Here is a 44,039-nt window from a genome sequence, read left to right on the forward strand (position 1 = left end):
CTGTCCCGCCCCGGGCGCCCGGCTACCGGGTGGGGGTGGGCCCCGCGCGCCCGGCGGGCCCCGCCGGGGCGGCGGGGGGGGCCGCGACCCGGGCGGCGCCCGGCTGGGCCGCGACCGCGCCCGCCGAGCGCGGCGCCGCCCTGCACGCCGCCGCCCGCGCGGTCGAGGAGCACGCCGACGAGCTCGCGGCGCTGGTCACCGCGGAGATGGGCAAGCCGGCGGACGACGCTCTCGGCGGCGTCCAGGCCGGGATCGGGACGCTGCGCCAGTACACCGAGCTGGGGCCCCTGCACGGGGGCCGCAGCCTGCAGGGAGGCTGGAGTGCCGCCGACTTCATGGCCCGCGAGCCTCTCGGGCTCGTCGCCGTCATCACGCCGTGGAACGACCCCGTCGCAATCGCCTGCGGCCTCATCGGCGCGGCCGTCGTCACCGGCAACACCGTCGTGCACAAGCCGTCCGAGCGGACGCCGCACACCGGGGCGCTTCTCACCGAACTGCTCGCCGAGGCACTGCCGGCCGGCGTCGTGAACATGGTCAGCGGCGACGGGACGACCGGCGAGGCGCTCGCGAGCCACCCGGACCTCGACGCGATCGCGCACGTCGGCTCCACCCGCACCGGCCGCCGCATCGCCGAACTGGCCGCCGGGACCGGCGCGAAGGCGCTGCTGGAGAACGGCGGCGCCGACCCGCTGATCGTCGACGCGGGCGTCGACCCCGCCTGGGCCGCCGGGCAGGCCGCCACCGGCTGCTTCGCCAACGCCGGCCAGATCTGCACCTCGGTCGAGCGGATCTACGTGCACGAGTCGGTCGCCAAGGAGTTCGTCGGCGCGCTGACCGCCCGCGCGCAGGCGCTGCGGACCGGCCCGGGCCGCGACCCGTCCACCGAGCTCGGCCCGCTGGTCGACGAGCTGCACCGCACGCGGGTCCACGAGCAGGTCGAGAAGGCGGTCGCGGACGGCGCGCGGCTCCGCGCCGGCGGCCGGATCCCCGGCGGGCCCGGCTGCTTCTACCCGGCGACCGTCCTGGACGGCTGCACCGACCAGATGGCGGTCATGGCGGAGGAGACGTTCGGGCCGGTCGCGCCGGTGCGCGGCGTCGCGTCCTTCGAGGAGGCCCTGGACAGGGCGAACCGCTCCCGCTACGGGCTCGCCGCGACCGTCCTCACCCGCGACATGGCGCACGCGCAGCAGGCCTGGCGCACCCTGAAGGCCGGCACCGTGAAGATCAACGCGGTGTTCGGCGGCGCCCCGGGAGGCGCCGCCACCCCGCGCCGCTCCAGCGGCCAGGGCTTCGGCTACGGCCCCGAGCTGCTGGACGAGATGACCGCCGTCAAGGTCGTCCACCTGCAGACCGACGTCCCCTGAGCGATCACCCCTTGATGGTCAGCAGCGGCCGCAGCTCCGCGACCGGCGTCGCGACGCCGCCGCCCCGCAGGCTCGACACCACCGGCCCGATGTCCTTGTAGGCCCACGGCGCCTCCTGCTTGAGGTCGCGGCGCCACGCGGCCATCACGTCGGACCGCCGCGCGACCATCGGGTCGCGGTGGTCCAGCGGCGTCACGACGCGGAACTCGCGCAGGAACGCGTCGAGCTCCGCGTCGTTCCCGCGCGCCGACGCCCCGCGCGGCACCCGGCGTCCAGCGCCGTGGCACGCGCTGGCGAGCGTGCGCGGGTCGCCGTGCCCGCGCAGGACGAAGCTCGCCGCGCCCATCGAGCCCGGCACGATCACCGGCTCGCCCCACATCGCGTACGGGCCGCCCGCCATCGCCTCGTGCCCGCCCGCGGGCGTGGCGCCCTTGCGGTGCACGACGCGTTCTCCGTCCTGCCAGAACAGGTTGTGCGGCGCGTCGTACAGCAGGCGCGCGTCCGCGGCGCCGCATTCCGCAGCGAGCCCGGCCCGCATCGTCAGCGACAGGAAGAACCGGTTCCCGGCCGCGAAGTTGGCGGCGTTGCCGAACGCGTCGAGGTACCGGCGCCGTGCCCGCGCGGACCGCTCGTCGAGCAGGAACGGCAGGATCCCGTTCGCCGGACGGGGAAGGCCGCTCGGCCAGCCGGCGCGCAGCGCGTCCAGGGCCGTCGTGTTGGCCTGATGGCCCAGGGACAGCGAGCCGCTGTGCACCATCGTGACGACCGTGCCGGGCGCCAGCCCCCACGCGTGGGCCGCCGCCGCGTCGTGCACCTGCGACACGTACTGGAGTTCGGCGAAGTGGTTGCCGCCGCCGATCCCGCCGATCACGCTGTCGTGGCTGGCGCCGCCCGCGCTGCCGATCCAGTCGGCGAACGCCTCGGCCGTTCCGACCGGGAAACCGGGCGCGTGCATGCGGTCCAGGGCATCGTCGGCGTCCTCGGGGCGGACGCCCTGCCAGGGCGTGTCGTCCGCCAGCAGCAGGCCGGGCAGCCCGTCCCGCAGCAGCGCCTCCCGCTGGACGGGCGTGAGGGCGATCCGCCGCCCGCCCTCGAAGAACAGGTGCCGCAGCCGGCGCTCCATGGCGTCCAGCCTCGGCCGGACGCGGTCGGCATGCAGCGACGTGACCTCCAGCCGTATCCCGCAGTTGACGTCGTTGCCGACGGCCTGCGGCAGCAGCGCGTGCTCGGTCTCCAGCACCGTGCCGATCGGGATCCCGGCCCCCTTGTGGAAGTCGGGGGTGAGAGCGACGCGGGCGACGCGCGGGTCGGGACCGTCGTAGCCGGGCGTCGCCTCGGCGAGGCGTTCCAGCGTGCGGGCGGTCTCCAGGAGCGCGAGCGCCTCGTCGACGGCGGCGTGCTCGAGCGGGACGTCGTCCCCCGCGCAGATCTCGACGGGGACGCCGTACGGGTTGGGAAGGTGAAGCCAGTGGTCGCCGGTGCGGACGAGCCGCCGGTCCTGACGTGCATGCATGGGGGGAAGATCCTTCGGGCTGCCGGAAGGCGCGCGAAAGCGCGCACAGGAGAGAGGGCCGTTTCGCGCGGAAGGCGCGACGGCCGGGGGAGCGGGGCGGAAAGGCCCGCTCGTTCCTCGGGTTCAGCAGCCGCGAGGCGGTTACGACCGTACCGCGCGGTCCCCGGAGGGGCCACCGGTTTTCCCGTAGGCACCGATGTAGCTCGTCACCATCCGGGCGATGAAGTGCGCGACCTGCTCCGGCGGGCCGGACGGCAGCATGATGTGGCTCATCGTCAGCCGGACCGCCGCGTCCGCGATCTCGACGAGCGCCTCGCGGCCCACGTCCGGCCACTGGCGCAGCGCGTGCTCGGCGAGCCGGGAGCTGGCGGTGAACAGCACCGGCTCCGCCCGCGTCGTCAGCAGCGGCAGCATGTCGTCGCCGTCCGCGCCGGTCAGCACCGCCTTCTTCAGCTGGTCGTCGGCGGACATCTCCAGCGTGAACAGCACCGCCGCGACCACCGCCGAGTACAGGTCCTCGTGCTCGGACAGGACCTGGTCGATGCCGTCGAGGTAGCGGTCGTTGTCGCGCACGACCACCGCCTGGGCGAGGCCCCACTTGTCGCCGAACTCGTTGTAGACGGTCTGCCGGCTCACCCCGGCCGCGGCGGCGACGTCCTGCATGCGCACCGCCCGGTAGCCGCGCTCGACGAGGAGCGCGGCGGCGGCGTCCAGCAGGCATTCGCGCACCGGACGTTCCGCGCTGCTCATGAGTCGTCCTTCCGGCCGGCGGTCACCCCGCCATTATCCTTGCCCGGTGACGGAAATGGACTACCGGGCGCTCAACCGAGCGCTCTGGGACGAACGGGTCGGCATCCACGTCGCCAGCGAGTTCTACGACGTCGCCGGCTTCCGCGCCGGCGGGACGGCGCTGCGCGACTTCGAGATCGCCGAGGTCGGCGACGTGGCGGGCCGCCGCCTGGTGCACCTGCAGTGCCATTTCGGGCTGGACACGCTGTCGTGGGCGCGGCTCGGCGCGCGGGTCACCGGCCTCGACTTCTCCGGACCCGCCGTGGAGGCCGCCCGGGAGATCGCGGCCGGATGCGGGCTCGACGCCCGGTTCGTCCAGGCGGACGTGTACGACGCGGCCGCCGCCCTGGGGGAGACCTACGAGATCGTCTACACCGGCATCGGCGCGCTGGTGTGGCTGCCGGATGTGGACCGCTGGGCGCGGGTCGTGGCAGGGCTGCTGGAGCCCGGCGGCTTCCTGTACCTCAGCGAGTTCCACCCGTTCAGCGACGTACTGGACGACGTCGAGGGCTCCACCGTCGCCTACGACTACTTCGACGCCTCGCCGCAGGTATGGGACGAGCCCGGCACCTACACCGACGGCGGCGAGCACACCCGCAACACGCGGTCGGTGACGTTCCAGCACGGAATCGGCAAGGTCGTCAGCGCCCTCGCCGCCGTCGGGCTGCGCATCGACTTCCTGCACGAGCACGACCACACGTACTTCCAGCGCTTCGCGGCGCTGGAGCGGCACGGGACGGTCTACCGGCTGCCGGAGGGCCGCCCGCGCGTCCCCCTGATGTACTCCCTGCGCGCCACCCGCCCCGCGGACGGCTGAACCGGGGGCGCGGGCGCCGGGGCGGCCGGCTCGCCGCCCCCGTCGAGCAGATGCGCGAGGGGCAGCGTCGCCGCGCCCACCGCGACCGCCTCCGGGCCGAGGTGGCACAGCTCGACGGAGGTCTGCGCGAACGGCTGCCGCAGCGCGTACCGGGCGGTGGCGTCCACGATCCGGTCGAGCATCCGGCCGCCGAGCAGCAGCCCCGCCCACCCCCCGATGATGATCTTCTCGGGGCTGAACAGGTTGACCAGGTCCGCGACGCCCGCGCCGAGGTGCTCGGCGACGTCGGCGCGCAGCTCCGCCGCGGCCGGCGACGGGTCGTCGAGCAGGCCGGCGAGCGCGGTCTCCTCGTCGGCGCCGGCGGGCCCGCCCGCGGCGCGGTAGCGCTCCAGCAGCGCCGCCGCGCCCACGTAGGCCTCCAGGCAGCCGAGCGACCCGCACCGGCACGGGACGCCGCCGACCCGCGACGTCGTGTGCCCCCACTCGCCGGCGCTGCCCGCCGCGCCCCGGTAGGGCGAGCCGTCGATCATCACCGCGGAGCCGACGCCGGAGCCGATGAGCGCGACCACCGCGTTGCGGTGCCCGCGCCCGGCGCCGAACCACATCTCGGCCTGGCCGAGCGCGGTCGCGCCGTTGTCGACGAACAGCGGCAGCCCGGTGCCCGCGCGCAGCATCCGCTCCAGCGGCACGCCGTCCCAGCCGATCGTCTGGCAGTGCACGACCGCCTCGGGTCCGCCCTCGGCCGGGCGGTGCTCGACGACGCCCGGCACGCCGACCCCGACGCCGATGACGGTGGACGGGTCGACCGAGGCGCGCCCGGCGACGTCGTCCAGCCCCTCCAGGATGTGGCGCGCCACGGCGCGGTCGTCGTGCCCGCCGTCGCCGAGCGGCAGGTCGGCCTTGGCGAGCGGGGTGAGGTCGAGGTCGAACAGCTCGACCATCACCCGCGTCTCGCCGACGTCCACGCCGATCAGGTGGCCGAAACCGGCCGCGACCTTCAGCAGCACCCGCGGCCGGCCGCCGTCGGACTCCACGCTGCCGGCCTCCGCCACCAGGCCCGCCTCGATCAGCTCGCCGACGACGTTGCTGACCGACGCGGGGCTGAGCCCGGTCTCGCGGGCCAGGTCCTGGCGGCTGAGCGGGCCGTCGAAGTAGAGCCGGCGCAGCAGCACCGAGCGGTTGGCACGGCGCAGATCGCGCACGGTCCTGCGGCGCCGGTCCGGCATCGGGCCCCCTTTCGCGCGGCCGTGCGGCCGCGTCCCCCGGAAGGTTCTCAGGTCTTGACCCCGGAATTATGTCACTGCTTAGATCACGACATGAATTAAGGGGTGACATAACTCTCCCGAGTGACGCGCCCCACTCCTACGCGGAAGGCCGAGCCGATGCGCCACCCCACCTCACCGGCGTCCGGACACAGCGCGATCCCCTCCGGCGAACCGCCCGCCGCCGCACCGTCCCGCCGTCCGGGACGCCCGGCGCGGCGCCGCCCCGGACGCACCGCCACCGGGCTCACCGCCGGCCTCGCCGCGGGGCTGCTGCTGGCCGCCGCGGCGGCGTGCGGCGGCGGCACGTCCTCGGGCGGCGGGAACGGCTCGCCGAAGACGCTGACCTACTGGGCCAGCAACCAGGGCGCCGACATCGCCGCGGACCAGCGGGTGCTCAAGCCCGAGCTGGCCAAGTTCGAGAAGCAGACCGGCATCGAGGTCAAGCTGGAGGTCGTCCCCTGGACCGACCTGCTCAACCGCATCCTCGCCGCCACCACCTCCGGGCAGGGCCCGGACGTCCTCAACATCGGCAACACGTGGTCGGCGTCCCTGCAGGCGACCGGCGGGCTGCTGCCGTTCGACGCCAAGACGATGGCCGAGGTCGGCGGCGCCCAGCGGTTCGTGCCCGCCGCCCTCGCCAGCGCCGGCGCCAAGGGCAAGGACCCCGCCGCCGTGCCGCTGTACTCCACCGCCTACGGGCTCTACTACAACAAGAAAATGTTCGCCGACGCCAAGCTCGACCCGCCGAAGACCTGGCAGGAGATGGTGGACGACGGGCACAAGCTCACCAAGGGCGGCGTCCACGGCATCGCGCTCGAGGGCGCCAGCATCCCCGAGAACGTGCACGCCGCGTTCAACATCGGCCAGATGTACGGGGCCGACTTCTTCACCCCGGACGGCAAGCCGCAGTTCGCCACCCCGCAGGCCGTCGCCGCGATCAGGTCCTACCTCGACCTGCTCGGCACCGAGAAGATCGCCGCGCCCGGCAACGCCGAGTACTCGGCCAACCAGTCCATCAACGACTTCGCCACCCACAAGGCCGCGATGCTGATGTGGCAGACGACGACCAGCGGCTTCACCAACCTCGGCATGAAGCCCGGCGAGTGGGGCGTCGTGCCGATCCCGGCGCCGTCCCCGGCCCCGCCGGGCGGGCGGCCGATCACCTCGATGGTCGGCGGCATCAACCTCGCGGTCTTCAAGAACACCGGCAACCGCGACGGTGCGCTGAAGTTCGTGAAGTTCATGACCGGCGACGACGAGCAGAAGATCCTCAACAAGGCGTACGGGTCGCTGCCGCCGGTCACCGCCGCGCAGAACGACCCCGCCTTCGACACCCCCGACACCCGGGTGTTCAAGGACATCCTCGCCTCGCACGCCGCGCCGCTGCCGCAGGTCCCGGCCGAGAGCCAGTTCGAGACCGCCGTCGGCACCGCGATGAAGGAGCTGTTCGCCGACGCCGCGGCGGGCCGCCCCGTCACCGACGACAAGATCAAGTCAAAGCTCGAAGCCGCCCAGCAGCAGATGGGCAATTGACATCCTCCCCCTCGTGAACAAGAGGGATTCCAACACGGACCACTACCTGGTGAGGAGGAGGTCGTGCCGAGGTTCACGGTTCGCCGGCCCGCCCAGCGGAGAGCCTCCCCGTGCAGCGACCGCATGTCCTGCGGCCGTGTCGCGACTGACATTGCGCCCCGGCGTCTCGGCTGTGCCGCGCGCCGAGCGGGTCATGGCGACGACGTCGAGGTCTTCGATGGCGACCACGTCGAAGCGGCGAGCCAGTTCGGTAGAGGTCTTCTCGACCCAGTCCTTGCGCCGGTCGCGCGCACGGGTGCTCAATCTCGCGATCGCGGCCTTGATCCTGGCGCGCCGCTTGGAACCCGGACGGGCACGGGAAAGTCGGCGCAGCAGCCTGCCGAGCCGGGACCGCTCGCCGTCGCGCAGATCCGGGACGGTCAGCAGAGCGCCGGTGGACAACGCCGCCGTGACCGCCACGCCGCGGTCCACGCCGACGACCTCGCCCGTGCCGGGGGCCTCGACGATTGCCGGAACGACGGCGAAGGCGACATGCCAGCGCCCGGCTCGATCGCGAGTGACACGGAACGATCTGACGCTGTCAGGCACGGGCCGGGACCACCGAAAACGCACCCACCCCACCTTGGGCACCCTCACTTCGCCCACTCGGCGCGACAGCCGGCGCATGTCATCGGGCTTGATGGCCACGATCCGGAATCCTTCGTGCCGTCCGGCCTTGCGCCAGGTGGGGCGGCGGTGAGTGCCGGCGAAGAAGTTGCTCATCGCCTGAGTGAAGTCCTTGAGCGCCTGCTGTTGCACGATGACCGAGCCGGCGCGCAGCCAGACGAACTCCATCCGCGCCCGGGTCAATTGACGGCATTGCTCGGCGAACCCGGGTGCCGGCTGACGACCCGGCCTCCAATGCGCGTGCTGCTCACATGCCAGATTCCACACAAACCGGGCGTGCTCGCAATGCTTCAGCAACGTCCGCTCCTGAGCGGGCGTCGGCTGGAGGCGGTAACGCGTCATGAGCGGAACGTTACCGACGGCTACCGACAAAGACCGGAGATGAGAGTGCGGCACTGCGAAATGACCGCGCCATGACGCCTGCGAATGTCTCGCATGGTGGGACGCGGGTAAGTGGGGCCCGAGGGCTCCCCGGCGGGCCGGGGGTCGACGGTGAGCCGCCGGTGGGGCGGGCTCGGGGCCGGGCGCGCGGGTGGTTCCGGGTTCCGCCTCGGCTGCTGCCCTATCTGCTGCTCGCGCCCGCGGTGGTCGCCGAGCTGATCGTGCACGTCGTGCCGATCGCGGTCGGTGTGTGGATGAGCTTCCGCGACCTCACGCTCTTCTACATCCGCGACTGGGCGAAGGCGCCCGGCACGGGCCTCGGCAACTACCGCGTCGCCGTCGACTTCGACGCCGCCATCGGCAAGGACCTGCTGACCTCGTTCCTGGTCACGGTCGGCGTCACCGTGCTGGCCGTCGGGCTGTCGTGGCTGCTCGGCACGGCCGCCGCGATCCTGATGCAGGACCGGTTCCGGGGGCGCGGGCTGCTGCGCGCCGCGTTCCTCGTCCCGTACGCGCTGCCCGTCTACGCGGCCGTCATGACGTGGGGATTCCTGTTCCAGCGCGACACCGGCATGGTGAACCACGTGCTGGCCGACCAGCTGCACGTCACCGGGGGCGACCGGCCGTTCTGGCTGATCGGCGACAACAGCTTCTGGGCGCTGGTCACCGTCATCGTGTGGCGGTCGTGGCCGTTCGCGTTCCTGGTGCTGATGGCGGGGCTGCAGAACGTCCCGCGCGACCTGTACGAGGCGTCCGCGCTGGACGGCGCCGGGATCTGGCGGCAGATCCGGCACATCACGCTGCCCGCGCTGCGCCCCATCAACCAGGTGCTCGTCCTCGTGCTCTTCCTGTGGACGTTCAACGACTTCAACACGCCGTTCGTGCTGTTCGGCAAGGCGCCGCCCACCGGCGGGGACCTGATCTCGCTGCACATCTACCGGGCGTCGTTCCTCACCTGGAACTTCGGCACCGGGTCGGCGATGTCGGTCCTGCTCCTGCTGTTCCTGCTGCTGGTCACGGCGGTGTACCTGATCGCCACGTCGCGACGGAGGAGCGCCCGTGCCTGACACCGCGACCGCCCGCCCCGGACGGCGCCGCGCGCCGACCGATCCGCCGGCCTCGTTCCGCTGGACGCGCCGGATCGTCCTGACGCTGCTGGCGGTGTTCACCCTCGTCCCGGTCTACGCGATGGTCAGCTCGTCGCTGAAGCCGCTGAAGGACGTGCGGGGCGCCTTCCACTGGTTCCCCACCGAGCCGACCTTCCGTCCCTATGTCGACATGTGGTCGACGGTGCCGCTGGCCCGCTACTTCACCAACAGCGTCATCGTCGCGGGCGGCGCCACCGCGGCGTCGGTCGTCATCGCGGTCGGTGCCGCGTACGCGGTGAGCCGGTACCGGTTCGCCGGCCGCCGGGTGTTCACCGTGACGGTCCTGTCGACGCAGATGTTCCCGGGGATCCTGTTCCTGCTGCCGCTGTTCCTCATCTTCGTGAACGTCGGGAACGCGACCGGGCTCGCCCTGTACGGCAGCCGCGGCGCGCTGATCCTCACCTACCTGACGTTCTCGCTGCCGTTCTCGATCTGGATGCTCGTCGGCTACTTCGAGTCGATCCCGCGCGAGCTGGACGAGGCGGCGCGCGTGGACGGCTGCGGCCCGGTCGGCGCGCTGCTGCGCGTGATCGTCCCGGCGTCGCTGCCCGGCATCGTCGCCGTCACCGTCTACGCGTTCATGACCGCGTGGGGCGAGGTGCTTTTCGCCTCGGTGATGACCAACGACCAGACCCGGACCCTGTCGATCGGCCTGCAGGGCTACTCGACGCAGCACGAGGTCTACTGGAACCAGGTGATGGCCGCCTCCCTCGTGGTGAGCGTCCCCGTCGTCGCCGGGTTCCTGCTGCTGCAGCGCTTCCTGGTGACCGGCCTGACCGCCGGCGCCGTCAAGTGACCGCCCCCACCGCCCCGCTTCGCACCCCTGAGGGAGACCTGTGCCCATCGACGACCTGACCGCGTTCGGCCCCGACTTCGCGTGGGGCGCGGCGACCTCCGCCTACCAGGTCGAGGGCGCCGCCCGCGAGGACGGCCGCGCCCCGTCCATCTGGGACGCGTTCTGCCGCGTGCCGGGCGCGGTCGCCGGCGGCGACACCGGCGACGTCGCCTGCGACCATTACCACCGCTGGCGCGAGGACGTCGCGCTGATGGCGGCGCTCGGGCTCGGCGCGTACCGGTTCTCGATCGCCTGGCCGCGCGTCCTGCCGGACGGGGGCGGCGCCGTGAACGCGGCCGGGCTCGCCTTCTACGACCGTCTCGTGGACGCGCTGCTGGAGGCGGGGATCGAGCCGCATCCGACGCTGTACCACTGGGACCTCCCGCAGGCGTTGCAGGACCGCGGCGGCTGGCCGTCCCGGGACACCGCCGAGCGCTTCGCCGAGTACGCCTCGGTCGTCGCGGGCGCGCTCGGCGACCGGGTGGCGTCGTGGGCGACGCTGAACGAGCCGGTCTGCGCGGCCTGGCTCGGGCATCTGCGCGGCGTGATGGCGCCGGGCGTCGCCGACGTCGGGCAGGCGGTGCCCGCGTCGTACCACCTGATGCTCGCGCACGGCCTCGGTGTGCAGGCGATCCGCGCGGCGGCGCCCGGTGCCCGCGTCGGCGTGGTCCACCTGCTCACGGACTGCGAACCCGGGAGCGACCGGGACGAGGACGTGGCGGCGGCGCGCCGCGAGGACGGCCATCACAACCGCTGGTGGCTCGACCCGGTCCACGGGCGCGGCCTGCCCGCCGACATGATCGAGGAGTACGGGGTCGAGCCGCCGGTGCGGCCCGGCGACCTGGAGGCGATCGCGGCGCCGCTGGACTGGCTGGGCGTCAACTACTACCGCCGGTCGGTCAACGTCGCCGACCCGGACGGCCCGCCGCCGCACGCCCGGCAGATCACCCCGGACGGCACACCGCGCACCGGCATGGACTGGGAGATCCACCCGGACCGGCTGGAGAGGATCCTCGTCCGGATGACCGAGGAGTACGCGCCGCGCAGCGTCATGGTCACCGAGAACGGCTCGGCCTACACCGACACCGTGACCGGCGACGGCGCGGTCCACGACCCGGAGCGGACCGCGTACCTGGAGGCGCACCTGGCGGCGTGCGCGTCGGCGATCCGCAAGGGCGTCCCGCTGGACGGCTACTTCGCCTGGTCGCTGCTCGACAACTTCGAGTGGGCGTACGGGTACGCGCAGCGGTTCGGGCTCGTCCACGTCGACTTCGGGACGCAGAAGCGGACCGTCAAGGACAGCGGGCACCGCTACGCCGAGATCATCCGGGCGCACCGCGGCCTGTCCGCCGGGACGGTCACGACCGGCCGCTGACCACCCGCGCCCGCCCGCGCCCGGCCGCGCCGGGGACCGCCCGCGCCGGGACCGGGCGGCCCGGGGCCGTGTCCGGGCGTCGCGCGCGTCCCGCCTACAGTGAGGCTCCACCAGGCCCGCGACGGGCGGGCGCCAGGGTGAGGAGGACCGGGGTGGGCGGGATCCTTGTGGCCAACCGGGGCGAGATCGCGCTGCGGATCGTCCGGGCGGCGGCGGAGCTGGGGCTGCGGACGGCCGCCGTGCACACCCGCGACGACGCCGGCTCCCCGCACACCCGCCGCGCGGACGAGGTGCGGGCGCTGCCCGGCGAGGGCGTCGCCGGCTACCTCGATGCGGACGCGGTGATCGCCGCCGCCAAGGACGCCGGCGCCACCGCCGTCCACCCCGGCTACGGGTTCCTGAGCGAGAACGCCGCGTTCGCCGCGCGGTGCGCCGCCGCAGGGCTGACGTTCGTCGGCCCGCGCCCCGAGCTGCTGGAGCTGTTCGGCGACAAGACGAGGTCCCGGGACCTGGCCCGGCAGGCGGGCGTGCCGGTGACGCCGGGCACGCCCGGGCCGGTGACGCTCGCCGGCGCGGAGGCGTTCGCGCGGGAGCACGGGCCGGTGATGCTCAAGGCGGTCGCGGGCGGCGGCGGGCGCGGCATGCGCGTCGTCGCCGAGCCCGGCGGCATGGCGGAGGCGTACGAGCGGTGCCGTTCCGAGGCGCTCGCCTCCTTCGGCGACGGCGACCTGTACGCCGAGAAGCACGTGCCCCGCGCCCGCCACATCGAGGTGCAGGTCGCGGGCGACGGCTCCGGCGCCGTCACCCACCTGTGGGAACGCGACTGCAGCGTCCAGCGCCGCAACCAGAAGCTGATCGAGATCGCCCCGGCGCCGGCGCTGCCGCCCGGCCTGCGGGACGCGCTGCTCGACGCCGCGGTCCGCATGGCCGCGCGCGTCCGCTACGCGAGCCTCGGCACGTTCGAGTTCCTCGTGTCCGGCGAGGGGTTCTGGTTCCTGGAGGCCAACCCGAGGCTGCAGGTCGAGCACACCGTCACCGAGGAGATCACCGGCGTCGACCTGGTGAAGGCGCAGATCAGGCTGGCGCTCGGCGAGGACCTGGCCGCCGTCGGCCTGGCCGCGCCGCCGCCCGCGCACGGCTGCGCCGTCCAGGTGCGCGTCAACACCGAGACGATCGGCCCGGACGGCGCGCCGCACCCGCACGCCGGGACGCTCACCGCGTTCGCGCCGCCGACCGGCCCCGGCGTCCGCGTCGACACCTACGGGCACCCCGGCTATCGGACGAGCCCCCGCTACGACCCGCTGCTGGCGAAGGTCATCGCCCGCGCGGAGGACTTTCCTACCGCGGCCGCCCGCGCCCACGGCGCGCTCGGCGAGTTCGAGATCGCGGGGGTCGCTACGAGCATCCCGCTGCTGCAGGGCGTCCTGCGGCACCCCGGGTTCACGGCGGGCGGCGTCCCGACGTCGTTCATCGCCGACCACCTGCCGGAGCTGCTGCGCAGCGAGCACCGGCGGTTCTACGTGCCGTCCGCGGACGAGACCGCCGCGCCCGTTCGAGTCGTGCCCGACGCGCCGCCCGGCACGGTCGCGGTCGCCGCGCCGATGCAGGGCACGGTGGTGAGCGTCGAGGCCGCCGAAGGGGAGCTCGTCCGCGCGGGGGCGCCGGTGCTGATCCTCGAGGCGATGAAGATGGAGCACGTCGTCCGGGCGGGGGAGGCGGGCGTCGTCCGCGCCCTCGCCGCGGCGCCCGGCACCACCGTCGCCGAGGGCGCGCCGCTGCTGTTCCTCGAACCCGCCGAGGCCGACGGCGACCACGCCGACGACGAGGCGGAGGCCGACCTCGACGCGATCCGCGCCGACCTCGCGGAGACGATCCGGCGGCACGAGATCGGCCTCGACGCGGCCCGGCCCGAGGCCGTCGCCAAGCGGCACGCGCGCGGGCACCGCACCGCCCGCGAGAACATCGAGGACCTCTGCGACCCCGGAACGTTCGTGGAGTACGGCGCACTCGCCATCGCCGCGCAGCGGCAGCGCCGGTCCCTGGACGACCTCATCGAGCGCACCCCCGCCGACGGCATGGTCTGCGGTCTCGGCGACGTCAACGGCGGCCAGGCCGTCGTGATGTCCTACGACTACATGGTGCTGGCCGGGACGCAGGGCCACCACAACCACCGCAAGACGGACCGGATGCTCGACCTCGCGCGGCGCCGGAGCCTGCCGGTCGTGCTGTTCGCCGAGGGCGGCGGCGGGCGTCCCGGCGACACCGACACCTCGATGGTGTCGGGCCTGGACGTGACGACCTTCCACGCCATGGGCCGCCTCAGCGGCGCGGTCCCGTCCGTCGGGATCGCGTCCGGGCGCTGCTTCGCCGGGAACGCGGCGCTGCTCGGCTGCTGCGACGTCATCATCGCCACCCGCGACGCCAACATCGGCATGGGCGGCCCCGCGATGATCGAGGGCGGGGGCCTCGGCGTGTTCGCCCCGGAGGAGATCGGCCCGATCACCGACCAGGAGCCCAACGGCGTCGTCGACATCGTCGTCGAGGACGAGGCGGAGGCCGTCGACGTCGCCCGCCGCTACCTGTCCTACTTCCAGGGCCCGGCCGGCGAGTGGACGTGCGACGACCAGCGGATCCTTCGGCACGTCATTCCGGAGAACCGGCTGCGTGCCTACGACGTCCGCAAGGTGATCGGGCACTTGGCCGACACCGGGTCGGTACTGGAACTGCGGCGGGCGTTCGGCGTCGGCATCATCACCGCGCTGGTGCGGATCGAAGGCCGCCCGATGGGCCTCATCGCCAACAACCCGGCGCACCTCGGCGGCGCCATCGACCGCGACGCCGCCGACAAGGCCGCCCGCTTCCTCCAGCTCTGCGACGCGCACGGCCTGCCCGTCGTGTCGCTGTGCGACACCCCCGGGTTCATGGTCGGCCCGGACGCCGAGCGCACCGCGACCGTCCGGCACTTCAGCCGGATGTTCATCACCGGCGCGAACCTGAGCGTCCCGCTCGTCACCGTGGTCCTGCGCAAGGGCTACGGGCTCGGCGCGCAGGCGATGGCGGGCGGCGGATTCAAGGCGCCGCTCGCGACCGTCGCGTGGCCGACCGGCGAGATCGGCGGCATGGGCCTGGAGGGCGCCGTCCGGCTCGGGTTCCGCAAGGAGCTCGCCGCGGCCGAGGACCCGAAGGCGCTGTTCGAGACGATGGTCGCCGCCGCCTACGAGCACGGCAAGGCGCTCAACGCCGCCACCGTGTTCGAGCTGGACGACGTCATCGACCCGGCCGGCACCCGGCGGCTCGTCACCACGGCGTTCGCGTCCGCACCGCCCACCGCGGACCGGCCGCGGCGCTGGGTGGACACCTGGTGACCGGCGCCGCCCCGGCCAGGTAGGCGGCCCGGACGCACGGATCGGCGCGGACCTCGGCGGGCGGGCCGGCCGCGATCATCCGGCCGCCGTCCAGCACGTGCAGGACGTCGCACACGCCGAGTACCGGCTCCAGGTCGCGCTCGGCGACCAGCACCGCGACGCCCTCGGCGGCGAGGTCGCGCAGCAGCACCTCCAGCGCCCTGGCCCGGCGCTCCGGCAGATCCGTCCACGGGTCGTCCAGCAACAGGACGGAGGGTTCGGCGGCCAGCGCGCGCGCCAGCCCGGTGAGGCACGCCACGCCGGGCGGCACGTCGCGCGCCGCCAGGTCGGCGAACTCGGCGATCCCCACGCGGGTCAGCAGTTCGTCAGCGCGGTCGCCCGCTTCGGCGCGCGCGCGGCGACGGCGTGCCCACCGGTCCCGGACGGTGCGGCCGCCGTGGTCCCGCAGGGCCGCGTGCCTGCGCGCCGCTGCCCGGACGCTCTCGCCGACGGTCCGCGACCGCCACCGCTCCGGCTCCCGGGACGTCCGGGCGATCCCGCGCCGCGCTCGTTCCCGCGCCGCGCTCGCCGTCAGGTCGGCGTCGTCCAGGTGGACGGTGCCCTCGGCTGGACGGCGCAGCCCGGCGATGACGTCGCACAGGGTCGCCCTGCCCGCGCCGTCCGGTCCGACGAGCCCGGCGACCGTGCCCGGCGGGACCGTCAGCGCGGCGCCCCGGACGGCGGTCACCCCGCCGACCCGCACCGTGACGTCCGCGACCCGCAGTCCCTGAGCGGTCGACATCGGCGCCTCCCGGCCGGTCCGGTGCCCGGCGGCCCGCATCGCGGGCCTTGTGTGATGTGGATCACTGACGGATCATCACCCTACTGAGGCGTGCGCGCGCGGGCAACGGGCGTGCGCGCGGCGGCGACAGGCGTGCCGGTGTGCGCGCGGGGCGGCGGGCGGAGGGGCGTCATGGCGGACTGGAGGACGCGGAGCCTGTGGCTGTCCCGCACGCCCTACGAGCCCGCGCCGCCGCTCGACGGCGGCCTGGACGTGGACGTGGTCATCGTCGGCGGAGGCTTCACCGGCCTGTGGACCGCGATCCACCTCAAGGACGCCGACCCGTCCGTGGACGTCGCCGTCCTGGAGCAGCGGGTCGCGGGTTACGGCGCGTCCGGCCGCAACGGCGGTTTCGCGATGACGATGGTGGGCCGCAACATCCATGACCTCGCCCGCAAGGTGGGCCCGGCGCGTGCCCGCGCGACCCGGCTGGCGATGCGCGGCACCCTGCGCGACATCGCGGCGTTCGTCCGCGACGAGGGCATCGACGCCGACCTGACCCGTCCCGGCCTGCTGACGGTCTCGAACGGGCCGGAGCAGGACGAGCGGATCCGCCAGGACCTGGAGGTGTCCCAGCGGCTCGGCCTGGACGACCTGCGCTATCTCAGCGGCCCCGAATGCCGCGCCCTGGTGGCCACCGACCGGATCCGGTGCGGCCACTTCGAGGAGGACGCGCTGCTGGTCGACCCCGCCGCGCTCACCCGCGGCCTGCGCGACGCGGCCGTCCGCCGCGGCGTGCGGGTCTTCGAGTCGACGCCCGTGCGCGGCCTCGCCCTGCCCGGCACGCACGTCGTGGCCCGCACCCCGGGCGGCGACGTCCGGGCGGACCGGGCGCTGCTCGCGACCAACGCCTACGCGCACGCGGTGCCCGCGCTGCGCCGCTGGCTGTTCACCGTCGTCGCCTCGATCGTCGTGACCGAGCCGCTCACCGGCGAGCAGTGGAAGCGCGTCGGCTGGGACGGCGGCGTCGGCGTCGAGGACAAGCGGATCATGCCGCACTTCCACCGGCCGACCCCCGACGGCCGGATCCTGTGGGGCGGGCGCGACGCGCCGTTCGCGCCCGCCGGCCCCGATCCGCGCCAGGACCGGTCGCCGCGGGTGTTCCGGCGCCTGGAGGAGACGTTCCGCTGGACGTTCCCGCAGCTGGACGACGTGCGGATCGACCGCGGCTGGTGCGGTCCCGTCGCGGGAACCGTCAACTGCTTCGCGCACGCCGGACGGCTCGGCCGCGGCCGCCGCGTCGTCTACGCGCTCGGCTACGCCGGCCACGGCGTCGGCCCCAGCCACCTCACCGCGAAGATCACCCGCGACCTGCTGCTCGACCGCGACAGCGAGCTGCTCGACCTGCCGATGGCCGCCAAGCGGCCGGTGCCGCTGCCGCCGGGCCCGCTGCGCGCGCTCGTGCTCAACGGCTCGCAGCGCGTCCTGCAGCGCGCCGACGACGGCGACGGCGGCCCGCTGACCGGGCTCGCCCTGCGCTTCCTGCAGTGACGCCGGTCAGGCCGGTTCGGCGCCGAGGGCCTGGATCCGGTCGCGCGTCCACTCCTTCACGCCCGCGACGAACCCCTCGACGTCCGCCGCCTTGCCGGACGCCATCTCGGCGAACCAGTCGGGCACGTACCGCTCGAACCGCCCGTTCCCGATGAGCTCCAGCACCGCCTCGGCGACTTCCCGCGGCGGCAGCGCGTCGGACAGGTCGCTGAGCGGCGGCTCGTTGCCCGGCAGCGAGAACAGGTCGGTGTCGACCAGCGCCGGCTGGACGATGTGCGCCTGCACGCCCGTCCCGTCCAGGTCGACGGCCATGCTCTCCCAGAACGCGGTCAGCGCCGCCTTCGACGCGCCGTACGCGGCCTCGTGCGGCGGGCCGAGCCGCGCCGCGACCGACCCGATCGCGACCAGGTGCCCGTGCCCCCGCTCGATCATGCCGGGCAGCAGCGCGAGCGTCAGCCGCACGGGCGACAGGTAGTTCAGCCGCAGCACGTCGTCGTTCTCGGTGGGCGCCATGTCCTGGACGCGGCGCCGCTTCGGCATCGCCGCATTGTTGACCAGGACGTCCACGCCGCCGAACTCGGCCTCCACGGCGGCGGCGAGCCCGGCGACCGCGTCCAGGTCCGCCAGGTCGGCGACCCACATCGCCGAGCCGGGGGCGTGCTCGCGGCACCGGGCCAGCGTCTTCTCCAGCAGTTCCCCGCGCCGCGCGACCAGCCCGACCCGCGCGCCCGCCTCCGCCAGCGTCTCCGCCACGACCGCGCCGATGCCGGACGACGCGCCCGTGACCAACGCCGACTTTCCCGTCAGACTCACCATGCCGCCAACGTCACACACGGCCGCGCCGCGCGGCAAGGCGCACCGCCGCCGCCGCGCGAAGGGAGCGTCGCGGCGGCGGTGGGTCCGGGCCCGCGTCCTAGATCCAGCCCTCCAGCGACGCCATGAAGCCGTCGAGGTCGTCGCGGTGCACGCAGTGGCCGGTGCCCTCGACCTGCGTCACCGCGAACCCCTTCGCGCGCAGGTCGGCGGCGAGGTCGTCGGGGACCAGCCGCCGGTCGCCCGCGCCCTGCACCAGCGACGGGACGACCGGGCGGTCCGGGATCATGTCCTCCGCCTCGCGCAGCCACCGCGCGGCGCCGACGTCCCACCGCGCGTATCCGTCCAGCTCGGCGGCGATGTCCTCGTCCGCCCACTTCGGCGCCATCTTCCGGATCTGCTCCGCCGTCGCCCGCTTGGTGAAGGCGGCGAACCCCTCGATGTCCGGGTTCGCGTCGCCGCCGATCTTCCATGCGGGGTCGCTGTAGACGGCCTTGGCGGGACGCAGCTCCGCCGCGGCGAGGGAGAGCGACAGCGCGCCGAGCGAGTGGCCGATGGCGACGTCCGCGCCCGTGGGAAGGGACTCCACCAGGTCGGCGGCGAACAGCTCGGGGGAGTACTCGGCGGCGTGCGGGCTCTCCCCGTGCCCGCGCAGGTCCGGCATCAGGACCCGGTAGCCGCGGGCGGCGAGCAGCGGCGCCACCCGGCACCAGGTGCCGGCGGACGCCATGATGCCGTGGATCAGCACGGCGGTCCTGTCGCCGCCGCCGGTCTCGTGGACCTTCAGTTTCACAGGGGACTTCCTTTCCGAGGGGTTCAGCGGACGCTCCTGACCGGCAGGATCGTGAGCGCCGCCGCGACGGCGAGCACCGCCGCGACGATGTAGAGCGCGGGGTAGCCGCCGGGGGTACTGATGATCGCGGACGCGACGAACGGCGCGATGATCTGGGGCCCGGCGTTGGCGATGTTGAGCACGCCCATGTCGCGGGCGGCGTCCTCGCCGCGCGGCAGCACGAGCGTGACCATCGCGGTGTCGACGGCCATGTACACGCCGAAGAACAGCCCGTCGACCGCCATGAAGACGACCATGGTCGTCCAGTGCGGCGACAGCAGCGGCAGCAGGAGCGCCGCGGCCATGCCGGCGCTGGCGACGAAGACGAACGTCTTGCGCCGGTCCAGCCGGTCCGACAGCGGCCCGCCGACGACGGTGGTCGCCACCGACGTCACCGCGCCGATGAGGGTGAGCAGCGCGACGCCGTCCGCGCTCTTCATCCCGTGCGGCAGCCCGATGTGGTCCTCGAGCATGTAGAGCAGGTAGCCGGTCACGCAGAAGTAGGACAGGATCATCAGCGCGCGTCCGGCGAACACCCACCGGAAGTCGTGGACGCGCAGCGCCGACAGGAACGAGGCCAGGTCCCGGCGCAGCGAGGAGGCGTCCGCCGCGCGCGGGGGAAGCTCGTCCGGGCGCGGGTCGTGGGTCAGCGTCACCAGCAGCACCGCCGCCAGCAACAGCAGCCCCGCGAGCGTCGTGTACCCCCACGCGACGGCGTGCGTGAACCGGCCGGCGACGACGATGCCGACGAGCAGGCCGAGCGTGGTGCCCGCGCCCGCCATCGCCGACGCGGTCCCGCGCCGCTCCGCCGGCACGCGGTCGGGGACGATCGCGGTGAGCGCCGCCTGGTAGACGTTGCCCATCCCCTGCAGCAGGCACCAGCCGACGACCAGCAGGGCGATCGTGCCCATGTGTCCGAGGACGACCGCGAACGCGAGCGCGAGCAGCGCGCCGCCGAGCAGGAACGGGTTCCGGCGGCCGAAGCGGGAGCGGCTGCGGTCCGACAGCGCGCCGCCGATCGGGTTGAGCAGCGTCGCGAAGGCCGCCCCGATGCCGGTCACGAGGCCGAGCATCGCGACCTTGTGCGCCTTGTCGATGTGCTCGACCTGGGTCGGCAGCAGGATGCTCGCCACGCCGCCGTAGAGGGAGAACAGCATGAGGTTGCCGGTCAGCAGCAGCGGCATCAGCCCGCGCCGGGTCCGTGCCGCGCCGGCCTGTGCGCCCGCCTGGGCGCGGGGAGCGGCGCCGGTGCCGGCGCTCACCGGAGGGTCCCGTTCACGGCCGCGGCGCGGCGGTCGGTGGGGCTCATGGGGGCTCCTCGGGGGTTCGGTGACGCGAGTCACTTATACGTATAAATTCTGTATAGCACCCCGTGGCGGGCACTGGTCAAGACGGGGCGCGCGATCCCGCCGAGCGGGGGTGAACCGCCAGGTCGGCGTCTCTCCGGCGCCCGGCCGAAAAGGTGTCGCCCCGGTGCTCGTGAGGCCGGTAAGGTCGTGGGTTTCGCCGTCCCGCGCCCACCCCTCGCCTCTGGAGGTCCTCCGGCATGCCCGCCGAACCGTCGATCCTCGCCGCCGAGCGCGCCCACCTCGCCGAGTCCCGCGCCGCGCTGCGCCGGATGCGCGAGCACGCGGAGTCCTTGTCAGCGGACGTCGCCGCGGACTGGGTGTCCAAGCAGTTCCTGGAGTCGCTGCTCGACCAGCGGGTCGCGGCACTCGCCGACCATCCCGACACCCCGCTGTTCTTCGGGCGGATGGACCGCGACGGCGACGACGGCCCCGACCTGCCCTCCGTCATGTACGTGGGGCGGCGGCACGTCCACGACGGCGACGAGGGCCGCCCGCTGGTGCTGGACTGGCGCGCCCCGGTGTCGCGGGCGTTCTACCAGGCGGGCCCGGCCGAGCCGATGGGCTGGCGGCTGCGGCGCCGCTTCGGCTTCCAGGGCGGCGAGCTGACCGCGTTCGAGGACGAGCCCCTCGACGGCGGCGCCGAGCTCGGCCCGTCCCGCATCCTGACCGAGGAGATCGAGCGGCCCCGCACCGGGCCGATGCGCGACATCGTCGCGACCATCCAGCCGGAGCAGGACGTGATCGTCCGCGCCGACCTGCCCCGCACCGTCTGCGTGCAGGGCGCCCCCGGCACCGGGAAGACGGCGGTCGGCCTGCACCGCGCCGCCTACCTGCTGTTCACCCACCGGGAGCGGCTGTCGCGGTCCGGGGTGCTGATCGTCGGCCCGAACCGCGCGTTCCTCGCCTACATCGCGGCGGTGCTGCCCGCGCTCGGCGAGGTCCGCGTCGAGCAGGCTACGATCGACGACCTGCTCGGCGAGCCGCTGGGGGAGGAGCCCGCGGCGGTGTCGGCCGCCAAGGGCGAGGCGCGGATGGCCGACGTGCTGCGCAGGGCGCTGTGGCTGCACGTCCGCAAGCCGGAGGAGGGCCTCGTCGTCACCCGCGGCGTCGCCCGCTACCGGCTCGCCGACCACGAGGTGCGAGAGATCGCGGCCGGGCTGCGCGGCACCACCCGCTACGGCAGCGGCCGCGCCGCGTTCGCGCAGCGGCTCGCCCACCAGATCCTCGTCCGGATGGAGCAGCGCGGCGAGGCCTCCGACGACCGCGTCCAGGACCAGGTGGCGCGCAGCAGGCCGGTCAAGCAGCTGCTCGACCAGGTGTGGCCCAAGGTCACGCCCGAGCAGGTGCTCTTCCGGCTGCTGTCGGACGCCGACTTCCTGCGCTCCGCCGCCAAGGGCGTCCTCGACGAGGAGGAGCAGGCCGCGCTGCTCTGGGAGAAGCCCGCCCGGTCGCACCGCTCGGTGAAGTGGACCGCCGCCGACCGCGCGCTCCTGGACGAGCTGAACGATCTCATCGAGCGGACCGCCTCGCTCGGGCACCTGGTCGTGGACGAGGCGCAGGACCTGTCGGCGATGCAGCTGCGCGCCCTCGGCCGCCGCTGCGGCACCGGGTCGGCGACCGTCCTCGGCGATCTCGCCCAGGGGACGACGGCCTGGTCGGCGCGGTCCTGGAAGGAGGTGCTGTCGCACCTCGGGCAGGACGGCGAGGTCACCGAGCTGACCCTCGGGTTCCGCGTCCCCGGGACCGTCCTCGACTACGCGGCCCGGCTGCTCCCGCACGTCGCGCCGGAGCTGGAGAGGCCGCGGTCGCTGCGCGCCGGCGCCGGGGCGCTGGACGTGCGGCGCGTGCCCGACGTGGTGGCCGGGGCGGTCGAGGCCGCGCGCGAGGCCCTGGCCCGGGCCGGCTCGATCGGGCTGATCGTGCCGGACGCGCTGGCGGCGGCGCATGCGGCGGCCCTGGCGGACGCCGGGCTGGACGCCTCGCTGCTCGGACCGGAGTCCGACGGCACCGCGCGGCTGCTCGTCGTCCCGGCGACGCTGGCGAAGGGCCTGGAGTACGACCACGTGATCGTGGCCGAGCCCGCCGCGATCGCCGCCGCGGAGGCGCGCGGCCTGGCCCGGCTGTACGTGGTGCTGACCCGCGCGGTGACCTCGCTGACCGTCCTGCACCGGGACGACCTGCCCGCCGAGCTGGCCTCCTGAGACCCCGGGCGGTGAAGATGGGCCATGGCCGTCCCGCGTCCGTTCACCGAGACCGTGCACCTGCCCGCGACGCCGCCGTTCGACCTCGGCGCCGCGCTCCGCTTCATGTGCGGCTTCGCGCCCACCGCCGGCGAGCAGTCGATCGACGGCGGAACGCTCACCAAGGCGCTGCGCGCCGCCGGCCGGACGGTCGCCGCGCAGGTCGTCCAGGAGGGCGACGGGGTGCGCGCGACCCTGCACGCCGCCGAGCCGCTCACCGAGGACGTCGTCCGCGCCGCCGCGGACCGCGTCGCGTTCCATCTCAGCCTCGCCGACGACCTCACCGGCTTCTACGCGGTCGGCCGCGCGGATCCCGCCTTCGCGCCCGTCCTCGACCGGCTGTACGGCTACCACCAGGTGAAGTTCCCGACGCCGCTGGAGAACCTCGTGTGGGCGATCCTGTCGCAGCGCGCGCCGCAGGCCGCCGCCGCGCGCGGCAAGCACGCCCTGCGCGACGCGTTCGGCGACCGGATCACCGTGGACGGCACCGAGTACGCGGCCTTCCCGGACATCGACCAGCTCGTCACCCTTTCCGAGGGCCGGATCGCCGAGCTCGTCGGCAACGAGCGCAAGGCACGCTACCTGCACGGCGCCCTGCACGCCTGGCACGGCGCCGACGAGGACTTCCTCCGCACCGGCCCGTTCGACGAGGTCAAGGACTTCCTGCTGTCACTGCCGGGCGTCGGCGCGTGGTCGGCGAACTTCATCCTCATCCGGGGCCTCGGCCGGATGGACGAGACCCCGCTGGAGAAGGCCCTGCGCGGCGCGGCGTCCCGCGCCTACGGGCGGCCGCTGTCGGACGCCGACCTGCAGCGCATCGCCGACGGCTACGCCCCCTGGCAGGGCTACTGGGCGCACTACCTGCGCGCGGCCTCCTGACCGGTCTCGCCGTCCCGCGGGCGCAGGCCGTCGAAGGCGATCCGGAGGACGTCGTCGCTGCCGCCGGCGCGCCCGGCGGCGTAGGAGATCCCGGCCAGCAGCGCGGTGACCTCGGCCGGGCCGATGTCGGCGCGGACGGCCCCGGCCCGCTGCGCCCGCTCCAGCAGGGTGCCGATCGCGTCCTTCACGTCCGGTCCGGTGCGTCCGGTGGCCTCGCGGGCGTCGACGCCCGCCTCGGCCAGCGCCTCGGTGACGGCCTGCTTGGCCGCCGCCTGGGACACCACGCGGGCGAAGAAGCCGAAGAACGCCGCGCCGGGATCGGCGGCCGACGCCAGCTCCCGGGCCTCGCCGGCCAGCCGGTCCAGCAGCGCGACGAGCACCGCCTCCAGCAGCGACTCCTTGGTGGGGAAGTGCCGGAAGACCGTGCCGATCCCGACTCCGGCGCGGCGCGCGACCTCCTCGGTCGAGGCGGAGGTGCCCTGCGCGGCGAACACGTCCTCGGCCGCGGCCAGGACCTTGGCGCGGTTGCGCTGGGCGTCGGCGCGCAGCGGCTTCCCGGACGAGGTCGTCGTCATGGCGGCCTTCCCGTTGACAAGTGGAGTTCGGACTCCATATTTTCGGATACGGAGCAGAAACTCCGATTGTACGGGAGAGAGTCATGTCCGAGTTCGCCACCCCCCGCGCCGTCTTCCAGCGGCTGATCGACGGGGTGACCGCGCGGCGGCCCGACGGGCTGCCGCAGCTGTACGCCGAGGACGCGGTGGTCGTGCACCCGTTCGCCCACCCCGCGTCCCGGCTGGAGGGCCGCGAGGCCCTGCGCGCGCACTTCGCGCGGCTGGAGACCCTCCCGGTGGAGATGAAGGCCCGCAACGTGGTCGTCCACCAGACCGCCGACCCCGAGGTGATCGTGGCCGAGTTCGAGTACGCGGGCCGCAACACCGAGACGGGCCGGGACTTCGTCGTGCCGAACGTCTTCGTCATGCGGGTCCGCGGCGGCCGCATCGTCGAGTCCCGCGACTACGCCCACCACCAGGCGTTCGAGGAGGCGATGGCGTGAGCGTCCCGACGCCGCGGGAGGTGTTCGCGCTGCTGAGCGCCGGGATCTCCGCCGGCCGCTGGCACGAGCTGGCGGACCTGTACGCCGAGGACGCGGTGGTCGACCAGCCGTTCGCGCTCCCGCCCGCGCCGCCGCACCTGGAGGGCCGGGCGGTCATCGGCGAGCACTTCCGCAGAGCCGCCGAAGGACCGCTCCAACTGCGCGCGGCGAACGTCGTGGTGCACGAGACCGCCGATCCGGAGGTGATCGTCGCCGAGTTCGACTACGACGGCCGCATCGCCACGACGGGGCACGCGTTCCGCGTCCCGAACATCCAGGTCCTGCGCGTCCGGGACGGCCTGATCGTGGAGACGCGCGACTACCACGACCACCGCGGCCTCGCGCGCGCCTTCGCCGCCGCTCATTAGGGGACGAGCCGGGCGCGGGCGGTTGACCGACCCCCGTGCCGGTTCTTAGGGTGGACGGGCCATACCGACCGGTTGGTATGTTCGTTCGCCGGTGGCCCGTTCGCCACCCCTGCACCCCGCGCGGAGGTTCGCCCTGTGAGCACTGCACCGCCCGACGCCGACGAGCTGAGCAGGCGCGTCGACGAGTTCCTCGCCGCCCACGACCCGTCGGCCACCGAACCGCTGGAGTTCCTGCGCGCCCGGTTCGACGCCGGCCTCGCCTGGGTCCACTACCCCGAGGGACTGGGCGGCCTCGGCGCCCCCCGCTCCCTGCAGCCCGCCGTCGACCGGAGGTTCGCCAAGGCCGGCGCGCCGACCAACCACCCCGAGCGCAACGGCATCGGGCTCGGCATGGCCGCGCCCACGATCCTCGCCTTCGGCACCGAGGAGCAGAAGCGCCGCTTCCTGCGCCCGCTGTGGACCGGCGAGGAGCTGTGGTGCCAGCTGTTCAGCGAGCCCGGCGCCGGCTCCGACCTCGCCGCGCTCGCCACCCGCGCCGTCCGCGACGGCGACCGGTGGATCGTCAACGGCCAGAAGGTCTGGACGTCCATGGCGCACGAGGCGCGCTGGGCGATCCTCGTCACCCGCACCGACCCGGACGTGCCGAAGCACCGCGGCATGACCTACTTCGTCTGCGACATGACCGCCCCCGGCGTCGAGGTCCGGCCGCTGCGGCAGATCACCGGCGAGGCCGAGTTCAACGAGGTCTTCCTCACCGACGTCGCGATCCCCGACGAGCACCGGCTCGGCGAGGTCGGCCAGGGCTGGCAGGTCTCCACCACCACGCTGATGAACGAGCGGGTCGCGATCGGCGGCGCCGCCGCGCCGCGGGAGAGCGGGATGATCGGCGTGGTCGCCGGCCTGTGGCGCGACCGGCCCGAGCTGCGCACCCCCGGCCTGCACGACGCCGTCCTGCGCGCCTGGGTGGAGACCGAGGCGGCCCGGCTCACCGGCGAGCGGCTCCGCCAGCAGCTCACCGCCGGGCAGCCCGGCCCCGAGGGGTCCGGCGCCAAGCTCGCGTTCGCCAAGCTCAACCAGGAGGTCTCCGGCCTGGAGCTGGAGCTGCTCGGCGACGAGGGGCTGCGCTACGACGACTGGACGATGCGCCGCCCCACCGAGGTCGACTTCACCCGCCGCTCGCCCGGCTACCGCTACCTGCGCGCCAAGGGCAACTCCATCGAGGGCGGCACCTCGGAGATCCTGCGCAACATCATCGCCGAGCGCGTCCTCGGCCTGCCCGGTGAGATCCGCGTCGACAAGGACGTGGCGTGGAAGGACCTGCCCAAGTGAGCGACCTCCTCTACTCCGAGATCGAGAACGACCTGCGCGCCGGCGTCCGCGAGCTGCTCGACGACAAGGCGCCCTGGACCGGCGTCCTCGCCGGCACCGAGAAGGACGAGCCCTACGACGCGGCACTGTGGAAGGCCGTCGCCGGTCAGCTCGGCTGCGCCGGGCTGCCCGTCCCCGAGGACCTCGGCGGCGCCGGCGCCACCTGGCGCGAGACCGCCGTGGTGATGGAGGAGCTCGGCCGCGCCGTCGCGCCCGTCCCGTTCCTCGGCAGCTCCGTCATCGCGACGGCCGCGCTGCTCGCGGCGGGGGAGCGGGAGCTGCTCGGCGCCCTGGCGTCCGGCGAGAAGATCGCCGTGCTGGCGGTGCCGTTCGCTACGCCGCCCGGCGACGTCGCCGCGACCGTCCGGGTCGCGGAGGGCGCGCTCACCGGCGAGGTCGCCGGGGTCGCCGACGGGCTCGCCGCCGACGTGCTGCTCGTCCCGGCCGGGGACGGCCTGTACGCGGTCGACGCCGCCGACGCCGCCCGCACCGCCGTGACCTCGCTCGACATGACCCGGCGCCTGGCCGACATCGCCTTCTCCGGCGCGCCCGCCCGGCGCGTCGCGGAGGGCGGCGACGCGGTCCGCGCGGCGCTGCTGACGGGCGCGGCGATGCTGGCGTCCGAGCAGCTCGGGCTCGCCCAGCGCTGCCTGGACGACACCGTCGCCTACGTCAAGAACCGGTACCAGTTCGGCCGTCCGGTCGGCTCCTACCAGGGTCTCAAGCACCGGCTCGCCGACCTCTGGACGTCGATCACGCAGGCCCGCGCCGTCGCCCGGTACGCCGCGTCCTGCGCCGCCTCCGGCGACGCGGACCTGCCGGTCGCCGTCGCGGTCGCGCAGGCGCACTGCTCCGCGATCGCGCTCAAGGCCGCCGAGGAGTGCGTGCAGATGCACGGTGGCATCGGCTTCACCTGGGAGAACTCCTCGCACCTGTTCCTCAAGCGCGCCAAGGCCGACGCGATCGCGCTCGGCACCGCCGACCGCCACCGCGCGTCCCTGGCGGCGCTGGTCGACCTGCCCTCGGCCTGAGGCTCCGCGCCGCCCCGCCCCGGCGAGCTCTTCGCCGGGGCGGTCAGCCGGTGACGACCGCCAGGATCCGCGTGCCCTCCGGGAAGGCGTCCCTCTCGGCGAGCGCGACGATCCCGAACATCATCTTGGCCGTGTAGACCCGGTCGAGGACGAGCCCGTGCCGGGCGGCGAAGCCGCCGATGAAAGCGTCCAGCTCCGGGGTCGTCCGGGCGTAGCCGCCGAAGTGGAAGCCGTGCTCGACGCTCCACGAACCGCGCCGCTCCCCGTACGTCCCTCGCTGGAGCCGCTCCACCTCGGTGTCCATGAACCCGCCCTTGAGCACCGAGAACCCGAGCGCGCGTGCGTCCGGCGGCAGCCCCGCCGCGAGGCCCGCGAGCGTCCCGCCCGTCCCGCACGGGCAGCACACGACGTCGAAGCCCGCCGACTCGGCGCCCAGCTCCGCGCAGCCCCGGACGGCCAGAGCGTTGCTGCCGCCCTCGGGCAGCAGGTAGAAGTCGCCCCACCGCTCCCGCAGCGCGGCGATCACGTCCGGTTCGTGCTTGCGGCGGTACGTCGTCCGGTCCATGTACGTGAGGCGCATGCCCTGGCGCTCGGCGTATGCCAGGGACGCGTTGAGCGGCAGGTGCTCCTCGCCCCGCACCACCCCGATCGTCGCGAACCCGAAGAGGTCCCCGGCCGCAGCCGTCGCCCGCAGATGGTTGGAGTACGCGCCGCCGAACGTCAGCAGCGTCCCGTGCTCGCGGGCAGGCCCGATGTTGTGCCGCAGCTTGCGCCACTTGTTGCCCGGAAGCTCCGGATGGACGAGATCGTCGCGCTTCACGAACAGCCGGAGGCCGCGCCGCGCGAACCGCGCCTCGTCCAGCTCCACGACCGGGGAGGGCGCGGCTTCGGGCAGGATCATCGCGGGGCGGGCAGGCCGAGCTTCTCCCGCAGCGTCCGCTGGACGGCGTCGATGCCGGGCCGCGCGTCCACCGTCACCACGTACTCCTTGCGGCCGAACAGCTCCAGGATCGGGGCGGTCTTCTCCCGGTAGTTCCGCAGCCGCTCCGTCACCGCCTCCTCGGTGTCGTCCTCGCGCGCGACCAGCTCTCCGCCGCACACGTCGCAGCGGCCCTCCTGCGTGGGCCGGTCCGCGATCAGGTTGTAGTCCATCCCGCACTCAGAGCACAGCCGGCGCGCCAGCACCCGGCGCCGGACCTCGTCGTCCGGCAGGTCCAGATGGATCACGCCGTCGATGTCGTAGCTCTCCAGGAAGAACTCCGCCTGCCGCCGGCTGCGCGGGAACCCGTCGATGATGAACCCGTAGTTCCAGTCGTGCTGCTCGAGCCGGTCCCGGACGACGCCCTCCACCAGGTCGTCGCCGACCAGCTCGCCCGCCGCCATCGCGCGCCGCACCTGCGCGCCCAGCTTGGTGTGGTTCTGCACGTGCCAGCGGAACACGTCGCCCACGCTGATGTGCACCAGGTCGAGATCGCGCGCCAGCAGCAGCGACTGCGTCCCCTTCCCGCTGCCCTGCGCCCCGATGATCACGTACTTGCGCATGCCCGCAGCCTATGCGGCGCGGCCCGGGCGGGCGCGACCGCGGGTCAGCGCGCGAGCCGCAGCGCCCGGCCCAGCCACCGGAACCGCGAGCGGTCGGGCACGTGCTCGGGCTCGTCGCGCAGCGTCAGGCAGTCGGGCAGCGTCCCGATCGCCGGCGGCCGCACGCACACCAGCGTCGCCCGCGCCCGGCGCGCGCAGTGCAGCCGCACCGACGGCCGCAGCAGCCGCGAGAACGGCCCCCGCGTCCCGTGCCCGACGACCAGGATGTCGTCCTCGCCCGCCAGCCGGACCAGGGTCGCCCCCGGCTCCCCGACCAGGGCCAGCGCCGTCATCTCGACGCCGTCGGGCGGACCGCCGCTCACCTCGTCCAGCAGCCGGGCGACGAGCTCGGCGCCCGACCCGCGCAGCGCGTCGGTGATCCCGCAGCCGAGCTGGCCCGCCGCCGAGACGTGCGGCGGCAGCGGCGCGGAATGGGCGACCAGCAGCGGCAGCCGGCGCAGCCGCGCCTCGCCGATCGCCCAGGAGAGCGCGCATCGTGCCCCCGCGGAGTCATCGACCCCGACGACGACGCGCGGGCCGCCCTCCGGTCTCGCGATCACGGTCCCTCCTGAAGGCAACGGACTGATGTGCACTCTAGGGTGCAGGCATACCCGTTCCGACGGAAGTGTTTCCGCTTCAGGAAAGCCGAGTTTCCGCAATCGTCACCGGCGTGTCGCCCGCAGGCCGCTCGCCCGGGGCCGCCCCCGGACGCCCGGCACGGGCGCCCGCCGGCCTCGCGCCGAAGCCGGACAGGACCGACTCCAGCAGCGGCAGCGCCGCCCCCGCCCGCTTCGCGCGGATCACCACGTCCCACGCCGGCTCGAACTTCTTCCACCCGCCCGCGTAGGCCGCGTGCCGGGCCTTGCCGCGCAGCGTCGGCTTCGACGCGGCGCCCCGCGCGATGTTCCGCCACCGGTAGAAGTCCCGGTAGGCGCGCCAGTAGCCGTCCTCCAGCTGCGTGGCGGTCATCCGGGCGGGCTTGAACACGACGGTACGGGTGTCGTAGCGGTCCCAGTCGCGGTGCAGGATCCGCCCGGCCTTCTCCATCCGGGCGTACAGCCGCGTACCGGGATACGGCGTCATGATGTGGAACGTCGCTGTCTCGATGCCCTGGCCGACCGCCCACTCCACCGTCCGCTCGAACACGCTCGGATCGTCCTGGTCCATGCCGAACACGAAGCTGCCGTTCACCATGACGCCGTGATCGTGCAGGCGCCTGATCACCTGCCCGTAGTCCCGGTCGATGTTCTGCCACTTGCGCTGCTCCTTGAGGTTGCCGGCGTTGACGGTCTCGAACCCCACGAACAGGCTGCGCAGCCCCGACTCCACCGCCTTCTCCAGCAGCCCGGGCCGCAGCACCGACTGGACCGTCCCCGCGGCCTGCCACAGCCGCCCCATCCCGCGCATCCCGTCGAACAGGGCCCCCGCGAACCGGGCGTTGCCGAACAGGTGATCGTCCAGGAAGTACAGGTGCCGTCCCGGCAGCCGGTCGATCTCGCCGAGCGCCGCGTCCACGGTCTGCGTGTAGAACGACTTGCCGCCCTCGAAGAACGCCTCCTTGTAGCAGAAGTCGCACACGTGCGGGCACCCGCGGGACACGACGATCGAGTTCGGCACGAGGTACCGGCGCCGGTCGATCAGGTCCCGCCGCACCGGCGGCAGCCCCGCCAGCGTCCGCTCCGAGGAGTCGTAGCGCGGGGCCGGCCGCCCCGCCCGCAGGTCCGCGAGGAAGCGCGGCCAGGTGTCCTCACCGGGCCCGCAGAAGATCGTGTCGGCGTGCGCCGCCGCCTCGTCCGGCAGCGACGTCACGTGCAGCCCGCCGAGGCACACGTGCGCGCCCTTGGCGCGGTAGTGGTCCGCCAGCTCGTAGGCGCGCCGCGCGGACGTGATGTACACCTGGATCACCACCAGGTCCGGCTCGTCGGACACGTCGACCTTCTGGACGTGCTCGTCGGTGAGCGTCACCTCGTCGTCGGGGCCGAGGTACCCGGCGAGGGTCGCGAGCCCGAGCGGCGGGAACAGCGAGTACTTGATCGGCCTGAAGAACGGCGAGGACGCCTCCGTCAGGGCGGGCAGGATCATCTTCACGCGCATGCCCCAACGCTCCCGCCCGAAAGAGCAGGCCCTGTGCCGCCGATGTGGAGATCCCGTGGAGGCCGTCCGGGACGCTACGCCGCCACGGCGCCGCTCCGCGACAGCCACAGCCACCCGACGGCCTTGGTCTCCTTGCACGCCACCTGGATCGCCCGGTACCGCTCCTGCTCGACGTAGGGACCGCTGCAGACCACGTCCTCGAACAACCGCTCGCCGGCGAGCAGGCCGAGATCGGAGCCGGACAGGTCGATGGCCTCCTTGAACGAGGGCGCCTCCAGAAGCCGGAAGAGCTCGATCACCACGCGGCCGGACACGCCGTACTCGTCCCACCGGACCGGGCCGGCGGTCACCGCGACCCGCATCCGCAGCCTCGCGACATCGCTCCGGTACAGGTTCCACTGCCGGAGCATCGCGCTGAGATGGTTCGCGAGCGGGTCGAGGAGCAGGTGGCCCGGAATGTCCGGCGGCAGGACCACCAGGATCCCGTCGCCGCGATCCTCGGCGTGGCAGGCCTGCCACGGAATGCAGGTCATCGCGAGCGCCCGCTGGACGGTCGCGTACATGGCGTGACGCAGTTCGAGCTGGACGATCTCGTCCCGGTCCAGGGCGCTGAACGCCACCACGTCCACCGCGAGAAGGCATGTGTGGAGCCGGGCGGCCGCCGGATGCGGCGGAGTGTGCGGCCGGCGGCCGATGAAATACGCCCTTGTGACGGAAGCGTCCCGTGACGCTGGAATCCGGTCGCGTGCAAGACGTATCCTCATAGAGGATCGAGGCCTTTCTGGGAATGGCCGACAGGTCTGCCGCGGGGCTCCTGTGGCAGCAGGGGTCCCGCCACCTTCGGTGCGGGTGACCGGCTTGTGCCGCCCTGCCGCCGCGAGGTGGTGGTTCCGCGGTCATCCACTATTATGCGGCCGCTCGCCGAAGTGCCCGTGCCGTCGGCTGATTGCCTGCCGCAGATCTGCGCGCCGCAGATCGCAAGAAACTTTTTCTCCACCTGTCGCCGCGAGAAGTGGCAAACCGGTGCCACGCGTCCTGCGGGAGGGCGCCCGGGCGAGTGGCGTGGTGGAAGCAGGCGGAGCGACCGCTGTCAAACGGCCACATGATGGTTTTCGCCGCTGGGCGGTGCCGGTGTGACGCGAGTGACGGCACCGGACCGGCGGGGCGGTCCGCCCGGCTATCGGCGAGGTACCGGATCGCGTCCCGCCGTTGTCCGACTGCATTCTGCGACCTGCTGCAAATGGGTCTGGCAAACTGCTACGTCGCTGATTTAATGGAGGCACCCTGGAGGGCGGCGAACAGCGACGTTCCGGTCTGCCGGGAAGAGTCAAGGGTGATCTTCACTCGGTGAGTAAGAGGTCGCGATGAGCATGCCCTCGAGATTCGGGCCGGTGGTCCAGCGCGCGATACTGACCAGCGAGCTCCAGCGTCTCCGGCAGGCGAAGGGGGTGACGCAGGAGCAGGTCGCCGCCGCTCTCGACTGGTCGACCTCGAAACTCATCCGAATCGAGGGCGGCGCCGTCGGCGTCTCCACCACCGATCTGCACGCCCTGCTGCGGCACTACGGGATTCAGGACGGGGACCCGGAAGTCGGGAAGCTGACCGAAATCGCCCGCGAGGCCCGGCAGCGGGGCTGGTGGGCGCCCTACCGGCACGAACTGGCCGCCGATTTCCTTCGCTACCTCGGATACGAGACCGGGGCGTCGGTCATTCGCAGTTTCCAGCCGTTGCTCGTTCCCGGGCTTCTGCAGACCGAGGAGTACGCGAATGCGGTGACCATCGAACTCGTTTCGTCGCCGGCCGAGCGCGACGTCGTGGTGGAGGTGCGGATGCAGCGTCAGGAGGAGGTGTTCAACCGGGCCGATCCACCGCAACTCATGATGGTGATGGACGAGGCGGTGCTGCGCCGCAGGGTGGGCGGGCAGGTCGACTCCGGTGTGATGCCGCGGCAGCTCCGGCACATCCTCGATGTTCTGGAAAGGCCCAACGTCTCGGTCGAGGTGATCCCCTTCTCGAAGGGGGCGCACTTCGGGATGAAGGGCGAGTTCACCATCCTCGAATTCACTGATCCGCGGGTCAACGACGTCCTCTTCCTTGAGCTGACCGGAGTGTGGGACGTGACCGTCGTTGACCGGGACCCGCGGATCACCGAATACCGGGCGGCGTACGAGAACCTGCGGCAGTTGGCCATGCCGCCCGAGGAGACGGGCCCCTTCATCGAGGAGATCATCGATTCGATGACGTGACACCCGACGGGGCGTGACCGGGTGGGTTCCGTCCGTGGCGCAGGCGTCGGCCGGGTGGCTCCATCCTGCATCCCGCCCATTCCCGAAAACTCCGCAATTGCGAATGAATGCACTGAATTCAGGTCTATGGGTGATGCGTGCCTGAAAATCCCATTCTATTGGCCCGCGAAGCCGGGGACGGCGGCTTTGTTGAGGATGCTGGAACGGGGTCGTTCGTAAGGGTGCGCTGTCCTGGGGGAAGTGCTAAAACTTTGCTGTCGTATGAGCGGCCGCCGTAGGTGGCGATCGCTCACACGGGTAGTCATCGCATGACACTGCGGTCAAGAACTACGGGTCCCTTGCAGGGCCTGGCCTGGAAGGATTTGGTGGCTATGGCCCTGCGGTCCGGCTTCGCGTTCGGTGGTGCGGTGTTCTCCGGCCTTGCTCGACGCCCCGAGCGCGGCCCTCGCTGGCGCAAAGCGTCCGCCAGCGGGAGTTCCGGGTGCGTGGAGGTGGCCGGGAGCGGGGCGTCGGTGCTCGTGCGGGACTCCAAGGACGTCGAGGGTCCGGTCGTGGTGATGACGCGGGCGGCGTTCGCGGGGTTGGTGGCGGGGATTCGGGGGCGGGTGGGGTGACGCGGGGCTCTGCGGAGAGATGAATCCGCAGGTCGGGGCGTAGGATCGTCGGATTGCACGTGTTCTGTCGGTGGGGTCGCCTACGGTCGGGGTGTGAGGCGGCCATGTGAGCGCCGCCACAGTGACGCCGCCCCAGCGAAGGTGATGACCACCATGGTGAACAGCACCAAAGAGACGGGCCACGACTTCCAGGAGCTGGCCGACCCGTACCGGCGGGAGCTGCTGGCGCACTGCTACCGGATGCTGGGGTCCATCCACGACGCCGAGGACCTCGTCCAGGAGACGTACCTGCGCGCCTGGCGCTCGTACGACAACTTCGAGGGGCGGTCGTCCCTGCGCACCTGGCTCTACCGGATCGCGACGAACGTGTGCCTGACCGCGATCGACCAGCGCGGCCACCGCCCGATGCCGTCCGGCCTGGGCGCGCCCAGCGACGAGCCGGAGCGCCCCGTGGTCGCCTCGCCGGAGATGCCGTGGCTCGAGCCGGCGCCCGACGCGGTGCTCGGCGCGGACGCAGCCGACCCCGCCACCATCGTCGCGGCCCGCGAGAGCACCCGGCTCGCCTTCGTCGCCGCGCTCCAGCACCTGCCCGCCAAGCAGCGGGTCGTGCTGATCCTGCGGGACGTCCTGAAGTGGAAGGCGGCCGAGGCCGCCGAGCTGCTCGGCACCTCCACCGCGTCCGTCAACAGCGCGCTGCAGCGGGCGCGGGCGCAGCTGGAGGAGGCGGCGCCGCTGCGCGACGAGCTGGTCGAGCCCACCGACCCGGGCCAGCGGGACCTGCTCGAGCGGTACGCGAAGGCGTTCGACGACGCGGACGTGGACGCGTTGCTGGACCTGTTCCGGAAGGACGCGGTCTGGGAGATGCCGCCGTTCCCGCAGTGGTTCGTCGGCGCCGACTCGATCGTCCGGCTCATCAAGGCCCAGTGCGCGCCCGAGCCGGGGGAGCTGCGGATGGTGCCGGCCGCCGCCAACGGGCAGCCCGCCTTCGGCATGTACCGGCGCGACGCGGACGGCGTGCACCGGCCGTTCCAGCTCCAGGTGCTCAGCATCGCCGGCGGCGAGGTGGTGCAGGTGTCGGCGTTCTTCGACACGACGCTGTTCCCGGTCTTCGGCCTGCCCGAGACCCTCTGACCGCCGCCGGGAGGGGAGCGGTGCGGCGGCTCGACGCCGCCTGACGTGCCGCAGACGGCGGCCCTGATTTTCCGTTGAGCGGAAACCCGGGTGCGCCGTCGCCGTCGCCGGCTGCCAGGGTGGAGGGCAGTGCGTCGCGCCTGGGGAGATCCGCGCCGCGAACGGGGCGCCACTGGCGGGGCACGTCGAGGAAGGAACGAGCGCATGACGCATCCCCCGTACCTGTATCCGGGCTACAAGAGCACCGTGCTCCGCGCCCCGGCGCAGGAGCTGATCATGCCGAAGCTCGGCCCGGACAGCGTCGAGCTGTCCTCGCCGGTCTTCGGCCACCAGGAGCTCGGACGGCTGGACAACGACCTCACCGTGCAGCACTCCGGGGAGCCGCTCGGCCAGCGGATCATCGTGACCGGCCGGGTGCTGGACGGCGCGGGCCGCCCGGTGCGGAACGCGCTCGTGGAGGTCTGGCAGGCGAACTCCGCGGGCCGCTACAACCACCTGGGCGACATCCACCCCGCCCCGCTGGACCCGAACTTCACCGGCGCGGGACGCTGCCTGACCGACGACGAGGGCCGCTACCGGTTCATCACGATCAAGCCGGGCGCCTACCCGTGGGGCAACCACCACAACGCGTGGCGGCCCGCCCACATCCACTTCTCGGTGTTCGGCACCGCGTTCACCCAGCGGCTCGTCACGCAGATGTACTTCCCGGACGACCCGCTGTTCCCGTTCGACCCGATCTTCCAGTCGATCCCCGAGGAGCGCGACCGCGAGAAGCTGATCTCCCGGTTCGACATGGATCTCACCAAGCCGGAGTGGGCATTGGGGTTCCAGTGGGACATCGTGCTCGGCGACACCCCGATGGAGGCCTGATGACGACGCCGGCGAAGACACCGCAGGCCAAGACGACGCCGTCGCAGACCGTCGGCCCGTTCTACGGGTACGCGCTGCCGTACGAGGCCGGCCCGCGGGTCGCGCCCGCCTGGCGGCCGGACGCGATCACCATCCGGGGACGGGTGCTCGACGGCGCCGGCGAGCCGGTGCCGGACGCGCTGCTGGAGATCTGGCAGGCCGACGAGAACGGCGAGATCCCGCAGCGGCCCGGCGGCATCGTCCGGGAGGGGCATGACTTCTCCGGGTTCGGGCGGTGCGGCACGGACCCGGCGGGCGGGTTCTGGTTCACCACCGTCAAGCCGGGCGCGGTCGGGGCGGGCGCGCCGTACATCGCGCTGCTGGTGTTCGCGCGCGGCCTGCTGAAGCCGGTCGCGACCCGGATCTACTTCCCGGAGGACGAGGCCGCGCACGCCGCCGACCCGCTGCTCGCCGAGGTCCCCGCGGACCGCCGCGGGACGCTGGTGGCCGAGCGGGAGGGCGACCGGGCGTACCGGTTCGACGTGCGGCTGCAGGGCGAGGGGGAGACGGTCTTCCTTGCCTTCTGAGACGCCGCCGCCCGCCGCGGCCGGGCCCTCCACCGCGACCGGGCCCTCCGCCGGCGCCGGGCCCTCCGCCGGCGCCGGGCCGTCCGCCGACGCGGGGCTGCTGTCGCCGGTGCGCGCCGGGACGGAGGCCGAGGCCGCCACGGGCGACGCCGCGTATCTGGCGGCGATGCTCGACGCCGAGGCGGCGCTGGCCCGCGCGCAGGCCCGGCTGGGGATCATCCCGGCCGCCGCGGCGGAGGCGATCACCGCGGCCGCCTCGGCGGGCGGGATCGACGTCGCGGACGTGGCGCGCCGTGCCCGCGGTTCCGGGAACCCCGTCGTCCCGCTGGTCGCCGATCTGCGCGGCCTCGCCGGCGCCGCCGGCGAGCACGTCCACAAGGGCGCCACCAGCCAGGACATCGCCGACACCGGCGCGATGCTCGTCGCGGCCCGGACGCGGCGGGGCCTGCTGGCCCACCTCGACCGGGCCCTGGACGGGCTGGCCGGCACCGTGGCGCGGTACCGCGACACCCCGATGGCGGCGCGCACGCTCGGCCGGCAGGCGCTGCCCACCACGTTCGGCGCGAAGGCGGCGAACTGGCTGCTCGGCTGCCTGGAGGCGCGCGAGCGGCTGGCGGCGGTCGCGCTGCCCGTCCAGCTCGGCGGCGCCGCCGGGACGCTGGACGCCTACGGCGACCGGGCGTTCGACCTGGTCGGCGCGTTCGCCGAGGAGACCGGCCTGGACGTGCCGGTCCTGCCGTGGCACACCCGCCGGACCCCGGTCGCCGACCTGGCCGCGGCGCTCGCGGTGACCGCCGGCGCCCTCGGCAAGATCGCCACCGACGTGTGGCTGCTCGCGCAGAGCGAGGTCGACGAGGTGGCGGAGGCCGCCGGGCCCGGGCGGGGCGGCTCGTCGTCGATGCCGCACAAGCGCAACCCGGCGCTGTCGGCCCTCGTCCGGTCGGCGGCGCTGCAGGTGCCGGCGTACGCGCAGGTCGTCCTCGCCGCGCAGGCCGCGCCGCTGGAACGCCCGGCGGGGGAGTGGCACGCCGAGTGGCAGCCGCTGCGCGAGTGCCTCCGGCTGGCCGGCGGCGCCGCCGAGACCGCCGCCGACCTGGTCTGCGGCCTGGAGGTGTCGGCGGACCGGATGCGCGCGAACCTCGACGGACTGCTGGACGTCCTCGGAGACGATCCCGGCACCGGCGCGGCCTCCGCCCTGGCGGACCGCGCCCTCGACGCGTACCGGAGGAGCCGCGCGTGACCCCGCCCCCGAACACCCCGGAATCCCGCATCCCGCAGTACCGGCTCGACGGGCCGCCGGACGCGCCCGTCGTCGTCCTCGGCCCGTCCCTCGGCACCTCGATGGACCTGTGGCTGCCTCAGCTGCCTGCGCTGACGCGCGCATGGCGGGTGCTGCGCTACGACCTGCCGGGGCACGGCGGCGCGCCGTCCCCGGACGGCCCGTTCACCGTCGAGGACCTCGCCGGCGGGGTCGCCGCGCTGCTCGACCGCCTCGGGATCGCCGAGGCGGCGTACGCGGGCGTCTCGCTGGGCGGCGCCGTCGGCACCGCCCTCGCGCTCCGCGCCCCGGAACGCGTCGCGAGCCTCGTCCTGTGCTGCACCTCGCCCCGCTTCGGCGACCCGGAGCCGTGGCGGGACCGCGCGGCGCTCGTCCGCCGCGAGGGCGTGGGGCCGGTCGCCGGCACGGCCGCGAGCCGCTGGTTCACCCCCGGGTTCACCGGCGCGGAGCCGTATGTCGCGATGCTCCGCGAGACGGACCCGGAGGGCTACGCGGCGTGCTGCGACGCGCTCGCCGCGTTCGACGCCACCGCGCGTCTCGGCGGCGTCTCGGCGCCGACCCTGGTGATCGCCGGGGCCGAGGACGGCCCGACTCCGCCGCACGGCCACGCCGACCGGCTCGCCGGCGGCATCCCCGGCGCCGAGCTCGTCGTGATCGACGGGGCCGGGCATCTGGCCAACGCCGAGCGGCCGGAACCGGTCACCGAGGCGATCACCGCGCACCTGGACCGCACCTGGAAGGGACGGGCATGAGCACCGACGGGGAACGGCACGCCGAGGGCATGCGGACGCGTCGCGAGGTGCTCGGGGACGCGCACGTCGACCGCGCCGAGGCCCGCAAGGACGCCTTCACCGAGGACTTCCAGGATCTGATCACCCGGTACGCGTGGGGCGAGATCTGGACGCGTCCCGGGCTCGACCGCAAGACGCGCAGCTGCATCACGCTGACCGCCATGGTCGCGGGCGGTCACCTGGACGAGCTCGCCATGCACGTGCGCGCCGCCCTCCGCAACGGGCTGACCCGCGAGGAGATCAAGGAGGTCCTGCTCCAGACGGCGATCTATTGTGGAGTGCCCGCCGCGAACTCGGCGTTCGCCGTCGCCCAGCGGGTACTGGCCGAACAGGAGTGACCGTCGGGAGGGCCATGGCTGAGCGCGCGCGCCCGGTGAGCGTGGCGGGCAAGGTGATGGCCATCCTGAACGCCTTCGCCCAGGACGACGTGCGCCTGAACCTGAGCGAGATCTGCCGCCGCGCCGGGTTGCCGCTCGCCACCGGGCACCGGCTGGTCGGGGAGCTGGCCGCCGGCGGGTTCCTGGAGCGGGTGCCGGACGGGACGTACCGCATCGGCACCCGGCTGTGGCGGATCGGCAGCCAGGCCCCCGCCGTCACCGGGCTGCGGGAGCTGGCGCTGCCGCACATGGAGGACCTGTACGAGGCGACGCACGACAACGTGCAGCTCGCCGTGCTGCGCGACGACCGCGTCCTGGTCGTGGAGCGGCTGCGCGGGACTCGGTCGGTGCCGGTCGTGACGCAGGTCGGCGCGACGCTGCCGCTGCACACGACCGGGGTCGGCAAGGTGCTGCTGGCGTTCGCGCCGCCGGAGTACCGGGAGCGGGTCCTCGCCGCCGGGCTGGAGCGGCACGCCGCCCGGACGATCACCGACGCGGACGAGATGCGGCGCTGCCTGGAGCAGGTGCGCCGCTCGGGCTACGCGCTGACCCGCGACGAGATGACGCTGGGCGCCTCGTCGGTCGGCGCGCCCGTCCGGGACGGGACGGGCGAGGTGGTGGCGGCGCTGTCGCTGGTCGCCCGCACCCGCAGCGCGGACCTGCGGCGGCTGCTGCCGCCGCTGACGACGGCGGCGCGGGCGCTGTCACGGGACGTCGCCCAGCACTGGCGCGGACACCCGGAGACGTTTTCCACCGAGCGGAAGGCCGACGCCTGAACCAGCGGGTACGCGCGCCAGCATCGCAAGGGGGAACCCCAGAACGGACGACGAGGAGGCTCGATGCGTACCCAGGTGGCGATCATCGGCGGCGGCCCGGCGGGGCTGCTGCTGTCGCATCTGCTGCATCTGCAGGGGATCGATTCGGTGGTCCTGGAGAGCCGCGACCGCGGCTACGTGGAGCGGCGGCAGCGGGCCGGGATGCTCGAGCAGGGCACCACGGACGTGCTCCGCGAGAGCGGCGTGGGGGAGCGGCTCGACCGCGAAGGGCTCGTCCATCACGGGCTGGAGCTGCGGTTCGGCGGCGCGGGGCACCGGGTGCCGCTGACCGACCTGACGGGCCGGACCGTCACGGTCTACGCGCAGACCGAGATCGTCAAGGACCTGGTCGCCAAGCGGCTCGCGGACGGCGGCGACGTGCGGTTCGAGACCGAGGTGATCGGCCTTGACGCCTCGGCGCCCAGCGTGACGTTCCGCGACACCGCCGGGGAGGTGCACACCCTGGAGTGCGACTACATCGCGGGCTGCGACGGGTTCCACGGCGTCAGCCGCCCGGCGGTGCCGGGGCTGCGGACGTTCTCCCGCGAGTACCCGTTCGCCTGGCTCGGCATCCTCGCCGACGTCCCGCCGTCCACCGAGGAGCTGATCTACGCCAACCACGACCGCGGGTTCGCGCTGCACAGCCTGCGCTCCCCGCAGGTCAGCCGGCTCTACCTGCAGGTGCCGCCGGACGAGGACATCGCGGCGTGGCCGGACGCGCGGATCTGGGAGGAGCTCGCGGCCCGGTTCGCCACCGACGACGGCTGGAAGCTGCACGAGGGCCCGATCACCGACAAGTCGATCACGCCGATGCGCAGCTTCGTGGCCGAGCCGATGCGGCACGACCGGCTGTTCCTCGCCGGCGACGCGGCCCACATCGTCCCGCCGACCGGCGCCAAGGGCCTCAACCTGGCGGTGTCCGACGTGATCGTGCTGGCCAGGGCCCTGACGGAGCGGTACGCGTCGGGCTCGGACACTCTGCTCGACGCGTATTCTTCGACGTGCCTGCGGCGCGTGTGGCGGGCCGAGCACTTCTCCTACTGGATGACCACGCTGCTGCACGTGGATCCGGCCGCCGACGGCTTCGCGCTGCGGCTCCAGCGCTCCCACCTGGACTACGTCGCCTCCTCCGAGGCGGCGAAGACGATGCTGGCCGAGAACTACACGGGCCTGCCGATCGGCTAGCGCGCGAGGCGGGCGCGGGTCGGCACGTGAACGGTGCGCGGCGCGGATCTGTTCCCGGCCGGCGGTGAGATGCACATCACGCAAGCTGGCAGTGCCTGAAATTTTGCCGGGCACGCAAGTTCGGTTTACCGTGAGGGCATGACCGAGACGAGCCTGCGCGAGCGCAAGAAGGTCGCGACGCGCCAGGCGCTCAGCCGCGCCGCCGCCCTCCTCGCCGTGGAGCGCGGCGTCGAGGGCGTCACGATCGAGGCGATCGCCGACGCGGCCGGGGTCTCCCCCCGCACGTTCCACAACTACTTCCCGGGCAAGGAAGAGGCGATCGTCGCGCCGCTCACCGACGGGGCGCAGGCCGTCATCGACGCCCTGCGCGGCCGCCCGGCGGGCGAGCCGATCTGGGACGCGCTGCGCGAGGTCGTCCGGGAGGTGCTGCTGCCGACCGACACCCGCGACGAGACCATCGCGCTGCTGCGCGTGGTCAAGCGGAACCCGGCGCTGGTCGGCAAGCAGCTGTGCGGCCTCGGCGAGATGCAGCGGCAGATCGCCGAGGTCATCGCCGCGCGCACCGGCACCCACGCCGGCCGCGACCTGTACCCGCACCTGCTGGCGGGCGCCGCCGGCGTGGCCATGCGCACCGCCGTCGACCTGTGGGTGGACGGCCGGAGCGGCGCCGACCTGCCCGAACTGATCGACTCGGCGTTCGCCCAGCTGCGCGCCGGGCTGCCCGGCCCGTAACCGGGCCCTTCCGACCCCCGGCGCCGCGCCGCCGCCCAGCGGCGCCGGGTCCCCCCGCAGGGCGGCGAGCACCCCCACCACCCCCCCTGACCGAGTGACAGCCCGACGGCCGGCCGCCGTGGGGCCATGTCCGCACGCCCCGTTACCGATGGGACGCTCTCTTGGCCACCTTCCTCTACCGGCTCGGCCGGTTCTCGTTCCGGCGCCGCCGGCTCGTCACGCTGCTCTGGGTGGGGCTGCTCGTGCTCTTCGGCGTCGGCGCCGCGGTGCTCAAGGGGCCCACCTCCAACGACTTCTCGATGCCGGGCACCGAGTCCCAGCAGGCGATCGACCTGCTCAAGGACCGGATGCCGCAGGCGTCCGCGGACGGCGCCACCGCACGGGTCGTGTTCGCCGCCCCCGACGGCAGGACCGTGACCGACCCCGCCGGGAAGGCGGGCGTCGAGAAGGTCGTCGCCAAGCTCAAGGCGGCGCCGCAGGTCGCCTCCGTCGTCGACCCCTACCAGGCGAAGGCCGTCTCGCAGGACGGCAGGATCGCCTACACGCAGGTCACCTACAAGGTGCCGGCGATCGACGTCACCGACGCGGCGCGCGACGCGCTGACCGCCGCCGCCCAGCCGGGCAAGGACGCCGGGCTCCGGGTGGAGATGGGCGGCGACGCCACCGAGGCGATGCCGGAGCAGAGCGCCACCGAGGTGATCGGCGTCGCCGTCGCCGCGGTCGTGCTGATCATCACGTTCGGGTCGCTGATCGCCGCCGGGCTGCCGCTGCTGAACGCCATCCTCGGCGTCGGCATCGCGATGGCCGGCATCACCGCCGCGACCGGGCTCATCGACATGAGCTCGATGACCTCGACGCTCGCGCTGATGCTCGGGCTCGCGGTCGCGATCGACTACGCGCTGTTCATCGTCTCCCGGTACCGGCACGAGCTGCGGGAGGGCCGCACCGGCGAGGAGGCCGCGGGACGCGCCGTCGGCACCGCCGGATCGGCGGTGGTGTTCGCCGGGCTGACCGTCGTCATCGCGCTGGCCGGCCTCGCCGTGGTGGACATCCCGATGCTCACCGAGATGGGGTTCGCCGCCGCGTTCGCCGTGGTGATCGCGGTCCTGATCGCGCTCAGCCTGCTGCCCGCGCTGCTCGGCTTCGCCGGACGCAAGGTCCTCGGCGGCGCGATCCCGTTCCTGCGCGGCGGCGTCTCGCGCCGCGGCCGGCCGCCGTTCGGCGAGCGGTGGGCCCGGTTCGTCGTCCGCCGGCCGCTGCCGGTCCTGCTGCTCGCCGTCGCCGGCCTCGGCGTGATCGCCGCCCCGGCGCTGGACCTGCGGCTCGGCATGCCCGGCGACGAGGCCGCCGCGCCCGCCACCACCCAGCGCCAGGCCTACGACCTGCTCGACAAGGGCTTCGGGCCCGGCTTCAACGGGCCGCTGATGGTCGTCGTCGACGGTGCCAACGCGCAGGCGGCCGGGCAGCGGTTCGCCGGGGAGATCCGGGCGCTGCCGGACGTGGTGACCGTGACGCCGCCGCAGGCGAGCCCGAAGGGCGACACCGCGGTGCTGACCGTCGTTCCGAAGAGCGGGCCGAGCAGCCAGCAGACCGAGGACCTCGTCTCGGCGATCCGCGACAAGGCCGACGGGCTGAAGGCGCAGACCGGCGCCGGCGCGATGGTCACCGGCCGGACGGCCATGATGATCGACGTGTCGGCCAAGCTCTCCAGCGCCCTCGCGCCCTACCTCGGGCTCGTCGTCGGGCTCGCGTTCATCCTGCTGATGCTGGTGTTCCGGTCGCTGCTCGTGCCGCTGAAGGCCACGCTCGGCTTCCTGCTCACCGTCGCGGCCACCTTCGGCGCCGTCGTCGCGGTGTTCCAGTGGGGCTGGCTGTCCGGGCTGTTCGGCGTCGACACCACGGGCCCGATCATGAGCATGATGCCGATCTTCATGATCGGCGTGGTGTTCGGGCTGGCGATGGACTACCAGGTCTTCCTGGTCACCCGGATGCGCGAGGAGCACGTGCACGGGGCGCCCCCGGGCGAGGCGGTGGTCACCGGCTTCCGGCACGGCGCCCGCGTCGTCACCGCCGCCGCGGTGATCATGATCGCGGTGTTCGCCGGGTTCCTGTCCTCCTCCGAGTCCATGATCAAGATGATGGGCTTCGCGCTGGCGGCCGGCGTCGCCTTCGACGCCTTCGTCGTCCGGATGACCATCGTCCCGGCGGTGATGGCGCTCGTCGGCCGGTCCGCCTGGTGGCTGCCGCGGTGGCTCGCCCGCATCCTGCCCAACGTGGACGTCGAAGGTGAGAGGCTTCGGCATCTGCTCCATGACGGGCACGGCGGCGTCGACCCCGCGCCGCGCCCCGGCGAGGGCGAGCGCGAGGCGCGCGCCGGAGCTGACCCGCCGCGTCCTGGCGCGGCTGCTCGACGAGCTGCC

The 44,039-nt window shown here is 73.8% G+C and carries 40 protein-coding genes; 26 read left to right on the top strand and 14 right to left on the bottom strand.

Going from position 1 to position 44,039, the window contains the following annotated elements; translation table 11 throughout:
* On the top strand, window positions 1–1,364 hold a 1,364-nt coding region (locus tag AB0C78_RS43230), incomplete at its 5' end, for an aldehyde dehydrogenase family protein (protein ID WP_360759988.1).
* A gap of 4 nt (window positions 1,365–1,368) precedes the next feature.
* Here AB0C78_RS43230 and AB0C78_RS43235 read toward each other — a convergent pair.
* A complete protein-coding gene (locus AB0C78_RS43235) occupies window positions 1,369–2,877 on the bottom strand; it encodes an RtcB family protein (protein WP_360759991.1) in 1,509 nt (502 codons plus the stop codon).
* A gap of 141 nt (window positions 2,878–3,018) precedes the next feature.
* A complete protein-coding gene (locus AB0C78_RS43240) occupies window positions 3,019–3,627 on the bottom strand; it encodes a TetR family transcriptional regulator (protein WP_360759994.1) in 609 nt (202 codons plus the stop codon).
* A 55-nt stretch (window positions 3,628–3,682) separates the two neighbouring features.
* Here AB0C78_RS43240 and AB0C78_RS43245 point away from each other — a divergent pair, with 55 nt between their 5' ends.
* Window positions 3,683–4,483, top strand: a complete 801-nt coding sequence (locus AB0C78_RS43245) for a class I SAM-dependent methyltransferase (protein WP_360760090.1) — start codon at window positions 3,683–3,685, stop codon at window positions 4,481–4,483.
* Here the strand turns inward: AB0C78_RS43245 and AB0C78_RS43250 are convergent.
* Window positions 4,408–5,709, bottom strand: a complete 1,302-nt coding sequence (locus tag AB0C78_RS43250; protein ID WP_360759997.1) for an ROK family transcriptional regulator — start codon at window positions 5,707–5,709, stop codon at window positions 4,408–4,410. The genes AB0C78_RS43245 and AB0C78_RS43250 overlap by 76 nt on opposite strands.
* A 156-nt stretch (window positions 5,710–5,865) precedes the next feature.
* Between AB0C78_RS43250 and AB0C78_RS43255 the strand changes: the two genes are divergently transcribed.
* On the top strand, window positions 5,866–7,281 hold the full coding sequence (locus AB0C78_RS43255; RefSeq protein WP_360760000.1) for a sugar ABC transporter substrate-binding protein: 1,416 nt from the start codon (window positions 5,866–5,868) through the stop codon (window positions 7,279–7,281).
* A 42-nt stretch (window positions 7,282–7,323) separates the two neighbouring features.
* On the opposite strand, the gene AB0C78_RS43260 is transcribed toward AB0C78_RS43255, so the two are convergent.
* The gene (locus tag AB0C78_RS43260) at window positions 7,324–8,289 is read right to left on the bottom strand and encodes a transposase (protein WP_360760003.1); all 966 of its coding nucleotides are present in this window, start codon (window positions 8,287–8,289) and stop codon (window positions 7,324–7,326) included.
* Window positions 8,290–8,450: 161 nt separating this feature from the next.
* Here AB0C78_RS43260 and AB0C78_RS43265 point away from each other — a divergent pair, with 161 nt between their 5' ends.
* The 4 genes from AB0C78_RS43265 to AB0C78_RS43280 all read left to right on the top strand — a co-directional run bounded on the left by AB0C78_RS43265 (window position 8,451) and on the right by AB0C78_RS43280 (window position 15,051).
* On the top strand, window positions 8,451–9,395 hold the full coding sequence (locus AB0C78_RS43265) for a sugar ABC transporter permease (protein WP_360760006.1): 945 nt from the start codon (window positions 8,451–8,453) through the stop codon (window positions 9,393–9,395).
* Window positions 9,388–10,272, top strand: a complete 885-nt coding sequence (locus tag AB0C78_RS43270; RefSeq protein ID WP_360760009.1) for a carbohydrate ABC transporter permease — start codon at window positions 9,388–9,390, stop codon at window positions 10,270–10,272. The genes AB0C78_RS43265 and AB0C78_RS43270 overlap by 8 nt, the downstream gene beginning before the upstream one ends.
* A 40-nt stretch (window positions 10,273–10,312) precedes the next feature.
* Complete coding sequence (locus AB0C78_RS43275) at window positions 10,313–11,686, top strand: GH1 family beta-glucosidase (protein WP_360760012.1); 1,374 nt, start codon at window positions 10,313–10,315, stop codon at window positions 11,684–11,686.
* A gap of 152 nt (window positions 11,687–11,838) precedes the next feature.
* On the top strand, window positions 11,839–15,051 hold the full coding sequence (locus AB0C78_RS43280) for a carboxyl transferase domain-containing protein (RefSeq protein WP_360760015.1): 3,213 nt from the start codon (window positions 11,839–11,841) through the stop codon (window positions 15,049–15,051).
* Here AB0C78_RS43280 and AB0C78_RS43285 read toward each other — a convergent pair.
* The gene (locus AB0C78_RS43285) at window positions 14,984–15,832 is read right to left on the bottom strand and encodes an ATP-binding cassette domain-containing protein (RefSeq protein ID WP_360760018.1); all 849 of its coding nucleotides are present in this window, start codon (window positions 15,830–15,832) and stop codon (window positions 14,984–14,986) included. The genes AB0C78_RS43280 and AB0C78_RS43285 overlap by 68 nt on opposite strands.
* A 171-nt stretch (window positions 15,833–16,003) precedes the next feature.
* Here AB0C78_RS43285 and AB0C78_RS43290 point away from each other — a divergent pair, with 171 nt between their 5' ends.
* Complete coding sequence (locus AB0C78_RS43290) at window positions 16,004–17,362, top strand: FAD-binding oxidoreductase (RefSeq protein ID WP_360760022.1); 1,359 nt, start codon at window positions 16,004–16,006, stop codon at window positions 17,360–17,362.
* 6 nt (window positions 17,363–17,368) lie between these two features.
* Here AB0C78_RS43290 and AB0C78_RS43295 read toward each other — a convergent pair whose 3' ends face one another.
* The 3 genes from AB0C78_RS43295 to AB0C78_RS43305 all read right to left on the bottom strand — a co-directional run bounded on the left by AB0C78_RS43295 (window position 17,369) and on the right by AB0C78_RS43305 (window position 20,269).
* Window positions 17,369–18,178 (bottom strand): SDR family oxidoreductase, encoded by an 810-nt coding sequence (locus AB0C78_RS43295; protein WP_360760025.1) that lies wholly within the window; start codon window positions 18,176–18,178, stop codon window positions 17,369–17,371.
* Window positions 18,179–18,275: 97 nt separating this feature from the next.
* A complete protein-coding gene (locus tag AB0C78_RS43300) occupies window positions 18,276–18,968 on the bottom strand; it encodes an alpha/beta hydrolase (protein WP_360760028.1) in 693 nt (230 codons plus the stop codon).
* Between the two features lie 23 nt (window positions 18,969–18,991).
* Window positions 18,992–20,269: an MFS transporter gene (locus AB0C78_RS43305; protein ID WP_360760031.1), complete on the bottom strand. Its 1,278-nt coding sequence runs from the start codon at window positions 20,267–20,269 to the stop codon at window positions 18,992–18,994.
* Between the two features lie 284 nt (window positions 20,270–20,553).
* Between AB0C78_RS43305 and AB0C78_RS43310 the strand changes: the two genes are divergently transcribed.
* On the top strand, window positions 20,554–22,557 hold the full coding sequence (locus AB0C78_RS43310; protein WP_360760034.1) for an AAA family ATPase: 2,004 nt from the start codon (window positions 20,554–20,556) through the stop codon (window positions 22,555–22,557).
* 24 nt (window positions 22,558–22,581) lie between these two features.
* A complete protein-coding gene (locus AB0C78_RS43315; protein WP_360760037.1) occupies window positions 22,582–23,475 on the top strand; it encodes a hypothetical protein in 894 nt (297 codons plus the stop codon).
* Here AB0C78_RS43315 and AB0C78_RS43320 read toward each other — a convergent pair.
* Window positions 23,454–24,050 (bottom strand): helix-turn-helix domain-containing protein, encoded by a 597-nt coding sequence (locus AB0C78_RS43320; RefSeq protein ID WP_360760040.1) that lies wholly within the window; start codon window positions 24,048–24,050, stop codon window positions 23,454–23,456. The two genes, AB0C78_RS43315 and AB0C78_RS43320, sit on opposite strands and share 22 nt — an antisense overlap.
* Before the next feature lie 83 nt (window positions 24,051–24,133).
* On the opposite strand from AB0C78_RS43320, the gene AB0C78_RS43325 reads away from it, so the two are divergent.
* From AB0C78_RS43325 to AB0C78_RS43340, 4 genes are all read left to right on the top strand, one after another.
* The gene (locus AB0C78_RS43325; protein ID WP_173092339.1) at window positions 24,134–24,532 is read left to right on the top strand and encodes a nuclear transport factor 2 family protein; all 399 of its coding nucleotides are present in this window, start codon (window positions 24,134–24,136) and stop codon (window positions 24,530–24,532) included.
* Window positions 24,529–24,939, top strand: a complete 411-nt coding sequence (locus AB0C78_RS43330; protein ID WP_360760043.1) for a nuclear transport factor 2 family protein — start codon at window positions 24,529–24,531, stop codon at window positions 24,937–24,939. Before AB0C78_RS43325 ends, AB0C78_RS43330 begins: the two co-directional genes overlap by 4 nt.
* 135 nt (window positions 24,940–25,074) lie before the next feature.
* Entirely contained in the window at window positions 25,075–26,268 is a 1,194-nt protein-coding gene (locus AB0C78_RS43335; RefSeq protein WP_360760046.1) for an acyl-CoA dehydrogenase family protein, read from the top strand.
* Window positions 26,265–27,338 carry an acyl-CoA dehydrogenase family protein gene (locus tag AB0C78_RS43340; protein WP_360760049.1) on the top strand — a complete coding sequence of 358 codons (1,074 nt, stop codon included), beginning with the start codon at window positions 26,265–26,267 and terminating at the stop codon, window positions 27,336–27,338. The genes AB0C78_RS43335 and AB0C78_RS43340 overlap by 4 nt, the downstream gene beginning before the upstream one ends.
* A gap of 43 nt (window positions 27,339–27,381) precedes the next feature.
* On the opposite strand, the gene AB0C78_RS43345 is transcribed toward AB0C78_RS43340, so the two are convergent.
* From AB0C78_RS43345 to AB0C78_RS43365, 5 genes are all read right to left on the bottom strand, one after another.
* A complete protein-coding gene (locus AB0C78_RS43345; protein WP_360760052.1) occupies window positions 27,382–28,239 on the bottom strand; it encodes a pyridoxal-phosphate dependent enzyme in 858 nt (285 codons plus the stop codon).
* Window positions 28,236–28,880, bottom strand: coding sequence for a nucleoside monophosphate kinase (locus tag AB0C78_RS43350; RefSeq protein ID WP_151541180.1), 645 nt, complete (start codon window positions 28,878–28,880; stop codon window positions 28,236–28,238). Before AB0C78_RS43350 ends, AB0C78_RS43345 begins: the two co-directional genes overlap by 4 nt.
* Window positions 28,881–28,924: 44 nt before the next feature.
* Window positions 28,925–29,479: a universal stress protein gene (locus AB0C78_RS43355; protein WP_173092351.1), complete on the bottom strand. Its 555-nt coding sequence runs from the start codon at window positions 29,477–29,479 to the stop codon at window positions 28,925–28,927.
* A gap of 76 nt (window positions 29,480–29,555) precedes the next feature.
* Complete coding sequence (locus tag AB0C78_RS43360; protein WP_360760056.1) at window positions 29,556–31,013, bottom strand: radical SAM protein; 1,458 nt, start codon at window positions 31,011–31,013, stop codon at window positions 29,556–29,558.
* Between the two features lie 74 nt (window positions 31,014–31,087).
* Window positions 31,088–31,642 carry a hypothetical protein gene (locus tag AB0C78_RS43365; RefSeq protein ID WP_360760059.1) on the bottom strand — a complete coding sequence of 185 codons (555 nt, stop codon included), beginning with the start codon at window positions 31,640–31,642 and terminating at the stop codon, window positions 31,088–31,090.
* Between the two features lie 735 nt (window positions 31,643–32,377).
* On the opposite strand from AB0C78_RS43365, the gene AB0C78_RS43370 reads away from it, so the two are divergent.
* The 12 genes from AB0C78_RS43370 to AB0C78_RS43425 form a co-directional block, all read left to right on the top strand.
* Window positions 32,378–33,259: a helix-turn-helix transcriptional regulator gene (locus AB0C78_RS43370; protein ID WP_360760062.1), complete on the top strand. Its 882-nt coding sequence runs from the start codon at window positions 32,378–32,380 to the stop codon at window positions 33,257–33,259.
* A 371-nt stretch (window positions 33,260–33,630) separates the two neighbouring features.
* Window positions 33,631–33,873, top strand: coding sequence for a DUF397 domain-containing protein (locus AB0C78_RS43375; protein ID WP_360760093.1), 243 nt, complete (start codon window positions 33,631–33,633; stop codon window positions 33,871–33,873).
* 144 nt (window positions 33,874–34,017) lie between these two features.
* Window positions 34,018–35,004, top strand: a complete 987-nt coding sequence (locus tag AB0C78_RS43380; RefSeq protein WP_360760064.1) for a sigma-70 family RNA polymerase sigma factor — start codon at window positions 34,018–34,020, stop codon at window positions 35,002–35,004.
* Window positions 35,005–35,208: 204 nt separating this feature from the next.
* Window positions 35,209–35,874, top strand: a complete 666-nt coding sequence (pcaH, locus tag AB0C78_RS43385) for a protocatechuate 3,4-dioxygenase subunit beta (protein ID WP_151541187.1) — start codon at window positions 35,209–35,211, stop codon at window positions 35,872–35,874.
* Complete coding sequence (pcaG, locus tag AB0C78_RS43390; protein WP_360760067.1) at window positions 35,874–36,440, top strand: protocatechuate 3,4-dioxygenase subunit alpha; 567 nt, start codon at window positions 35,874–35,876, stop codon at window positions 36,438–36,440. Before pcaH ends, pcaG begins: the two co-directional genes overlap by 1 nt.
* Window positions 36,430–37,680, top strand: a complete 1,251-nt coding sequence (pcaB, locus tag AB0C78_RS43395) for a 3-carboxy-cis,cis-muconate cycloisomerase (RefSeq protein ID WP_360760069.1) — start codon at window positions 36,430–36,432, stop codon at window positions 37,678–37,680. Before pcaG ends, pcaB begins: the two co-directional genes overlap by 11 nt.
* Window positions 37,677–38,471 carry a 3-oxoadipate enol-lactonase gene (gene pcaD / locus AB0C78_RS43400; protein WP_360760072.1) on the top strand — a complete coding sequence of 265 codons (795 nt, stop codon included), beginning with the start codon at window positions 37,677–37,679 and terminating at the stop codon, window positions 38,469–38,471. Before pcaB ends, pcaD begins: the two co-directional genes overlap by 4 nt.
* Window positions 38,468–38,848, top strand: a complete 381-nt coding sequence (gene pcaC, locus AB0C78_RS43405; protein WP_360760075.1) for a 4-carboxymuconolactone decarboxylase — start codon at window positions 38,468–38,470, stop codon at window positions 38,846–38,848. Before pcaD ends, pcaC begins: the two co-directional genes overlap by 4 nt.
* 14 nt (window positions 38,849–38,862) lie before the next feature.
* A complete protein-coding gene (locus AB0C78_RS43410; protein WP_360760078.1) occupies window positions 38,863–39,663 on the top strand; it encodes an IclR family transcriptional regulator in 801 nt (266 codons plus the stop codon).
* A gap of 63 nt (window positions 39,664–39,726) precedes the next feature.
* Window positions 39,727–40,887 (top strand): 4-hydroxybenzoate 3-monooxygenase, encoded by a 1,161-nt coding sequence (locus tag AB0C78_RS43415; RefSeq protein WP_360760081.1) that lies wholly within the window; start codon window positions 39,727–39,729, stop codon window positions 40,885–40,887.
* A 138-nt stretch (window positions 40,888–41,025) separates the two neighbouring features.
* Complete coding sequence (locus tag AB0C78_RS43420) at window positions 41,026–41,619, top strand: TetR family transcriptional regulator (RefSeq protein WP_360760084.1); 594 nt, start codon at window positions 41,026–41,028, stop codon at window positions 41,617–41,619.
* A gap of 161 nt (window positions 41,620–41,780) precedes the next feature.
* Window positions 41,781–44,039 (top strand): MMPL family transporter (locus tag AB0C78_RS43425; protein WP_360760087.1); only part of this gene is annotated, 2,259 nt, incomplete at its 3' end.

This window comes from Actinomadura sp. NPDC048394 (assembly GCF_040651755.1).
Taxonomy (GTDB): Bacteria; Actinomycetota; Actinomycetes; order Streptosporangiales; family Streptosporangiaceae; genus Spirillospora; species Spirillospora montaniterrae.

Excerpts from the sequence above, each read along its gene's own strand:
- AB0C78_RS43310 (WP_360760034.1), top strand. The coding sequence starts at position 20,554 with ATGCCCGCCGAACCGTCGATCCTCGCCGCCGAGCGCGCCCACCTCGCC.
- AB0C78_RS43285 (WP_360760018.1), bottom strand. The coding sequence starts at position 15,832 with ATGTCGACCGCTCAGGGACTGCGGGTCGCGGACGTCACGGTGCGGGTC.
- AB0C78_RS43250 (WP_360759997.1), bottom strand. The coding sequence starts at position 5,709 with ATGCCGGACCGGCGCCGCAGGACCGTGCGCGATCTGCGCCGTGCCAAC.
- AB0C78_RS43245 (WP_360760090.1), top strand. The coding sequence starts at position 3,683 with ATGGACTACCGGGCGCTCAACCGAGCGCTCTGGGACGAACGGGTCGGC.
- AB0C78_RS43350 (WP_151541180.1), bottom strand. The coding sequence starts at position 28,880 with ATGCGCAAGTACGTGATCATCGGGGCGCAGGGCAGCGGGAAGGGGACG.
- AB0C78_RS43295 (WP_360760025.1), bottom strand. The coding sequence starts at position 18,178 with ATGGTGAGTCTGACGGGAAAGTCGGCGTTGGTCACGGGCGCGTCGTCC.
- AB0C78_RS43290 (WP_360760022.1), top strand. The coding sequence starts at position 16,004 with ATGGCGGACTGGAGGACGCGGAGCCTGTGGCTGTCCCGCACGCCCTAC.
- AB0C78_RS43345 (WP_360760052.1), bottom strand. The coding sequence starts at position 28,239 with ATGATCCTGCCCGAAGCCGCGCCCTCCCCGGTCGTGGAGCTGGACGAG.
- pcaH (WP_151541187.1), top strand. The coding sequence starts at position 35,209 with ATGACGCATCCCCCGTACCTGTATCCGGGCTACAAGAGCACCGTGCTC.
- pcaC (WP_360760075.1), top strand. The coding sequence starts at position 38,468 with ATGAGCACCGACGGGGAACGGCACGCCGAGGGCATGCGGACGCGTCGC.
- AB0C78_RS43320 (WP_360760040.1), bottom strand. The coding sequence starts at position 24,050 with ATGACGACGACCTCGTCCGGGAAGCCGCTGCGCGCCGACGCCCAGCGC.
- AB0C78_RS43360 (WP_360760056.1), bottom strand. The coding sequence starts at position 31,013 with ATGCGCGTGAAGATGATCCTGCCCGCCCTGACGGAGGCGTCCTCGCCG.
- AB0C78_RS43255 (WP_360760000.1), top strand. The coding sequence starts at position 5,866 with ATGCGCCACCCCACCTCACCGGCGTCCGGACACAGCGCGATCCCCTCC.
- AB0C78_RS43235 (WP_360759991.1), bottom strand. The coding sequence starts at position 2,877 with ATGCATGCACGTCAGGACCGGCGGCTCGTCCGCACCGGCGACCACTGG.
- AB0C78_RS43380 (WP_360760064.1), top strand. The coding sequence starts at position 34,018 with ATGACCACCATGGTGAACAGCACCAAAGAGACGGGCCACGACTTCCAG.
- pcaG (WP_360760067.1), top strand. The coding sequence starts at position 35,874 with ATGACGACGCCGGCGAAGACACCGCAGGCCAAGACGACGCCGTCGCAG.
- AB0C78_RS43315 (WP_360760037.1), top strand. The coding sequence starts at position 22,582 with ATGGCCGTCCCGCGTCCGTTCACCGAGACCGTGCACCTGCCCGCGACG.
- AB0C78_RS43375 (WP_360760093.1), top strand. The coding sequence starts at position 33,631 with ATGGCCCTGCGGTCCGGCTTCGCGTTCGGTGGTGCGGTGTTCTCCGGC.
- AB0C78_RS43325 (WP_173092339.1), top strand. The coding sequence starts at position 24,134 with ATGTCCGAGTTCGCCACCCCCCGCGCCGTCTTCCAGCGGCTGATCGAC.
- AB0C78_RS43260 (WP_360760003.1), bottom strand. The coding sequence starts at position 8,289 with ATGACGCGTTACCGCCTCCAGCCGACGCCCGCTCAGGAGCGGACGTTG.
- AB0C78_RS43415 (WP_360760081.1), top strand. The coding sequence starts at position 39,727 with ATGCGTACCCAGGTGGCGATCATCGGCGGCGGCCCGGCGGGGCTGCTG.
- AB0C78_RS43240 (WP_360759994.1), bottom strand. The coding sequence starts at position 3,627 with ATGAGCAGCGCGGAACGTCCGGTGCGCGAATGCCTGCTGGACGCCGCC.
- AB0C78_RS43370 (WP_360760062.1), top strand. The coding sequence starts at position 32,378 with ATGAGCATGCCCTCGAGATTCGGGCCGGTGGTCCAGCGCGCGATACTG.
- AB0C78_RS43410 (WP_360760078.1), top strand. The coding sequence starts at position 38,863 with ATGGCTGAGCGCGCGCGCCCGGTGAGCGTGGCGGGCAAGGTGATGGCC.
- AB0C78_RS43420 (WP_360760084.1), top strand. The coding sequence starts at position 41,026 with ATGACCGAGACGAGCCTGCGCGAGCGCAAGAAGGTCGCGACGCGCCAG.